This is a genomic window from Brasilonema sp. UFV-L1 (genome assembly GCF_012912105.1).
Taxonomy (GTDB): domain Bacteria; phylum Cyanobacteriota; class Cyanobacteriia; order Cyanobacteriales; family Nostocaceae; genus Brasilonema.
Window position 1 is genome coordinate 1 of record NZ_QMEA01000309.1, and the last position, 43,971, is coordinate 43,971.

A 43,971-nucleotide genomic window follows, 5' to 3' on the forward strand; every position below is an offset into this window, starting at 1 on the left:
GTACCTCATTTACCTGCAATCTGCTGTAAGTACATGAGTAGCCAAGGTGATATGAGAGCTTATAAGGCTTATCACGATAATCAGTGGAGCGAAACAAAGAAAGAAATTAACCCCAAAGAATCGAAAAAAGTAGAGAACGCAGGACTCTTAGCAGCTACCGGAGGAGATTTGTCAGATCCTAATGTTAAGTCCAAGGGTAAACCCATCAGTCAAAATCAGATAGGCAGGATGATGGCGATCGCCAAGAAAGCAGGTTTTACAGACGACGGTTTAAATCGATTGGTCGCAGAGTATGGTTACACATCCAAAAAAGACATTACCTTTACCTACGACGGCGGCGATTATGCAGCGATTTGTGAACGTCTAACTGAGGAACTTGCACCTAAATACAACGCGACGCCAATTGCAGAACTTCCCCCAGGACTCAGACCACAAAACAGTACTGTTTTTGCTACCCTTATCAAAATCTTAGGATTTGAGCAAGCACGATTTGATTTTTACTTTAGCCGCGCATTTCCAGGGCTAAGCGCAGATATGTTAACTGCTGAGCAGACCAACCAAGCTATCAAAGCCGTCTGCAAAGCTTTTGCTCAGGATAATACTGAGGCGAGCGCAGCAATCGACAATGCCATTATTGGCAAAGCTTCTCTTGGTGTTCCTCTCAAGGATTGCCTGACACAGTGGCAACAAAACTATGGACTTCCAGTATTGCAAGTCAGAAATTAATAGAGGATGAACTCAATGCCACTGTACCCATTACGCAACATTCATCCAGCTTGCAAACATCGGTTTGTGACGCTTGCAATACTACGACAATATTTAGTTATCGTCGAAAATCTTGAGAACGGAAACATAGAAGAAAGAATCATTAATGATGCACAACTAGAAAAATGCTTGTATAGACATTGGTTGCATCATTTACAGCCTAGTGAAGTCATATCTCAATGTCGTCCTAAGCCAGGTATTCGACTATCAGTGTGGAAATTAAGGCAAGTTCGATTAACATCTGAAAGATTAAGCCGAATCCGAATTCATAATTGATTGATGTTCCATGCAACATCAAGAACCGCCACAGATAGGCGGTTCTTTTTTAAGACTGCATGTGTTCAAACACTCTTCATCTATATATTTAATCATCGAATTCTACCTTATTTTTCCTCTATGTACATCAAAAAAACTGATGCTTCTACCCTTGTCACTTATTTTTTAGATAATGCATACTATAGAAAAAGCGACAAAATCAGATGGACATGGACAGCAAAATTTACGTTAATTACAAAAAGCTTGAGTACGTTGTTACTGAAGCGACAGAGGAGATTTACACTTTAGCTCCTGTAAGTAGAGAGACAGACCAGAGTTTTACTATTCCAACCGCGAAAGCTAAGCACATTGACTACAAAAGTAAGAGTGTTAAGCATGTTCGCAAGTTTGCAAGGAAGCTTTATACAAATGATGCGATCGCATCAGATTATGTAGAGCGTCTTGCACTTACCACGGGCGGGTATAGAGAGGCATACTGTTATCTCTTTACACAAATAGCGTAAATCACCGCTCCTACGTACTGCCGTAGGAGCGTATGACTGAATCTCGAAAAAACAATCACAATCACTATCCTAAGATGAATAAGCCCAAATTGTCAGACAATGCTCCTACATTGGTTGATTTGTGTAGTTGTGGTGGTGGTATAAAAACAGGAGCGATTTTGGCAGGAGTAAGACCCCTGGTAGGTATTGAATACGACCCGAAAGAGCCAGGACTTTCTCAACATTACAAATTTGTGCAAAACGTCAACTTTGCAGAGTATGGTAGTACTTTGCAGCTGCAAACAGTTCAAGCAGCGGCAGCAAGCGATTTTGCAGGAGTACCGAGAAATCCTACTATTCTTCATGCATCGCCACCATGTACGAACTACACAAAACTCAGAACACTCAACAAAACTACTGAAACTTTAGCAGATATAGAGATAGGTCAAGCTGTGAGTAGTGCGATCGCCACTCTTACCCCTGAGTACTTCACCTTAGAATGTTCTCCTTCCTACGTCAAAGGCATGGCATATCTAGCAATTAAGAATGCATTGCAGGCTTGCTCCTATCATTTTAAAGCGTATGAATTAGACATGATGGATTACAACACACCACAAAGCCGTAGAAGGACATTTATTATGGGCTGGAGAAGTACCAACCGCCCTCTTAAACTTCCACCCAAGACCAGGCGTATAGGTTGGTTAGAAGCGATTGGCTGGGAGGATAGGAAGATTGTACAACCAAGTAAAAAGCAGATGGATGCAATCATCGCATACTTTGAGAAAAATCACCCATCTCCAATTATGGTTGATAAAATAGGTGTCTCTAACAAATCTCTTGCTATCCGTCAGCAATATGAGCCAATGTGGACAATTACCACGAGCTATTTTACTGACCAAAACTCATCACAACGTACTTCTAGCTTAACTTACTACCATGAGGAGAAAATGTATGCTTTGCGTATTCGCGATGTAGCACGCCTTTGTGGTTTCCCTGACTGGTACGCGCCTAGCAATGTTTATTCTCTTGCTGGAAAAGTTTTAGGCAATGCCGTTTGTCCTAGTTTCTACTCTTATTTTCTGAAAAGTAATAATCTAGGTCTTTGAGTGTTTGAGTTGTAACAGTCTTGTCTATATTTTAGGATGAAGGCTGAAAAGAGCGAGCGCAATCTTAATATCAAGAAAGCGCTCGCTCTTTTCATTTCAATTCACGTAATCCAGGAATATCACCAGTTTCATCTATAAGTCCTTGCTCCCGATAAGCCGCTATCTCTTCAGGTGTTATCCTTTTAGCTTTCCCGGTTTGAATATCAAGCCACAATTGAGCGGTTGTAATTCCTCTTTTCCAGGCTAGGTATTTTATTTTACTGACTATGAGGGATTCTCTTTCTTGCAGTTTAGCTCCCAGCAAACTATCAGCTTGTTGAGCATCCGTGTTTCCTCTACAAAAGGCATCAGCTTTTAACAAGTCTCTATAAAACTCTCCTGGTTCTACTCTCATCCTTGGATCACTCGATCCCGCTTGCGTCATAAGCTTTTGCTCCTTTTTTGTATCAGGTTGAGCATTATCATAACACCTGCATATGTAAAGTTTTGATAATAATGGGCAGCATTGGGACAAAGGAGTTGACTAATTGCCCAATCCTGCCCTAGTATGATTTCAGGTGAGTGAAGCAAAGTTAAACCGAACTAAAGCGAAGCAAACTAAGAACCTCTGAAAACTTTATAAATCATGGTTGCAACAAGCGAAGTCATTTATGACGTGACTCATCGAACTTTTGTTGATCAGCTTGAGGAAACTGTAAGTTTGGATAGAGTTGTAGAACTGACAGGGAAAAATCCACGAACTTTAATTGTATATCGCAAGATGGCTTATGAGCTTGTGGTTGATTACCGAGATAGTTGTACAGAAAGGTATCCTCGTTATCCTCTGGATTTAAAGGCAGTACAGATCAGAATAAACTTTGGGGAACGCCCAAAACCCATATATCCAGATCCACCGCCATTTACAAGGGTAGAGGCAAGAATTTTGGTTGGGATTTCAAAGATTTTTGACGACCTCAACGACAAAGGACTTGTTATCACTCGAATACAGCGCAATCCCTACTTTTGGGCAAAAATCAGAATCTGAACATTAGCGACAAAATCAAAGCGACAAAATCAAATGGAAAGCACAATCACAGTTGAAGCTTTAGCGAAAAAAATGAAGCAGAAGCCGTCGCAGGTAGCGATCGCGCTTCTAACCTACGGAATCGAAGTCAAAGGTCCATCTGAACAAATTCCCTTAGACATTGCAAATAAGCTTCAAGGGATAGATGCAGACATTAAATCATTGAAATCTGCTGACACAACAGCGTCAAATACAGCCGTACAAACAGGTAATCAAACTGAAGTTGAGGAACCAAAAGCGCTCACACTTGCAGATTGTCAGTTGATTGCAGAGGTACATGAAGTCAGCTTGCAGACTGTTCAGAATCTTGACACTATCTTGAGCAGTGAAGAGGACGCTTTAGCCCTAGCAAAGGGTGTGTATGATGCTGAGAGACGTGTTGCTCTCTACAATGCTGGTGAAATGCTTGTCTTGACTGAAGACTTTAACCGTAGACGCGATCGCAATTCTGCATTAAGAGAAAAAATCCTTAATCGTCGTCTAGACATCAACTCAACCCTTGCAGAGCAAGGAATCGATCTACAAGCAGTCGTAGAAGCACAAAAACTTTTGGAAATACAGCGACTAGAGAAAGAGCAAGCAATACTAGCAACCTCTTTTGACGAAGAGCAAACAAAGCAGGCGGTTGCAATTTTAGCGCCAATTGGAATAGATCTAGAATTAATTTTCAATGGAGAGATCCAAGAATCAGAGCTTGCATACACTAAAGCTGAGCTTGAGCTTAAGAAGCATGGTATTAGTCTGAAAACTTTGATTACAAGAACAAAGGTACATCGCTCCAAACCATCAAACATGGAGGGGAAGCACCCTTTAGGGCTGGAACGGCTAGTGAGTTTTTCCAAGGTTTCAACGAAGTACATCAAGAAGTAGAACAAATTAACGCTAAGCTCCATTGGGGCTTAGCCCTCACCAGCCTGGAGTACATAGTTTTGCAGATTGTAATCAGGGATAGAAATATGCTAAGTATGCACGATTTCATTTACTGTTCTGGCGTTGCAACAATCGCCGCAGTTGGAGCCGCCGTAGTCGTTACCACCTTTTTAGTTTCTCCTCTCGCTGCTGGGATGTTTGCATTATCAGGTTTGACTTATGCCTTACAAAGAAAAGCATGAATTTGACAATTTGGTCAAAAGCTTAGAATCACTCTCGCGTCACTCTTACTCACCGCAACAACACTTATTAATAATCGCCCTTACCATTGGAATCTCATTCGGTTCCTTAGCTCCTCTCTTGGTTTTAAGAGTGCTGCAACACCAACACTCTCAGGTAGGGACGCAGAAAATAGAATTTTACGCTCCAAAGTAAGATACACCTGAAGACACCAAATACGTAGACTTAAGCAGAATAAGACTCATTCTTATTTTGTTCTATTTGGCAGTTCTAAAAGTCTTGCTTAGTTCGGTTCTACGAAAATGGCTGAAACGACCAAAAAAGTTTGAACTTCGCGTCAAAAACCTAGTATTTGCAAGCCTTTAGAACTAGAAAAAGTCGTTTTGATCAGAATTTGGTTCTAAATTGCATAGATGAAGCGAAATTGAGTAGAGGGGAATTTCGGGATGCGCTCGCTACAAAGGGGGTTTCGCATACTTAGGGAAGTGTAGCGGTCAACAAATCACAGGAGCAAATAAATGGCGACTAAAAGACAACAAAGAGCAGCGCTCGTAGACGGAAATATTGACGTTAATCATGTTGGATTTCCTACTGCTGAACCTATGGCTGAAAGTTCGGCTAATTCCTCTATTACGAGGCAAGGTGATAAACCAAGCTTTAATCTCGACAACATTTTAAGTACTGTCAATTTAGACGAGAAGCCAAGTGCTTCAAATCTTGAGATGTACTCAGGTGTTATGGACGTTGCGAGCGTCAATCCTGATAGCATCACGGTTGAAAGCCTGCTTGCTGACCAATCTTTGCGGATGTCAGGTGCAGAGGCAGGAAAGCGGATTGCTGAACTGCAACAGGTGCAAAATGGACTCAACGTCAAGATTGAGGAAGTTAAGACACGCCGACTAGGGGTGAAACTGCAAACTCAACAAGTTAAGCTCGCGGGTGATGCTTATGAGCTATCTAGTGCAATGTCAGACACTCGTCAAAAAGGTAATACCGCGAAGCACAAGAAATTTATGGCTGATGTTAAAGGAGTGAAGGAGAAATTTGAACGGATTGAGGCAGTTTCAGACGTGGTTATTACAGCCGGACGGGCGCAAAAACGTTTTGCAAAGGCACGTAACACTCTTTTAGAAGAAATGCCGGGGTTTGAAGAGGTGAGTGGTGTTAATGCTTTGGAGGGAGGAAAAACAGATGAATGAGGATTATCGTTCATTCTGGGCAAGTGTAACGCTAACGGCAATTCTAGGGGTGTACCTGGGTGTTAAGGGTGCGATCGCCTTGTGGGCATTTTCCCCAGTTTTAGCTATAGGATTAATTGCAATCAGCTTTATTAGCGCTCAATACATTGTGACTTCAATTCGATAAGACTGCTGTAGTTGAAACACTCTATCCCCTCTTGTGAGGGGATTTTTTTAAAAGCGACAAAATCAAGAAGCAGTGTACAGGAAGATGAAAGAATTATTTGTAGGTGCGCTCGCACTAGGTTTATTGTTTACCCCGTTGGATGATCGAATTAAGCTGATGGTAGCTGCTGTCGGTTTTGTACCGGGGGCGGTTGGAACTGCGCAAGGATTAAAGCGGTATAGTGATGCAAGGTCTAGGTATGAAGATTTGCTAGACAGTACTGAGCGGTTAACAAGGGCAAGTGTAAATGATATTTCTTCTGCTAAAGCGGAAGCCCAAAAAATTCTAGACGCAGCGAACAAGCAGAGTAGGGAGACAGCGAGAAAGGCGGAGGAAGAGCGATCGCAGTTACTTATCGATATTGCCGAACAAAAAGCGGAAATATCTAGGATTAAAACTGAATTGGAACAGGAAAAGGATAAGTTTAAAGCAGAGCGAGCAAAGCTATATCAGGATTTGGTGTCCCTCTCGGAGTTGCAAGCAGAGGTGCAATTTGAGCGAGAGAAGATTTTAGCCCAGGCGCGTGCTGAGGCGTCGGTAGTTCTTGCTCAGGAGAAAGCAAAGTTAACTGAGCAAACAAGTGCGATCGCCACAATGGAAGCCGAGATAAAAGCGCAGATTGAACGGCTGAAGCTGGAATGGGAAGGACAAAAGCAAGCAGATCAGTTAAAGCTAGCTCAGGATAAGCAAAGATGGGAATTAGAATTGCAGCAAGCGCGAGATGAATTTGAGCAAGAGTGTAGCGATCGCATCCAAGCAATTGATACTGAAGGCAGGAAAAAGCTAAAAGCTTTACAAGAAAAGGCTTGGCAGGATTTTGAGAAAGAATCAGAGTCAGCAATAGAAGCTGAAGTTCAAGAGCGTTTAAAACCGTATATTCAGAAGATTAACCAGCTACAGAAATCTTTGGAAGTTGTACAGCAGCGTTTAGTTATGGCAAACGAACGTTATGAACGTACACAGCGCCCAAATGTCCCTAGAGGACATCACCCACGTGAAAGCATGGCGCGGGATTTGTGTATGTTTTATTTTGAAAAAGCTGGGATTATTTTGGATGTGGTCACTTCCTACATTTTTCCTGACAATTCAGTGCGCGTTGTTTTGGCAGATAAAGACCCATCTCACCCAACAACCATAGAAGAGCTAAAAAAACATAAGAACAGCTTACAAATGCATTTGCAACTTGTAGAAGCGCCAGTCCCTACCGTCGCAGCTGAGGGGTATGAGTTCTTGCTAAGACCACAGGAGCGAATCTACTTAGGGATGCCAACAACTGTGCAAGATCCGGTTGCTATATTCGCCTACAATCCTCCTGAAATTCGCCTAGAAAACTCTGAGACGATAGCAGAGTTTAACGCAGTTTCTGAGCTTCAGCAAGCAGAGAAAAAGCAAAGGATGCTTACTTATATTCCTCCTGAACATCCTCTTCCTACCCAAGGTGAAATTACCCAAGCAGAAATTGAGTATGTGGAATGGTTGTACAACTGGCGTTATGAGGCAGAAGGAAAACCTAATGTCCGGAATCAAAACGACTTAATTGAAATGGTTTGGCACGTTAAACCAGGATATGGAAGCGATCGCAAGAGTGTTGCAGGTATGACTATCAGGAAGCGACTACACGCGATTTTTGATTTGTTAAGAATTGAATACACCAGCAAATCATAAGACATTGACATAGTGAATAATGTAAAAGTAGAATACAAACAGCGACAAAATCACACGGTAGAGCATGAATGCACACGACTTTTTGAAAGATGCAGGATTTCCCCCGGAGTGGAAAGAGTATCACTTGCAAGACTACTTAGCTGATTGGTATAGAAATCAAGGGTATGATGTCAGAACTGAGGTTAGTTGTATTGGAGGTCGAGTAGACATAATCGCAGATAAAAATGGGCAAGGGTTAATTATTGAAGTTAAGAAGTGGTTAGGTAGAAATGAGATTTTACAAGCTTACGGGCAAGCAAAACTGTACCAAGAACATTTAACTTTGGACGGCAGACCTTTATATGAAGGAGGCAAGGCAAGAAAAATTGTTGTTGCTGGACTTTTGACGAAGCGATCGCCTGATGAGATTGATTCAGCATGGAGTCAAGCAGATAGAGTCACGCATTCTGGTGGGTGCGTTGTTTTCGTAGATCAGTGTCCAGATTATTATCCATCTAGACCGTTTAAGCATTACTGCGAGGAAGAGCCAACATACACTACATCTAGACCTGGTTTTAGATTGAGTGACTATGTGAACTGGGGGCAAGAAAGCCGTAAGGTAGCTCAAGGAGTTTGGTCAGGATTTAAGGTTTTATGGTGGTTGTGTCGGTTTATTGGGCGTTGGTTCACCTCTAAAAAATACTCCAGAAACTATTACAATCACCCTTCGGGTTCGCCACACTCCCAAACTCCTGCGGAGACGCTACGCGAACGTGACGGAAACCGCCAAGACGGGAGGTGGACTCACAAAGCAAGGAAACGCCCTAACTTTTTATTCATTTATCTTGTGATCGCCGTCTTAGCCGTCTGCTTTGATATGGGACAAAGATTAGTAACACACTTTACCCAAAATCAACCTCAACCACAAACAGTTATCTATAAGTAATGCTACCTACCTTAAGAGACTATCAAAACAAAGTTGTTTCTGAGACTTACGCACATATACGTCAAGGGAAAAGACGTGTTTTAATAGTTGCTCCTACAGGTGCAGGTAAAACCCACACAGCTGCAAAAATTGTCAGAGATGCGGTCAACGTAGACCATCAAGTAATGTTTGTCGTCCACAGAGACGCGCTCATCAATCAAACTGTTAAATCCTTTGCTAGGTGGGGTTTAAGTTGTGGTGTTGTGTCGGGCAACCACAAGGAAAATAGGTTTCCTCCTGTACAAATATGCTCCTTTCAGTCTTTGGGACGCGAGCGCGATTTGTCTTGGTTAAAACCTGGCTTGGTAGTCAGTGATGAATGTCATGTAACTAGTTATACTTCAATCATGTTACAGAGACTTCCTAAGCTCTCCGAGGGAAGAAATAGCAATGAACCTGTGTACATTGGCTTAACTGCTACTCCTTGGAGATTGAAGCGTGATGAGTGCTTAGGTGATATTTTCCCGGTAATGGTGAAAGCCCCATCTTACGGGCAACTTATCAGGATGGGTAATCTTGTGCAGCCTGTGTATTACGAGGTTCCGAACTCGTATGGCAAGGATATGGCTGCTGATATCCATTACATCATTGCTCAATGGAAGAAGTGGGCGCAGAATAGTCCAACTTTTGCCTTTACTGAGTCAATCCCGTTTGCTAAAGCACTAGCCAAGGCATTTAATGATGAGGGTATAAATTCTGTTGCGATACATGAGGGGATTTCATCTAAAAAACGCGATCGCTACTTTCATGACTTTGAAGCAGAAAATATTAAAGTCCTGACAACTTGTGTAGCGCTTGTGGAGGGCGTTGATATTCCCAAAGCACGAGTAGCAATTCTTGCTCGCAACAGTGACTCACCCTCATTTTATTTTCAAGCAGTAGGGCGAGTCATGCGCCCTTACACATATCCAGATGGTGACATCAAAACTGATTGTCTTATCCTTGATCAAATGGGTATTGTTTCCAAATTCGGATTGATTGAAGACTTAGAAATCACTGAAGCAGACTTATTTAATTCTTCCAATACAAATAAAGAAGAAACTGGGGAGGAGAGAAAGCCAGTCAAAAAATGCCCTTGTTGTGAGCAGATGGTTTCTGCTCAGCAGCGAAAATGTAGATGTGGCTACGAGTTTGAGCGGCTTGAGTTGAGCGATCGCTTCCTCCCTTCCGGAGATATGCAAATTCTCTGGAAAGATGAGGCTCAAAAAGTCCACTATGCTCAGTACCAGAAGATGTTAAGAGTAGCTTGTGCTAAAAACTTGCCTTTTAGATGGGCTGATGAAAGTTTCTTGCATACCTACGGCTACTTTGCTCCTTCCGACTGGAGAAGAAACGCTGTTATTCCTCCTGGCAACCCCAAGATGAGGAAAGCATTTGAAGAATACTTACAGGCGATCGCTGCTGCTGAATCTAGAGATCCTGCATGGATTTCAAGACAACTCTCTCTTGAATTAGGTATGTAAGAGTGTTTCAAATCAAGCAGTCTTGACATCATTATCGAGAAAGTGTACTATTAAAGCAATTAATAAGGAGCAAGCGATCAAATGGCTACAGCGACTGAGGCGAAAACAGAAAAGTTAACGCCTGTTTGGAACAAAGTACAAGGCGGCTATATTTTATCAATAGACAAGGTGGATGGGAAATTTTTTCCATCTCTTAAGAAAGGAGAGGAGTTCGAGTCTTTTGGGCTGTTTAACAATGAGAGTGATGCAAAAGCGGCAATCTTAGAGGCATATCATAGCAAAGTTCAAGACTTAGAGCCAGGACAGTATATTGAGGTGGATGTTGATTTACTGTATGTGCATCCTAAGAACAAAGCGATTTATGTGAATGACACTTTTGAGGATTTGATCCGCTCATTAGACGTTGCAGATCCTTACATTGCGCCATTAGAAATTACATCGACAGGAAGAATTGTTGCTGGCAACCGTCGTAAAAAGACGATTGACATTATTAACCAGAGGTATCAAGCTGCTAACCTGTATAGAAAAATTCCTAGAGTTCCTGTGGTGGTTAAGGAATACTTAACAGAGGAAGAAGAGCTAAGTCAGCTTATTTTGAATAATCAGTCTAGAAAGAAAACGCATTTTGTGAGGGCGCAGGAAGCTCTGTTGTTGCGGGATATTCAAGAAAGCAAAGCGCGTAAATTAAAAGCGATCGCACGTCGTGGAATTCAGACTGAAGAAGACGCGAAACTTGTTGCTGAGCGCGAAGAAATGAGAAAGCGCATCGGTAAGGATGGAGCCGTTAGATCCAGTGATGTTATTGCTCAATTGACTGGTTTTGGTTCAGGTACAGCGGTAGATAACAGTATTAGTGGTTCTGAATATGTCAACTTCTTGCAGAAAGAAGGGCATGAGGAACTAGCTCAAGTTGCCAAAGAACTCATGGATAAATATGAGTCTTCTAGCTTTGATGCGGAATTGACAAAAGTTCCACTTCATCTACTTGGGGAGATAGGGCAAGAATTACTACAAAGCAGCAAAAAGCGGGTAAACCTTGGCAAGATTGTTGAACAAAAGCAAGCAGAAAAGATTAGACAAGAGGCAGAGAAGAAGGCAGATGCAAGTGATACGGTAGAGGCGAGAATAGAGCTTTCAATTTCTTTGAAGGACAAACCAGAAGACAACCGTTTTACACCTAAGATTTTGGTTGAAAGTGGCATCAAGGTATTAGGTGAGATTGAGCTTGATCCTTGCGCTCCTTATGTAGATGAGGTGAAACCTATTCCTGCCAAGAACTTTTACACTATCAAAGATGATGCTTTAACTAAGGATTGGCACGGCAAAATATTTACCAATTTCCCTTTTAGCAAGCAGCCTAGATTCTTTCAAAAGCTGGATGAACAAATCAGCGCTGCTCATACACTAGAAGGTATTGTTGTCTGTGAAGGTGGCGCTATTTTCGCCCAGAAAAGCCAAGAAGTTATGGCAAAGCACAAAATGGTTATGTGTCTCTACAGAGGGCGTGTAGAATTTGAAAAAGGTGCGTTCTATAAAGCGATTAAAGAAGCGAATAAGACGCAAGATGATCTGGATGCAAACAACAATCGCTCAACAACTGCGATTATTTACTATGGCGCTCGCACTTCTGCTTTCATTGATGAGTTTTCTCAGTATGGAGATATTCGTCTAAGTTTTGAATCTGTTCTAGAAATTCAGTCTCAACAGCTAGGTTTGCCCACTTGGGAAAAAGGAAAGGGGGGTAGCTGGTATACCACTTTTAGAAACAATAAGCTTGAAGTCAAAAAAGAAGGTGACTTCTGGCATGTTCTTATAGACGGTGAGGTTGCAGAAAACACTGCTCATAGCGATAGGTTTGGCAAGGCATTGGCGCTCGCTTATTGTATTGACCCTAGCGCTAGAACGCCGTTCTAGTTTTTGGATGACTTTAAGACTGCTGCAACTGTGGCAGTCTTGATATTTGCATATTTCTGATTGCTCTTTTTCGAGATCATGTATATTGTAAAATAAATTAAGGAGCAAGGCAATGGTAACACGTAAAAAAGCTGCACCAGCTTCAACTGTGCCAGCAGAGAAAAAGACAACTAAGAGGACAAGGACTACGGCAGCATCTAAGACCAAAGCTACTGAGTCTAAATTAGAACAAGCGATTAAGAGGTTTGCTGAAGTTGGAATAGATTTAAAGAAAGGAGAGGATGGTAAATTCGTTGCTACAGTAGATAATGCTGAAGATAATACTTCTTGGAATGAAGTTTTTAAGACTCCTACTGAGGCGTTAAGGTGGTTAGAAGGATACAAGGGATTTGTCGAGGCAGAGAAACTTTTTGCTGAACATGGGTTTGAGCTTTATAGGAAAGAGAAGTATCTAGCAATTAGCTTTGTTGACAAAGAGCAAATTTTTAAAACTCACTTAGAGGCAATTGATTGGCTTAACACAGAATGGCTACAACAAGTTGAAGAGAGTAATGATGTGTTGAGTGATGAGGATTATGATGAGGTGCTGAGGGCAGAGGGTATTGCCCTTACACAAAATGACTCCACACAAAATGACTCTACGGTAGCGCAGAAGGAACCACAAGAGATTCAGGAAGAAGTAGAAGAAGAGATTGTTGTTACTCCTATGATTCCTTTGGAAGAAGAAGACATGCAAGCGGTGTCTTCTGAAGAGATAAGTAAAGCGCGATCGCTCTTTTTGGAAGTAACCATAGAGGAAGCCATGAAAGCGGATGTCAAACCTGTAGACACTAGTTTAGGTGAGGGATCTTATACATGGGAGGAAATAAGAGAACTGCTAGACAACCAAGCAACTAGTGTACATCAGTTGGCGATCGCTGCGGCACGTAAAGGATATGGTTTACATTTCGAGAATGGGAAATACACTTTAAAAGTTTAGCCTTTGTTTACATTATTATGAGACTGCTGCAACAACAGCAGTCTTTTTATGTATGATGAATCTGGAGTCTGAAAAAGGTGAAGACGTGCCAAAAGGAGATAGACTCACACCGAAGCAAGAAAAGTTTTGTCAAGAGTATTTCTTGTTAGGAAATGCCCAGAAAGCTTACATGAGAGCGGGTTATAGGACTCAAGGGAATGCAGCGTATACTGAGGGTTATCGACTCCTCAAAAACCCCCTAATAAAAGCCAGAATCAAGGAACTGCAAGAGTCTGAGGCACTTCGCTATGCTGGAAGTCGTCTAAGATTGATGAGGGAGTTAGAGAGGATTGCTTATGCACAAATAACAGATGTTTGTGAGTTTAAGGGGACGAGTGTTGTTACTAAAAACTCTGAGGATTTGGATGAGGATGTGAGAGCGGCGATCGCGGAAGTGGTAGCAACAAAAACAGGTGTAGCTGTGAAGATGCATTCTAAGACGGATGCATTAGGTAAGCTAATGAAGATTTTGGGTTTGAGTGGGGATTTGAATCTGGCGATCGCTATTCTCAGGCGTTATGGTTTGAACTTGGTAATAGAAGATGGTAGATGGCGACTTCTTGACGAGCAGGCTCAACCAGAGCAACTGGAAGAATCAGCAGAAGATACTGAAGACGACGAACGAGCCGATGAGGAAGACTCTGACGAAGAAGCAGAGGAAGCAGAAGAATAAGTTTTACGATTTCTTTCTTGGTGCTTGGGAAGTATTACATCCATCAGAAGAATTGTTACGCAATTGGCACATTGAGTTTTTGTGTGAGGTTTTAGAAGGGCTAGCTGTTGGGAAGGTAGAGAAGAGAAACTTATTAATTAATATTCAGCCGCGATCGCTCAAAAGTGAGATAGTTTCAGTTTGTTTCCCGTGTTGGAGGTGGTTGCATAATCCAGAGGGGAAATGGTTATGCCTGAGTTATGCCTCAAGTTTGGCAAACTCTCACAACCAAATGAGACGAGATTTGATGCGATCGCCTTTCTACCGTGGCTTGTTTCCAGAACTGGAATTGAAAGATGACAAAAATAGAATATCTGAATTTGCCAATAACTACCGTGGTGAGATTATATCTCGTGGTTTCGATGGCTCAGTGACTGGCGTCGGTGCAAACGCCACGGGAGGTATAATTTGCCTTCCTTACCACCAAGTTATTAATACTGACTCTGGTCTATTGCCGATAGGAGAAATTGTAGAGAAAAAGTTACCTATAAAAGTTGCAACTTTCAATCATGAAACTGAGTCTATAGAGTATGGGGATATAGAGCGATACGAAGAGAATCCCGGCAGAGAATTGATTGAAATCGACTTAGGCGATCGCATCATTGAATGTACAGAGGATCACCCAGTATGGGTAAAAGACAAAGGCTATATCCCTGCTAGAGACATAGCCATCAATGATGTAGTACTAATTTATGACGAAACAGAGAACCTGTAAGTTCTGCAAATCAGAATTTTTTGTAAGCAAGCCATCAGAAAAGCAAACATTTTGTAGTAGAGAATGCTTTAACAATAATAAACGAGGTGGTCTTAGACCTAATCCGGTTCCGTGCTTAAATTGCGGTGATTTGATTACTAATCAAAAGAACTTAAATAGAGGGGTGAAATACTGTGGTCACGCTTGCTATTGGGAGCATGACAAAAAAAGTAGTTACTTCACTTGTGAGCAGTGTGGCAAGCAATATTACAGAGCACCCGCACATCAAGCAAGGGGAGGCTTCAAGCATCATTTTTGCTCTAAATCATGTTTTGGACTTTTTGAGAGAGGCGATCGCAATGCACAATACATCAATGGCAAGTACCGTAGATACAACAGAAGATGCAATAAGTGTCAAGGGAGTATACCGGGGGATGGGAAGCATGAAAGAAGGATATGCGATCGCTGTCGTCAGCAAAAGAAAGACCAGGAAGAATCAAGACGAGAGCAAAGACGACAAGAAAGGGAACTCCGTAAGCTGCAACAAGAGCAAGGATTACCAAATAGATGTAAAACCCGATTTACAATTAATTGTTTTGAGTGTACAAAGCCTTTTGTAGTGACGATGGAGCGATTGAATAGACGCTATTGCTCCATAAAATGTAAAGATGTTGCACACAGCAGAAGAATGAGAGGTAAAAATAACGGTAGGTATGTACACGGTGATTGCAGAGGCAAATACTCTTATGATTTCAATCGAAGAGTTAAGTCTGTAATCCGTCACCGCGATCGCTATACCTGCCTCTTGTGTGGAATGACCGAACGAGAACACGGGTTAAAGTTACACGTTCATCATGTGGACTACGACAAAACCAACTCTTCTGTTTATAATCTCATTACCCTTTGTAAGTACTGCCACGGTAAGATGCATGGTAGCATTGAACAAAGGGAAACATGGAAGAAAGAACTGTTAAGGCTATTAGGCGCAAGCATACGCCGCTCAAGACTTACAACATAGCAACAGCTAATCATAATTATTTTGCAGATGGGGTTCTCGTTCATAATTGCGATGACCCCAACAACGTAGTAAAGGCTGAAAGCGATCGCATTCGAGAAGAAGAGCTAAGGAAATTCAAAGATTACTCGATTGGACGAAAGTCTGATCCTAAGAAAACTTCTGTTGTGGTCATACAGCAGCGTACTCATATATCAGACATTAGTGGTTACATCTTGAGCGACCAGGCGGACAAGTACAAATACATCAAGATACCGACAAGGGCAAAAGAACCAGAAGAGTGGCGATCGCCTATCACAGATAAAATTATCGCCACTCGTCAACCTGGGGAATTACTGCATCCTGAGAGATTTGGTGAAGAAGAGGACGCAGACGCCCTTAGAACGCTTGGAGCGTATATGTACGCTTCAAGACACGCTCAAGAGCCTTACCCTGCTTCTGGAGGCATTTTCAGCCCGGATTGGTGGCGATATTACGACGAGCTACCTAAGCGTTTTATAGCTGCGATAACGGTAGATTGTTCCTTTGGTTCTGAATCCGAGACAGCTAGTTATGTTGTCATCCAGTTGTGGTTGATTTCTCGTCCTTACTTTTACGTACATGATCAACTGCGTCAAAGGCTAACATTCCCCAAGACTAAGGCAGCTTTGTCCAAATTGCACAAACAATGGCAGGAAGACTTAGGGGTTGCGATCGGTCCTACTCTGGTTGAAGGTAAAGCCAACGGCAAAGCAATAATTCAGTCTTTGCAAACTAGTATTCCCATGATTATAGAAATCAATCCCAAGGAATCCAAGAAAGCCAGAGCGCAGGCAGTAGCGCCTATGTATGAATCAGGAAACGTTTTGCTCCTCAGGAGTGCTTCCTGGCTCCAAGAGTACAAGATTGAGTTTGAAGCTTTCCCTAATTATTCTTCTGACGATTGTGTAGACGCGGGATCGCAAATCATCCAGTATTACCTTAATCGTTGGCGCTTGCAAGACTTGGATTCTGAGGAAGGGATGACAGGGCGAATCAAGGTTTACTAAGACTGCTGCTACTTAAACAAACTTTTTTAGAAAAACTTTCGGTGAACCTTGACCGAAACAGTGACCAGTTACCAGGTAACAGAGAGACTTTTCACTGTTCACTGTTAGGGTACAAGCCCCCAAATTCATTTGTGGAAAGAAAAGAAAAGTTATTCCTTGCCAAAATCCACAGCGAGTTTATTCATGGGGATTAACTGGTAACTGATAACTGTTAAGCTTTTTTAAGTATCGTAATATTTTAGCTCATACCGTCTGTTTTTTGGCTTAATCGCCACAATTGTGACCCTCTTCAGTTCGACGAACTTGTTAGGGAACATTAAGTCGCACATTGCGTCAACTATAGATAAAATTATAGCCATTAGGCTACACAAACGGCTTTCATCCCTTGTCTAAAGCACGAAAAATGCAACTACGTTGCTGTCTTTCAAGGGTTTTCAGCCAGCCATTCTTATAAATCAGTGTTCAGGACTAATCTCTATATGCAACATAAATTACGCGGATTAATAGCTACCTTTGTCTTAATCACAACAGTATCTATTCCTCGGATTGCCTTTGCTGGCGATCGTCAACCGCAAACAAGCCCACAATTATCTGATAAACCTTTTATTATAAAAAAGAATCGTCTAAATGACGAAGAACGGCAGAAGATAATAGAGAACATACAAGAATTAGAGCTTCAGTACTGTCCTGATGTGCAAATCCAAAGGCTTTCAGGCAAGGATGACTTCTGTTCTGATGCGCCCCAACCGTCTTTAAAAGTTGCGGCGCCTCCTTTTGAGTCAAAAGGTAGCTCCATAAGCATGACAGAATTGGCTGTCCGCATCATAAAACCGAATATCGACAACTTCATAGGATTCTTCTTCAAAACAATACCCAGCAATATAAATATCAAGTCTGCAGAGAAAGAACTTTCAATAATGATCAAGTCTGCAGAGAAAGAACTTCCAATAATGCTCAAGTCTGCAGAGAAAGAACTTCCAATAATGATCAAGTCTGCAGAGAAAGGACTTTCAAAGGTCAGGGTTAGGGTCAGATAATTTTTAATTTTGTCAATTAAAAATTATGCTGAAATTTTGGAAAAACCAGAGGTATTAATTTAACTTTTGTACTGATTTTTATTTTCTTTTTTGTTTAAGTCCCACTAGGCGTTTTTCTGACTCTGGCTACAGGCAGAGAATCTACGACAGCAATGGACTAAAACAAGATGTTACCTGCAATCAAGCCCGTCCATCTTTTGTTTTTGTTTTATCTTGTGCATCTGTTAACCATTCCTTAGTTGCTGAGGTACTGTATTTTCCTTTTTTCCCAATAGCTGTGCTAAAAACACCGAAACTGTTGTCAGCCCACGCTTGTTAGCTCATGACTATCCCAAAACTCCACATTGCTAGTACCACTGCTTGTGTCTTGGTCAGATGCAGCATCTTTTCTATGATTATCCTTGTCTATTGTCTTAATTCTTCACTTTTTTCTATTGGCATTCTCCCTCTCACACCTAAAGTTGCATCTGCCTTGCGTATTTTTGCAGTCTGACTTCAGTTGTCTATTTTACTGGCTAAATCGCCCTTTTCTTAAATCCCTACCCTTGAAAGGGATGTTCTTCTCCCAGCACCTTTGCTGTTATAGCCAGGGCTTTTTGATACAATGGTTCAGCTTCTGGATAGCGCCCTTGGGAGGTGTAGAGATCTGCTAAGTTCTTCAGGCTAGTGGCATAGTCGGGATGTTCTTCTCCCAGCACCTTTGCTGTTATAGCCAGGGCTTTTTGATACAATGGTTCAGCTTCTGGATAGCACTTTTGGAAGTAGTAAACCTTGCCTAAGTTGTTCAAGTAAGTGGCATAGTCGGGATGTTTTTCTCCTCGTATGTCTCGTATGTCTTCTGTTAGTTCCACGGCGTACTTATACAATGGTTCAGCTTCTTGATAGCGCCCTTGGGAGGTGTAGATATTTCCTAAGTTGTTCAGGCTAGTGGCATAGTCGAGGCTAGTAGCATAGTCGGGATGTTTTTCTCTCAGCACCCTTGCTCTTATCGCCAGGGCTTCCTTATACAAGGGTTCAGCTTTTTTATAGCACTTTTGGAAGTAGTAGATATTTCCTAAGTTGTTCAGGCTAGTGGCATAGTAGGGATGTTTTTTTTCAAAACTGCGTCTTACTACTGATACACATTGCTCACCCCAAGGTTGAGCAAGCTCATACAATCCCTGTCCAGAATAAAATCTACCCAAGCCAGTAAAAACCCAAATTAAATTTTCATCACTGACTGCATCAGTCAGATTTTGTGCCACCTCTGCTAAATGTGGAATAGCATCTTTGACGGATTCAATATCACGACGGGTTGGCGAATAGGGAATTTCTTGAGCAATTGCGATAAAAGTTTCTGCAAAAGCGCGTTTCAATTCATCGGCTTGTTCTGATGCTGCTTGCTTGAGTTTCAAAAACTCCCGAATTAAGGGATGAATTTTGTAGTAATCATCTCTTCTATCTCCAGTTTTATTTTCCACCCATTGAATCAAATGGCGTTCGTAAAGTTGCTCAACAGCTGTTTCAACTTCACTTGCATCCCAATTCAGCCTCCCAGTTGCAGACTCTACCCGTTCCCAAGCAAAGATATCCGGTGCGAATAAACTTAATAGCTCACCCACACCCTGTGTCGTAGAAGCGAGTTCCCGCCAACTTAGTTCAAATGCATCCAAAACTCCAAGCTGTGCTGTACTCAAGGTTTGTTGCAATTGTTGCTGATGGCGGTTTATCGCTTCATCTTGAAGTCGCTGCTGTTTCAGCCGCTCCAACATCTTTGCTAAAGTCCAATGGGGAGGTTTTTTAGCTAAATACCGCCCCACCAATTCCAAACCCAAAGGTAGATACCCCAGCCATTCACACAACAGTTTCGCTGTTTCCTCTTCCTTTTGCACTCGTCTTTCACCCACTAGCCCCCTCAACAATTGCAAAGCTTCTTCTGGTGACAACACATTCAGAAATATCAGAGATTTCTCATCGGAGTTGAGTGTTAGCAACCGCGTTGTCATCAACACATGGAAGCGGTTACCTTTTGGTCTAAGTTGTTGATAATTAGCCAAATCGGTGATACCATCGAACACTACCAACGCCAGTCCTTCTGATGGTTGCCACTGCTGCCAACACCAGTTTACCTGTTTGGTAAGACTCCACGGCTCTCCGAGGGAATTCTTTTGTGGGACTGCCAGATTCATGTGAAGTTGGGCAAACTGCACTATTTCTGCTGCAAAATTCGACGTTCTGGCATCTAACCAGCAAATCCCACCAGGATAATCCGCTTCATATTGACGTGCATATTGCGTTGCGAGTTCAGTTTTGCCAACACCACCCATACCAGAAACAAAAATTGCGACTGCGTTTGGTTGCTGCAACTTTTCTCGCAGTAGGGAAAGTTCATTCTGTCTGCCAACAAAGTTAGCAGAACCTTGAAACACAACATTATTTGGGGGATTTAACTTTGCCCGTTCCCGTTCGGGCGACTTTTCTCAAGTAATATTGAAAGTACTACCTCTTTGGTCAATAGTTTGCGTTTGAGCCGCATTAATAGCTTTTTCGATGTTTTGGATAAAAGTTGAAGGATATGATTTTTGAGATTGCTCCACAGCTTCTTTTATCTCCCTCAGAATTTCAGCCAAGTTTGACGGTGGATTAGTTTCGGCTGCTGTTGCCAATTCCTGTGCAGCTTGAGCCACTTCAGGATTAGCCTTAGCCGCAGATTCTACTTCCAGTACAGCTTTGCCATAATCGAGTGGTTGTTCTGGTGCTTTCTCAATAGCAACTACAGTATTGGGAGAGTGTTTTTTAAGGGTAACTAAGAACTTACCAGCTTTATTCAATAAAATTTCTGTTCCCTTTTCGGTTGTTTTTTCTAAGACTTTAGTGGCAACTATAGTACCAACAGCGATCGCACCAGCAGTCAATGGCTCCATATACTACCTCGTAAGCACGGTATCTTATTTATTAATATATGTTTCTGTCCTAAATTCCGCAACCTCCGCAATCAAAGTAAAAAACTTATAGTTTACCGTCGCTGGTTAGATAAAATTGATGTAAGCAAAATTGAGATTGTATCCCAAACCTTTAAAATTAAGCATTATTACTGTTAGATTCAAGTCTAATTTTTTCTAATTCTGCTATTGGGGAATCGGTGTAAGCAAGAAGAGCGATCGCTGTTTCTTTACTCAACAATCCTGCTTGATAAGTTGATATGATCTGTTGTCTTTCTTCTGGTAAGAGTTGACCAGGGTTAGCATTGACAATAAAATTTAGAACAAGTTTGCTATGCTCTGTATTGTCTTGTCCTTGGTAGTAGCGGTCTAACAGATAAGCACCAAAGAAAGCATTACTGTAAAAGTCCTGAAGTCGTTTAGAGTCTTTCAGGAGTGCGATAACAAAATCATTGCGTAATTCTTGACGCGATCGCCCAGATAAAGTAAGGTCACTTGCTAATAAATGAGATTGATTAGCCTGTGAGTAGATAGTTCCTAGACTAAAGGTAGCAGCATCAACAAATGTCTTAATCTCTATTGGTTGTTCTGTGTGAACGGTTGGTGAGGTATACCCTCTAGTCAAGCCTTGCTCATCTTTAATAGCAACTCCAGAGATAAAATTAAGCATTCCTGGAGCGATGACAATTGCTTCTGGATCTTTAATAAATACCCGTTTACCTGTTCTTTCATCAGTCTGGAATTCTCCGGGTAATTTTGCATTTAGGAAGATACGAGAGACAAAACCGGAGATTTGGTTATTTCTGGGGATCAAGGTGGCAGCATGATTAATGGCATTCTGTGCTGTTTTCATGGAGGTCGTTATAAAAGGTCGTCGCTTGCCTTCGGTAATTGTTAAGCGTCCTCCTAAATTAATAGAAAAAGTATAGTATGGGTTCTGTTCCCCTAATTCGTAATATTCAAAAACTGTTTGTCTTGTTTCGTTAAGGTATTGAGTTTCTATTAACTTTTTATCTTCTTCTACGTAATAGTATTCTATTTTTCGTGGGCGTCCAATCGCATCTCTTGTAACTACTTTGACGCTTTCTACAGGTGGACAATGCAAATAAACAGTACCATCTACTGTAGTTGCCCTCAGATAAGAAACACCACCGACAAGCAGATTTAAAAGTGATTCATAGATTGGATCTGGGAAATCAAAATTTCCCACGGGTGTGCCTAAAGTTCTTGCTAAGTAATCAGCGATCGCGATATTAGCTGACTGTAACTCTGATTCATTTAAATTACTATTGCCCACATTAAAAGATGCAGTAGGATCTCGTCCTAAAAGTGCATCAGCGTGACGTGTAACCACCTCAGAGATGACATTTATCTCTTGAAACATTCGATAAATGTCATCAGCAAGAGCTTGCCCTTCTTCTGTCTGGGTGTCTGGTTTTATCCCAATCCAGAAATCAAAAAGATTGCCATTGTAATAATGCCAATTTTCCTCAATTAGGTGCAAATCTACAGTACTCATAAGAGTGCAGAGGGTACAACTGTCTTGAGGGTATCATGACTCAGCCGACCATTCTTGCCCCAGAGGTTTTTCTGTTAACGAACATTTACACAAGCGCTCGGCTTTTCGCTGTTCACGGATTTTCACTCACTATTTAATGAAGTTATTGCGTTGAGGTATTGCACCGTAAGCTTGATAATTGAAACACCAGTACTATAAACTCAAGCTAATTCATGACCTCTGAACGCGAAAGAGCCGATAATGATTCACCGTGGAAAGAAATCTTAGAAGCCTACTTTCCCCAAGCAATGGAATTCTTCTTTCCTCAAACTGCTGCATTAATTAATTGGGAACGTCCCCACCAATTTCTTGATAAGGAATTTCAACAAATAGCCCGTAATGCCGAACAAGGAAGAAGATACGCAGACAAATTGGTCAAAGTTTGGCAAATTCAAGGAGAAGAAATTTGGTTATTAATCCATGTCGAAATCCAGGCTAAACCGGAAGATGACTTTGCAGAAAGAATGTTTTCTTACAACCTACGAATTTTTGACAGATTTGCGAAACCTGCCATTAGTTTAGCGATTTTGTGTGATACAGACCCGACATGGCGACCAAATCAATACAGTTATAATTATCCTGATAGTAGTCTGCATTTTAAATTTGGCATCGTCAAGCTTCTCGATTATCAAAACCGTTGGACGGAATTAGAGAAGAGCGATAATCCTTTTGCAACGGTTGTAATGGCACATCTGAAAACACAGCAGACTAGTAAAAAGCCAGCTGAACGCAAAACTTGGAAATTTAGCTTAATTCGCCGATTGTACGAACTAGGTTTAGCAGAAAAAGATATTCGTAACCTTTACCGCTTTGTGGATTGGGTTATGATTTTACCAAAAGCATTAGAAGCAGAGTTTTGGCAAGATTTTAAGGAGTTTGAGCAGGAGCGTGCAATGAGCTATATTACTACAGGCGAGCGTATTGGCTACGAGCGTGGAAAACTTGAAGTTGGACAGACTATAATTGTGCGGCTACTACAAAAACGGGTAGGAGAGTTACCTCAAGAGGTTAAAAAGCAAGTACAGGCTCTTTCACTGGAAGAGTTAGAAGCACTTGGCGAAGCTTTATTAGATTTTACAGCAATGGGTGACTTGCTAAATTGGTTACAAGCACATCTCAATGAAACTAAAAATTAGCGTTTATTTTCGTTCCAGAAGCAAGTGGATTTCGTTCGATTTTTGATATTAAGATTTCCGCTTTTTCCCAACACGAGCTGCTAATTTATTAGTTAACTCCAATTGGTATTGATTCTTGTTGTCTTCATAAACTAGAATCGTCCTGGGGTCAGCATGACGGCTCAAATGCTGCACCTTCCGGTAATCACCTTCTGCCAAATCAAGAGCATCGGTAATCCCCGAATGCCTAATCTTATGGGGAGTCATCCGCTTGGTTATCCCAGCCCGTTCGCAAGTCTTACGCACAATTGCATAGATACCATCCCCGGTGAGTTGGTGTCCATAATTGTGGAAGTCCAAAGCAATAAATAGGGGATGACTGGGTTTAAGATTTGTCCTCATACCCAACCAATCAGATATCGCCTCCGCCACAAGAGGATTTAAATCAATCCTAGTTTCATCATTCCCCTTCCCCTTACCATAAACAGTTAACGTATTTTCGTGGTAATCAAAGTCCCCCACCGTTAACTTTGCCACCTCTCCTCGACGCAGGACATTAGACCAAAGCAGCAGAAATAAGGCATAATCCCGCTTCCCCTTAACGCAGGTAGTATCAATCACATCAAACACCTTATTGTACTCATCCACTCCCACGCCTCTGGTGTCGCGATACTTAGTCACTTTCAAAGACTCGATGCGATCGCTATCAAAGTGATATCGACAGCGCTTGAGATTCCGCCCCACCTTAATTAAATACTTAATCGCAGCCAAATAACGGTTAATCGTTGCCGCCTTCCTACCTTCTGCCACCAAATGATTTTTAAACTTGAGAATTAACCCATTAGCCACCTGGTCGTCCAACGCCCAAAACTCCGAAATATCCCGCCCTGTGGGTTCCCTTTGTAAAAAATACTCAAAAAATACCCGTATATTGCCAGTATACCCCCGCTGGGTAGTCGTCGCCTTCTGCTGCAACTCCGCCAAAAAATCGTTGCTGGTTTGTAATTGACTGGCGATTTGAGTAATAGAAGTTTCAGTAGTTGTACTTACAATATCCATTTACAGACGTTAACGACAATGCAGCTTTTCGTTAACGATTATCGCACTACACTACCGCATTGTAAATTTTAAGATCTACAACTACCGTGATTGCCCTAACACCATCCCTATCTAGAGTATGTGTTTTGTAGAAAATTATAAGGAGTCGGAAAAATTTTTCTAAAAAAGTGTGTCGTAGTTGCAGCAGTCTTAATCTCACCATGATATCTTAGTGTTGCAAGTACCGAATGATAGATATGGAATATGCAGTTGCATTAGACAGGATCAAAGAGGGCTTGGGTGAGAAAGCTGCTGATGTGTTAGCGGCGATCGCTGATAAGGTAAGCACTCTTGAGAGTGATGTGAATCTCTGGAAGCGGAGGCATACGACCTTAGAAGGTCAGTTAAATGGACTGAAGGAACAAACAGACGGCAAAGAACCTTCATATGCGCTCACAACTTTAAAGAGTGAGAATGAGACGTTGAAAGAGAAAGTGACGACTTTGGAGAAAGAGTTGGGGGAGGCGATCGCCAAAGTTGAAGAGTATGAAAAAAATAATTTGTATGCAGATATTGCAAGTAAAGCAAAACTTAACAAAGATGCGCTAATCAATTTCATAAAGACTGGGATCTTACCTAACGACATCAAATTAGAAGGTGATACGGTAACAGTAGGAGGTAAGAAGATAGATGAGTACTTAGCGGAAGGAGGAAGAGAGTGGATCAAGAATGCTTTAATGACTGGATCTGAGTCTTACAACAACAAGTCAGAGACAGGACAAGGAAATAATAAACCACCAGTACCACAGGGAGGGACAAGTGGGAGCGGTTCACCAGAGGGAGATCCTATTGGTAGTGTGATTAAAAGTATGGGTTTTAAATTACCTGCAATAATCCAAGGGAATAAATAACTATGGCTCCAAAAGTAGAATTTACACCATTACAAGGTTTAGCGCCTGAGTGGTTGGGAACTCCACTTATTCATGGAAAAGTCACGATTCCTGGGGGCGGAACACTTGACACAACAGGATTGACCCCGCAATCAGATGGGAGATTGTTTATCCCCAGTGGTACAGTTTGGGGAAGAACAGATGCAGACCAGATATCTGCTGCGCCTTGGAAGTTAGCAGCTGATACTCACACGTTTTTTACCCTAAACTTGCATGATATTTGGGATGCCAGAAATAATGACAACACTTTGATAGATTTGTTGCAACCTCATGCAGGTAACGTTGTCTACTGGAATTACTTACCAGGATGGGTTGCTGCTTCCCCGATAGGAATTACTCTTACAGCCGTCGTAAAGGCTGGGCTTGCAAAAAACTTTTATTTAACGAAGGCAAGACCGTAATATGCCACCTACCGCAGATATAGGATCAATTGCTGCTTTTATTATATCGGTCTTTACTGATCCTTTCTTAAAGCAGATTGCAAGAAACCCCATATTACAATTCGGAACCGAAACTCAACCTTTTATTCTTGCTCAGTATCTTCCAGTTGTTCAAAGAGATACAAATGAGATATATGAGGAAATTACCAAGATAGGAACGTTCATTGCGGACGATGGCGCTCCTTTGTCTCCTCCGCAGATGAAGCAGACGGGTCAAGGAATGGCATTTAGAGGAAGACTTGGGCACATTGATATTTCTGCTCAGATGGATGCTCAGGACTTGAGAACACTGGGTAGATTATTGAATCAAGGGCGCGAGCGCTCGCTAGCAATAGAATTTGTCACTCAATGGCTGATTCGTACTATTCGATTAGCCATTGAACTTAAGGCAGAAAAGCAAAGAGCAGAAGCCTTGTGCAATGCCATTGTGACTGTAACTCCAATGGATGCGCCGTCTTACACAATTACATTCCCGAACCCAGCAGGACATCGTATAACTGTTCCTTCAGGGACGACAGCAGCACCAACAGGATTTTACAGCCTAACCTTTGACCCAATCCAAAATACTCTTGTTCCTTTGCGAATATTGCTGCAAAACAAGGGTTATGAACCGATTGCAATTATTACATCTTCCAGAATTGCAGGTGCTTTACAAGTCAATCCGAATGTTGCTAGGTACGGTGCTGGACTGATTGCGCTACCGACTGCGACAGGTGATCTGACGTTTGAGAATAGACCACTATCAGCTAACGACGCGGTACTCAATGGCATCCTTCAGGCAAATGGATTGCCACCCATCATCAGATATGACCGATTCTATCCACTGCAAGGTGGTGGACAAGCGCGGTTATTCCCAGATGATAAGCTTTTAATTATCGGGGCTTCTGGACGAGCACAACCTTTAGAAATTCCGGATGACCAAGGACGCATCGTACGCCGTGAGCTTATCAATAACACTTTAGGTTACTACGGTGAAGGAATCAGCTTAGGTGAAGTTGAACCAGGCTTAGTCATTACCGTCAAAGCAAGCGACCTCAAGCCACGCAGTGTGTATGCTGAAGGTTATAGAGAAGGGTTCCCAGTCTTCCTAGATCATGAGGCAGTGGCAGTTGTAACAGTTCCAGAATTGGTAGCAGCATAACAAGAGTGTACTAATAATGACAGTCTTAGTACCATACGGAAACGGGTATAAGCGATAACGGAGAATTTGTAATGATTACGACAATAGAGGAGGCGATCGCTCAATTTATAAAAATTCCAGCAATAGCATCGTTCTGGAAGCAGTCTTTTACTGAAGATACGATAAATCTTTTGGAACTTACAAAAGGGAAAGTGATTTCTTCTGGGCAGGAGGTTTACCGGATTTATGCAGCCGCAGCAATGATGCTAGAGCAGACACCTGACCTCTGGCTGATTAAAAGGCACGATAGGACAGAACTGAATCCACCACAAAACATCATAGATGCTTTGTATCGTAGGCAAAATTTAGAAGATGAGCGTAATGGGGTATTTATTCCAGGTGATGGAGGAGAAGAAGGAGAGCATAGCTCTAGTAGTACTGGAGTCGTAAGTTACTTACCTCGTGTCATAGGATAACTAGATGAGTATTTACAACTTGTCAATCTTTGAGAAGTCAACTTTAAGATTTACTCGACCAGACGGTGGGGAATGGGAGATAGTAGCAGTTCTTGATCCAGTGCAGTTTAGGCAGAATGAGACAATCAATTATGACCGTTCAGAATTCATCAGAATATATGAAGGTCATATTGTCTCAATAACTCCCCAGGATGTGCAGGGATTAGAAGAAGGGGTATTTGGTACAGGAGAAATACACGAAACAGGAGGGAAGGTAACATCTGGACAGGTCAAACTACTTGACATCGTATCTTCCAGTCTACCGTTAGCAAATGGAGTGTTTGGGCAACGTATAGAAGTAGGTTATGTTCAAAGGATGGGTTACATAGATGCAAATTCAAATATTAGTCAACAGTTCTGATCTTGAAGCAGCGAGCGCTCGTGGGCTATTAAGTGATTTGAGCGTACCATTGAGTAGATCAGGAGACTATCAGCTTTCTGCAACTTTAAGAAACTTTGACAATGAAAGTGATCCTGACGGTAGACCGTGGGCAGATTTAGCACTTAGTACCTGGTTATACAAGAGAACGAAATCCATATTGCAAGAAACAAGACGGATGATAAACGCAACTCAGATGAGTGTTGCGGGTAACGTTCTTAGAGTGTTCAATCTGACACCTTACGCAGGAATACATAACGATGGGACATCAAGAATTGCTCAAAGGAGATTTTTAGGCTTCTCCGACGAAGATTTAAGGGCAATTGTAGGTTTTTTTGAAGATTACCTACAAAGCTTATTTATGAGGTTGAGGTGATGCTAGGAACAAGAGAGATAAGTATTAACGTTGTTAATAAACTAAAGCCTGTTTCTGATGCCTTGACAGCATATGGTGTCAAGGTAAGATCATTACCTAAAAAACCTAGACAAAGAGGAACACAAGAGGCGGAGTACATAAGAGTATTAGCCCCTCAAGCAAAAGGAGTACAGCGCAATCAAGAAGGAGTGCAAGAAGCAAATATTTTGGTAGTTATTAGAGTTTCGCTAGGAAAACTTTTTGCAGAGGAAAGTGATGAAAAAGATGTTTTGGATTGGACGATAGACGCAATTATTAGTAATTTGCTTGGGTTTATCCCGTTCAGTGACAAAACTGTTTCTAGGCGATCGCTATGGTTTGAAGGATACGACCTTCTGCAACCAACTAACGGTACTTGGGAAGCTGAATTAAGATTCCAATGTACCAAACTGCTTGAGTATGAGGTAGAGACATTTGATGAAGATGACAGAGTAGAAAGCGTAGAACTTTACGCTTCAGAAACATTGTCAGAACTAGACGCCATTCTATTTGCTAAAGTACCATGATACAAACTATACCCGGACTTTCTATTGTTGAAAGAGGCGAGCCAAGAGTTACAAGTACGCCCACAAGTATTAGTCGATTATGCTTGTTAACAAGTGCAATGCCAGCAGATGTTGCTAATTATAACAAGCTCATAGCGATCTCAGACCTAGCAGATTTTCAGCTTAAATACACTTCCAACGTTACAGATACAACGCTTGCTTCAGTTCGTCTGATTTTTCGCAATTACCCTCAAGCAAGAGTATCTATCTTTGCTGGTCATGATACTGCGATTACAGCCCCAAATGACAAAGGACACTTGATATTTGGTGCAAAAGAGTTAGCGAAAAAAACCAACTTGGATTTGCATATTTTGGTTTGTCCAGAAGCACCAGATATAACCGTTCAAGCAGACAGGACAGCTTTATTTACAGAGTTAGAAAATGTTGCCTTGCGCTTAGGATGGATTCACTACTTCAATACAGCAAAAGGTGTAGACACAAAAGCTGAAGCTGAGACAGAAGCAGCTTTGTGCTCATCACCTTTTGGTAAGTCTTCTTTGTACTATGACTTTGGGATTGACTTGGAGGGCAAACAGGTTCCAAGTAGTGCGATCGCTTCAGTCATATCATTGTTGCGATTCCGTGACAATGCTTACAATCCTCCTGCGGGTGTACGTTACCCTATCAAAGGTATTACTGACATGGTGGGATACATAGAACCCATTCAAGACTACGAGGACTTACTTAATAAGGGAGTAAATACAATTCGAGATATTCCAAGTTACGGGTGGTGTGTTTGGGGGACAAGAACTCTTGCAAGTGACCCTAACTTCCAAAATATTAACACCGTTGTAGCGATGAATATTATCTCTAGACAATTGTTATTATCTTTACTACCTGAGTTGTTTGAGCCTTCAGACCCTAGAGGATATACAAGAGGGCAAGTTATAAGATTGATTGTAGAAGTTTTAGACAGAGCTTATACAGATGGTGCGCTTTCAGGTGAGACACCTCAAGAATCCTATAGAATTGTTGAGCGAGAAGTACCAGTGACAGATAAAACAAATTCTGTGACAACCGGGGGAGATAATACCGATAAACCGCCAACATCAGGAGAAGATACAACTCAAACAACAACGCCAACCCCAACTGTAAGGCGCAACCTCAGAAGAATCAAGATTAGCGCTTACTGCAAATTTGTTCAAGCTTTAGAAATGATAGAAATAGACCTGATTAATGTAGATGTTGTCCCAACAGGCGCAGTATAGCAGGAGACGCTTGAGTTATGGCTGACAAGTATGTAGCTGTTGCTAAATCTAAAGGCAAAGTTGAAATTCAAGGCTTGGTTTACGTTTTTTCAACAGGAAGCGCCATTATAGAAGCACCTGTTGTGGGTGACAAGTACTATGACCCCAATACTGACCGTATAACCTCGTTAATAGGTCAAACTGAGTATGAAAACATTACTCTGACAGGGTTGATGAGTAAGCCTCAGTTTGTCAAACTCAGGGCTTTGTACGTTTCAGACAAAGCAAAAGATGGTACACTAACCGCAACTCATCAAATAGGTGATTTGGTCACACCCTTAACAGGTGTACGTTTGCTGCGCCTTGAATATGGTGATTTTGACAAGCTAAGTAATTCAGCAGCTGAGATTAAGCTTGAAATCTCATTCTCAGGTATTCCAGCATTGCAAAGTGTACAAGATGCTCAAACCGCAGACAATATAGTCACTGCATAAGGAGTAATATTTATGCCATCAAATCAAACCGAAATTACTTATACTTACATCGAAGAAGAAGAAAAGCTCATCATTTATAACGTTCCTGATGGGGATGGCAACTATATAGAAATACATATGAGGGCTTTGACTAGACGCGATCGCTCATTCTTGCGAGAAATCGAAAATGACCCCAACCAGTTAGAAAAGATACTTTCTAAAATCATCACCAAATGGGGAGAACAAGAAAGTATTACATCTCTTGACTTGTTACAACCGAAACGCGATCGCGCAATTAAGATACTCAACAAGGCTTACGAAAAGTTCTTCAGTGACAACTTTCTCTTTACTGAACGTTGACTCACATCACTGGTTGAGAATTGTCTACGGATTAAACAACAGAAGTTTTGCAGAGTACGACAAATGGTTAGACATGCCAATTCCAGTCATTCAAAGGATGATTGATTGTATTAACGCTATTCATGAAGAGATTTCGGAGCAACAAAACGAGAATAGTCGAGGAAAGCTATGATAGAGCGCTGAAATCAAATATAACTTCTTGTTCCTGTTGTTCTCCCAATGTAACAGTAACAACTATTCCTTTGCCGTTGGGAGATTTTGTAGTCACACTAAAAGGGATTGGAATATAAGGCAATAGTGCTAATCTAACTCTCTCACTGACAAGCTCAGGTAAGGGCAATTGAAAAAGTAAATCAACTGGAAAACCAAGTGTTGGAAAAAGTCTTCTTTCTCTGACAATAGTGGACAAAATGTGCTTTACCTGAGAGGTGTATTTTTCTGGTTCATCCACAAGAGCAATACTACCAAATGAGGTGTAGGTAAGAGGAAACTTAACATCCATGATGTCCAATAAGATACTTTATCTACTCCCTAATTGTTACCGCGACGGTGGCGAAATGCAAGAGATTGCCGACGCTTTAACACGCGGTATTGCTGAAGTCTGTACGGAACTAGAGGGGTATTTAGAGAATTATGAGCGCGATCGCTTAATCGCTGAAACTTGTTTTCCCCAGTGGCTTGATACTCTCGCTCGTTGGGCTGGTTGGGGGGAATTATGGGATCAGAGATGGTCTATTGATGTTAAACGTCAATTGCTGCTCAACACAAATTATATTTGGGAGAACAGAGGCAACCGTGAAATTCTACCTTACCTATTCGCTATTTTTAACCTTAATGTCACTCTAGCCCCAGCAACAGGGCTTATTCTTGGTCAAACGCCTTTTCCTGCTCCTTTAGGTTCTGATCCTTTCTCCTACATCATCTACGTTCCCAGTAACTTTACACCAAACACAGACGAGCGATCGCTTGTTGAGAAACTAGCCCAAAACTTCTTGCCTTGCTGGTGTTTGCTCTCCATTCAATACAAACCTTAAGACTGCTCTAACTGCTACACTCATTATGTCTTCTACAGCAGAAATCATCCTAATTGCCAGGGACTTAACCGGAGCCGTTTTCCGGGGAGTGCAAAGTAACATTTTGGGGTTAAATCAAGCTGCTAGTACTGTTAATGGGAACTTTAACCGTATGGGTACTGCGGTGGGTACTATGGCGGGATATGCAGGGAATGCGATGGCAGGATTGAATGTAGAAATGCTTGCCTTAAATGCAGCAATAGGAGTGGTCACAAGAGGTGTTGATAGTCTAAATAATGCATTTCGAGATGGAGTAGAAAGACAAGGAGAAATCTTAAACAGTGAAATTACAGCAACCAAAACTTTAGGGTTAAGTTATGACCAGGCGGCGAAATATGTCCAGAAATTTAATGAGCAAGTAGGGATATTAGGACGAGATTTACCGACCTCAGCCGAGGCGATCGCCTCAGTCTCGCGTACCATTCAAGATGACTTTGCTCTTGCTTTAAGATCTGTTGGAAGAACACCTGATGAAGTATCCAAGTCTTTACTAGAAGCAAGTTCTAAGATTGCCCTATTGGGTGAGTTATCTAACACAACTGTCAAAGATACTCGTGCTGCTATCAGTGGTTATATTTCAGGTAGCGTTGGTCCCGGCGGTTTGGATAGATATAAGTTCTTCGCTGATAACACTTTACTCAGAAATGCTTTAATTGAAAATCTCAGAGCTATCAACCCAAATGCTAGAAGCTTTGGTACGATTTCCTTGGGCGAGCGCGTTGATATTCTTGTCAAAGCGTTAAACTCCTCAATTAGTGACCAAGACATTGATAAGTTAAAAGGATTATCAAAATCAAAGTTATCTCAATTCTTTGATACTCTCTTTGATCCCACAACAGGATTATTGTCATTTCAAAGAGACTTAGAACCAAATATAGATGGTTATCAGTCAGTATTTACTAGTTTTACTGAAACGATAGACCTAGTATTAGGAGAAGGAGGTTTATTCTGGGAAGTTGCCAGGGTATTGGGTTTCAGTGGCGATATTATGAAGTCTGTCAAAGGGTTTGTAGACGATTTCAACAATATTCTTAGAGGATTAATTAGTAATGTTGAAGGTATAAATACAGGTGATACAGCAGCGCTAGGAACAGCTTTTGGGAAGTTTGTAGCTGATGTGATTACCTTCGTTTTAGGTAAACTTATAGGAATCATCTTTGCCAACGCAGGAAATTATTTTGGTTTTATTGGTGGTTTTGCTAGAAGTCTTGTGATTAATCTTGTCAAGAACATCCTTGGTTTAGCCTTTAAGGTAGTAGGTATGGTTCCAGGGATGATTGTCAGTGCTATCTTCTCACCACTTGGTAAAATTATTGCTGCGCTCGCTCGTCCTATCATAGACGCTGCAAAATCAGTATTTTCCTTCTTTGGTAGCTTTTTTGAAATCATCAAAAACGCCATATCTAACGCTATAGGGACAGTCATTAATACAATCCGCTCTCTTATCGATGCTGTTGTTAAACCTATCAAAAGCTTTATTGGTTCAGTTGGTTCTGTAGGGGCAAATGTTCTTGGAGGAGCAGGATCTATTGTTAGTGGTGCAGCAAGTGGTGTTGGTGGGTTCTTTTCCAGCGTAGCAAGTGGGATAGGTGGCTTTTTCTCTTCTCTGTTGCCAAAGTATCAAGGCAATATACCTACAGCTGCAAATGGATACTTTGGGGCATTGGAGACAGAAAGGAGAAATGCTCCAAGAGGAGCTAATTTAGTTGTGGCAAACGATTCAGAGTATATATTAACACCCAGACAAATGGGTAACTTGGTAAACGGTCTTACCAACGGGGGGAAGACTGTCAATATTACTTTTGGCGCGGGTTCTATAGTTCTCAATTTACCTAGTGGAACGGCTGAGGAAGTCGCTTTAAAAGCGATCGCCATCATTGAACAAACCTTAAGAAACGAGTTGGAGGCACGATTAGCATGAATCCTGAAGTCCTAAAAGAACTCCCTCAAGTAGATCGTCCAAGAGCGACTTATGCAAATATCTCAAGACTGGATGGCAAGGGAACCTGGAAATTCTTACTGATGCCAACTGAGATTACCTACGATTCTTCTGCTAACTACACCCCTTCTAATTCAGTTGGTATTAGTTCCCCCACACTGCAATGGACGACAACAGACAATATTTCTCTATCAATCGGAAATTTACCTATATCAGGGCGATCGCAAAGGCGAGTCATAACCAAGTACGTTAATGATTTGATGGCGCTTATCCAACCGATTGAAAAAGGAAAACCCCCAGCGGTGTTGTCATTCGTTTGGGGTCAAACCTCGCATTCACCGTGTGTTATGACTAGGTTTTCCAAGGTCGAGCGATCTTGGTATCCAAATGGTGATCTTGCTGAATGTTCAGTTAGTTTTACTTTGGTCAAAATTCCAACTGAGTTATTAGTTGATACATTATGAGATACCAAGATTGTGATAGTTATGACAGTCTTGTACAGTACTTTCAGAACTATGTAAATGGTTTGTCCACAAGTGGGCGAACTGTAAATGTCAATTCTTCAGCAGAGGCGATCGCTTAAAGCTACGCTAGTGGTATTGGCTAGAATACCTACTAAAAGGTCGTCGTTCTGTCGTATGTGTATATAATCGTGAAATATTTACTTAGCAAGGCTTCTAAAAAACTTCTTGGTTTACTGAGACTTATTTTCTATTGGCGATCTATTTGACTATCACTTGATGTGATAATGACATTGAAAAACTTCCTTAATCTGTTTATCAAGGGTAAGCATGACTACTAGAAATGAGGGTTTATTGTGGTTATTTAGAGAAAAATATACCTTTGGCAAACTTCCAAGTCCTGAAGCTTATAATGGTTACTCGAAATCGATTCTCGTTTGTGCTAATGGAGACGGTACATTAACCCCTGAAGAAAGAGATTGGGTCGTTGGGCTTGCTTCTGCTTTTGGCGCATCAGACTCATTAGTGGAGGAACTCAAATCTTATAAAGCTGACGAAGATATCGAGAAGGTGATTGGTGATGCTCCAGAGGCAACTGGTTCACGGCGTTATCTTGTTTACGATGCGATTAAAGCTTGCAGTGCTGATGGAGAATATAGTGACAAGGAAAGGGCAACTGTAACTAAAATGGCAGCTAAACTGGGCATTTCTCAAGATTTGGTCAAACAAATTGAAGAAATCTGTATCGAAGAAGCCAAACTACGGGAGAAAAGAGTGAAACTGATGTATCCGGAGGGAGCACCTATTTAGTCACTTTTTATACTAGAAACGACACAGGGGGGCGGTCTAAAGACTAGATAACCTAAGTTGCTAGTTACCTCCCTGCGCTACGCGCAGGGGTATCGCGCATGGTCACTTAAGCAATAAAATCCCCTTTTGGAGGGGACAAGTGCGTCAGCATACGTGAAAAGCAATGAGGGTCTAACACGTAAAAAATTTGGGCAGGTATTTTGCTTTAAAGCTCTATTCCACCGTCAAATTCTTCTGGGTCATCCGTTTCTATCGCTACTCGCTTAATGGATGGCAGTTCTTGATAACCATTCAAACTTTCAGTCGTAGCAACTGGTAGAGTGGGTGTAACTGGATGCTTTCCTTCTAAATACCGCAGATAAAACCCTATCGCGTCCTCAACAAACCGACTCTCACTAATTAAGAGCGCTTCACACCATTGCTGTACTTTGGGCTTCTGGTACTTCTTAATCCTAATTTTATCAGCTGTCATTACCCAATCTCCGCTATGAGTCCCATGAGGTTATCGAAAGCACCATTGGCAGAAATCAAGAATCCTTTCTTTTTTAGTGCAGCATTCAGCAGCGGTAGCTTAGAACCACCTCCGATTATCAGGATTTGGTCACCACTAAGTTTGTACTGCTCAAGTTGTTTGATAACTTCCCTGAGTCTGCAATTGATGAAGTCCTGTAGCTCAAATTCATAGACTTTGTAGAAGTTCAGGTCTGATTCACCATAAGCTAGAAACGGGATTTTTTCACCTGACTCTGATTTTTTGAACTTCACTCCTACCTCAATGCTGCGGTTGATGACATCCTTACTAGGTGGTTGTTTAATCAATGCTTTTAGGTCAGAATTACAGCTAATTCGCTCAATCAAGTATTCAGCGCCAAAGTCCTTAACTGCAACCTCACCTACTGGTTCCGAGTTGAAGAATCGACTGATGGAAGTGTTACCGCCACCGATATCGCAGATAGTTACTGCTCCATCTAAATTTTGACTCTTGAGCGCTGCAAAACCCTCTGGTAGTATCGCCTTAACAGATAAATGAATAGCACACGGGACGCCACACAATTCTACCGAGTGCGTCCCTTCATTCTTCTTGATAATTCCTGAGTGACGTTTAACATCATTGGTAGTTACCGTAACTTCTAGATTCATTTCTGGGTTAATCTGTGGTAAATGAGCTAAAGTTCCAAGGAAGTACTCAAGCCACAGAGATGACTTACCCATATAATCTTCCACCAATCTCATCAGGTCACTGCTACCACTGCGGACAGCTTGATTGCCAATTAGCCAGCAACTGTTAATTAGGTCAGTCCTCACACCATTGACATAACGGACGTGACCAGGTAGCTTACTAGAGGTATTGGATAAGCAGCGAGCATACCAGCTTGGTTCTCTTAGAAGTTCGTAGCCTTCCACGTAAGCTTTAATCCAATGATTACCCAAGTCAGTCACCGACTTAAACTGCTTCTTATTTTTCGCTGGTATTTTAGGTGTTTTTACTCCCTCTATTTTCTGGGTACTTTTGGGTACATTTGCGGTTGTATCAGTGGTCTTAGAATTCGTCATAAGTCATACTATATCTAGGTGACAGGTGATTTTTAGGTCGGATAACAGTAGGTTAGCAGAGATTTGTACCCAAATGTACCCAAAACCAAGTGTTATTTTACTTTGAGTCAAAGAGTACTGTCTAAACTATTGTTAGGATAAATGAAGTGTTTCAACTACTATGATTGAAATAAGACACGGCTATTTTTTCTTAGTTACTATTAGTTGATTAAATTTTATTTATTGATACTGTCTATGATCCCAGTCTTTTTGGGTTGTGTACGACCATTGTCCTTAACATTTTTAGAACCGCAGTAGTCTTGGTTATTTTAGACTTCAAAACTTCATTAGATGCTTAATCTCAGTCCGTTCTAAATTGTTAGGAAATAAGAAAAAATGAGTATTTGTGCTTAATCGGAATTGTGAGCTAGGGGAGTGCAACCTTTCCCTTCGCCTCAACAAAATAAAGAGTGTGATACTGTAAGGGAATCACAACTCTCTTATTTATTGGCGCAGTGCGTACAGAGAAGTTTCTATATGTACTTGAGAAGCGCGTTTTGTAAAGTGCAAATAGGGCAGAGATTTCTGTTCGAGACGGGGGATGGCTTCCTGATTAGCGCTGACACAATCATATCGGAGCAAGAACGCGCATCAAGTTGCAACTTCTCAATATTTGATCCGCAATTACGCATTCTTAATATCTTCCTCACTGAATTCCAAGCCCGTGGCGGAATCTTGATTCCAGCGAACTTATTAGAAGATCCAGCAGCAGCCCAGACGACAGCGACAGCAGGAAGTGGTTTTACAGGAGATGGTGCAGCAGCGTTGGGGAGCAATTATCTCAAGACCCTTGAGGCGAAGTATGGAGCTTCTGACCTTTCTGGGCTAACCGCGCTAGGACAAAAAGCGTTGGCGGCGCTGGCAAGTGCAAATGTGCAAGCGTTCTTAAAAGCGATCGCAATTGCTGAGTTAGGAGAAGAAGCAGAGGCTAAAGGTGGATACGGGTACTTGTATGGTGATATTAATGGCAAAGAAAGTTTTGACCCAAGAACGCTAACCACGCATCCTAAAAAGCGCGTCACCTCTGGCGGATATACTTCCTCAGCTACCGGAAAATTCCAAACAATGGACTTTGTGTGGGATGAGGAAGCACCCCGTCTCGGGCTAAAAGATTTCAAGCCCATCTCACAAGAAATACTTGCAGTAGGTCGTCTTATCTATCGAAAAATTCTTGATTACGTGCTCAATGGGCAATTTGAGCAAGCAATTGTAGGAAATGGGGTATACAGCGCTCGTTATGAATGGGCATCTCTTGAAGGTAATCCCTACGGGCAAGGCACTTCAGGAGGTAAGCGTTCTACCTTCCTTGCAAATATCAGCAAGTTCCGTCAAGCAGCTTTAACCTCAGCTGCGCCAGTTGCTTCAACCGCGACACCCTTCGGGGAAGACCTCCGGTCTCGCTACGCTAACGGCAGTTCGGACTCGACGGGAACCGCCAAGACTCCGACTGCCTCACCTGTGAGTACTTCTACAACATCTCAATCATCCACATCAACAACCACACCACAACCAAGTGGAGGAACAACCACAACGACCACGACAACCCCAAAACCAACAGAAAACGCGCAAGCACCCGCAGCGACACCAACATCAATAGACATCAAAGACGGAATTATTATCTCGATAGAAATGGGGTTCAGCGGTGGTGCAGAGTCTATCACTTCACAATTTCTGTTAACCGAGGTCAGAGGTTCCAATGATTATCCACATACTACCAGGATCGCAGGAAGACAATTAAGATATGTCATTGCTAAAGGTTCTAAACTTTCTAGTAGTAGCAAGACGTATAAAGTTAGACAAAACACGACAGTACGTCAAGTTGCAACTGAACTTGTAGAGAAGGTGGGCGGGACGCTTGGAGATGTGGCGGAAGGAGCAAATACAATCATTGAGAGTTCGTATCAAACAGAATCTGATTATGAGTATTTACTTAAGATTGCTAAGTCTCAAGGATTGTTTTTACGTTCTGATGCGGCAAAACTGGAGATTAAGGCACTAGAGCCATCGGATAAGACGATTACCATTAAGGCGATCGCACTTGCAACGGGTTCATCATGGGGGGATAGAGCATCAAGCGATCGCGTTCTTGATCCTCAAGACTCAGGAATCATCGCTCAGTTAACTCAACCTGTGCAGTTAGAAAAAGCAATCCCAGTCAATCAACCAACAAGTACAACAACAACCCCAACACCAGCAACAAATCTTAATACTAGTAGCACAACCGCAAATATAGCCACAGGTGGAGGAATTCAAGACCTCAAACAAAAGGCAGACGATTCCAAAGAGATTGGTAAGGGGTTTGAATCTACACTTAACATTAACTCTGTACTGATGCCTGAGATATTGCAGGCGCAGCCAGGACAAATTGTAAAGTTAGATAAAGACACAGGTTTAGGAGAGTCATTGACTCGTACTTATAGAGTGGGTGAAGTGCGACACTCTTATGTAGCAGGTGCAATCACATCTGTCCTCAATACATATTTACCCGTGAAAATAAAAGCGCGTCCCGTGGCTTCTGCACCATCTACAGGCACGGGTGGGGCTGTTAACACGTCAAACGTTTCTTTTAGTGGAAATTTCAGTGATAGCCCTAAAAAGGGTGATAGTATTGGCAATTTTCAAGTGACATCGCCTTATGGCTACAGGAGTGCTCCCACAGCAGGCGCATCTAGTTTCCATCAAGGTGTAGATGTGAGCATGGCAGAGGGAACACCTCTTTACGCTATCTGTAAGCCAGGTGAGACAATAAATGTACAGTACAAGCCTAATACTGGCGCGGGTGGCAATATAGTTGAATTTTCTTATGGAGGATGGATATTTCAATACATGCACTTAAGTAGTGGTTCAACAGGAACCTTTAAAGCAGGTGATATCATTGCTCACTCTGGAAACACAGGTGTTTCTACAGGCGCTCACTTGCATTTTGCTCAAAGAAAACCAGACCGTGAAACCATCCCACCACAAAGGGGCTTCATCTATTGGGCTATTACCGGGAAGCAACCGACATGACGGACATTCCACCCATCGACACTAAAACCACTTCAGATCTTGTCACCCTTGGACAAGAAAGGGCGCTTGCTGTAAGTGCAGGTAGATTAAATGATTTCAGCCCAGGCTCGCCCGTTCTCGCCATCCTAGAGGCAGTAGCAGTAGAGGGGACACAAATCATTACAACTGTCAACTCTCTAGGGAACACTTTAGAAAGAAACCGTCTTTCTTTGTTCGGACTGGAAAGAAAACAAGGTAGCAATGCAGTTGGGACGATTGGAGTTAGGTTGGATGCCGTCTACGCCGATCCTTTTGTTCTTCCCCGTGGTTTTAGAGTTGTCATTAATGGCATCCAGTTTGAGACAACTGCTGATTTGGGAATTCCTGCTTATACTGACTATGGAACTGTAGCGATAATATCTCTTACTTCAGGCTCACGTGGGAATATTTCACAACTGACTCCGGTGTCTTTTCCTAGTGTGAAGAGATTGGGGGCGATCGCTCTCACCGAAGCAACTAAAAACGGGCAAGACGCAGAAACAGAAGCCGAGTTTCAGCAACGTATTTATGGATTGCTTCGTCGCCGTGAAACCCTTATTAGCGAGGATGATTTTGAAGCAGCAGTAGTTGATTTTTTAGGAGTTGGTTCTACAGCGCTGGCAATTGGAAGATTGAAACCAGATAAGATTACTTATCAAAATGGGTATGTAGGAGTGTTTGGACTTAATGCAGACGGTAGCGCTTTAAGTACTGGACAACTTTCTGCACTGAGTGATGAGCTTAACCGTAAAGCTGCAATGGCAACTATCACCGTCTGGACAATTGAAACTTTTACGGTTAATGTTGATGTGGTTGTTGGTATTCAATCAGGTGTGTTACCTGATGCGATCGCTTTATCTATTCAACAAAATGTTAGAGACTTTCTTTTTCCTGGCAAGTTACCAGCAGGTGAGAGTGTTTATCCTAAAGCTCTAGAAGCGCGAATACAAGCAATTCCTGGGGTTGTTTTAGGGGTGATTGATGTTAAGCTCAATGGTTTTGCTATGCCTCAACCTATGCCGCATCTTTGGACGGTAGGTGTTTTAGGAATGTTGAAAGTTACAGTTGCTCTTAATGGTGGAAAGGGGCTATCTGTCAGTTTTAACTATTAAGTATCAATAAATTTTTGCAACATAACTATCGCAATACTTATTAAACTTAGTCAATATGGAAATCATCATTATCTAATTCATCTATTACCTCATCTCGTTGCTTTCTAGCTTGATTTGCTATTTCATGAATATGGAGAGCACGAGCAACGCTTTCACAACAACGTTGAGTATCTTCATAACCTTGTTCAATCCAAGATTGAATATTATTAGCATCAAAGCCTATTAAGTCTTTTGCTAGACCTTGACGTTTTATAAATCTTCCTGGACGAATTTCTAAAAGAGTGGTGTTTGGAAAAGCTTTTGAAAAAGCATTACGATCCCATAGACTGCCATCACTTAGATGATTGACAATAACATGAGTACAATTTGCTAATTCAAGCAATGGAGTGATGGGAGTATTGCCTTGAACATTTTTTATACCTCCTTGACCACCATCCGAATAGAAATAGTTAGTTTCATTAACCTCAATCTGTTTAGCCTTAAATAGCAGGGGAATAGCAGCTGAAGCAAGGATGGCTACGCGTTGTTGAGTTCGCTCTAGGGATTGAATATGTAAAAATTCAGAATGTTGAGTATTAATTAAATTTACTGAAGCAAGAATTGCAGAAAATAAGTCATTCAAGCTACCTTGACTTCGATATACGGAAACGTATAAAGGTAAACCTTTCTGAAGTTTTTCTAAGTCTAAATACCTGTCTAACAACTTATGGATAGGACTTTCGTCTCCCAAACCTACGTTTTCTGAAAATAGAGTCTGAAGATTGGCTACAGTTGATAATGCATCACTTGTTCCAGTTATTAGTGGAGCAATTTGACCAAGCAATATCCGACCAATGTAGTTAATTGTTTCTGTACTATTAATCTTGATAGGACTATTAGCAGCAAGTGAGTTCCAAATTTCTTGTAAACGTGTTGACGCTATCTTGAGATTTGGTTCTGCTGCTACAACTGCACCATTTAAAGCACCAATACTAGAACCAGCGACAGCATCAATTGAAATGTTCATATCAGCTAGGTATTTAATCACACCTACATGATATGCACCTCTAGCACCACCGCCAGATAAAACCAAGCCTACTCGATAAGGTTTAGTAGTCATTAGACCTCTTGGAAAAAAAATTATGGTATGCTCACTTGTCTGTGAAATTTTTAGATAAGTTGGAAAGCTTGTTTATGCGGCTTTGTGGACTTCATAGTTATAAAGCCCAACAATCGTCTACTTTACAGCTAAGTAAGTTGGCACGATAAAACCAATCTATGTTTAGTTTTGTAAAAACTATGGAATGACGTATTTTTAAGGTATTCCGGGGCTTTACATTTCGTTATATAGGTTGATTTTTTAACGCCGACTTACTTAGCAGCATCTTGCAATACCTTGACCATTTCATCAAAAGTACGTCGTTGCACTCCAAACAAATGCTTTAACTCTCGATTCGACAGCCGTTTTGTTTGTTCATATTGTATAAGTATATTGAATCAAGGTAGAAAGCCTTATTTTATACCATAAACTAATTTTGCAAGAGGTTTATTGTTGAACTGAATTCGTCTTTTGTTTTCAAACATTAAATGATTAATTGCGTGTTCTCCTGAAAAAACGCGAGGAAAATCATCAGGAAGTCCAGATTCAAGTAAGGCAGCATTTCTAATCGCCCAAGTAATAGGAGCAGTTTGTGGATCTGCCCAATTACTCAAATAGCTCAGTACTTCACGCGATTCTTCAGGTAAATTCTGAATGGGAGATAACCAATCTTGTGGAAGCATTAACTGAGAAACATCACCTCCTAAATCCTGTTTCATCTGAATCAAGGCTTTATTAACTAACTGCTCCATCAGTTGATGCACTTCGCTTGTTCCAAATTGGCTACGGCAGTAAGTTCCAAAGTAACCCCAGTAAAGTTCATCTATCACTATATAGAGTCGTACTAGAGGTGGATAGTTATTTAAGCGTTCTGCCTGCCATTTGTCAAACACTTGTGTTAAATGAGCGCTAGCTAATCTTCCAGCATTGACCTGTCGAATTTGAGATTCTAATTCAATCCGATGCTCACGAACCTGACTCTGCAATTGATAAACGTCTTGAGCAATCGCTTGCACATTTTTTGCTAGCTCGTTGTGTCGCTCTTGTAAGCGCATCACACCTGTACGGGTTTCTACTAATTTACCTGCCAAGCGAGCAACAGCAATGTCACTTTCACCTTGATGGAGTTGAATATCCTGTAGCCAAACAGAAACTGTGTTGAGGCTAGTAGTTATATTACGGTCAATGATTTGTTGACGTTGTGCTGTCCTACCAGTGATGGAATCCCAGATTCTTGTGAAGAACTTATTGTTAGTTTGGTCACGGAATCGCAAATGATCATCAAGAACCTCAAGACCGTTGACATAATCGACTATTGCTTTTTCTGTTAACTGAGGATGTAGCGTTCGCAGTTTATCCAGTGTAGTTGGGTTGTCTCCGTCATTCTGGTTAAATTCTCTCATATCATTTCAAATTCTGCTTGATGGATTGAACATCCTGTCTGTGCAACTCTGCCCGTTCTTTCAATTCAATAATTTGTTGCTTTAGCTCTTCCTTTTTTCCGGCACTCAGTTTATGATTGTCAATACTATCTTTCAAGTCTCCTCGGAATTTTTCAAGATAATCTTTTAAATCATTGAAATAGTCGTCTAATAGAGGCTTGAGTTTTTTATTAAGTAAAACTTGGTTGTTTGTGCTTAGCTCTTGAATATTACTATCCAAACTTGTCAGCACCTTTTTACCGATACCTACCATATCAACAACGTAGTAACGTACCTCTTTTCGTTCTTTATAAGACTCGTATCCCCAATCATACTGACTGAAAAGACCACCAAAAAATCGCGATACACGACCCTGCCAAAAACCTTGGACTTTTCTAGATTTAGTTCTTGATATTGTTTCACTAGAGTTTTCTACGCTCGATAGCAAAAGTTCAGCAAAATCAATATCATTACCCTCAATATCTAACTCTGGGACATTAAATTGCAGTGAAAAACCTTTATCTTTTAACCGAATTTTCGCATTTTCTAGTATTTCTCCCACTCCATCTGTAATTGTTTGAGGAATTGTTTTTTCAAGGCTCTGTGATAAAGATTTTATTACTGATTCTAACTTTTTCATAGAATCATTGATAATAGAACTAATCGTTTCATTATTGGACTTTGGACAAAAAAGGTTAGTTCGCGTATTATATTCGCGAACTAAA

The 43,971-nt window shown here is 41.5% G+C and carries 47 protein-coding genes; 36 read left to right on the plus strand and 11 right to left on the minus strand.

Features of this window, described 5'->3' with window-relative positions; genetic code table 11:
* The 4 genes from DP117_RS34595 to DP117_RS34610 form a co-directional block, all read left to right on the plus strand.
* The coding region (locus DP117_RS34595) for a hypothetical protein (RefSeq protein ID WP_211176544.1) at positions 1-726 on the plus strand (726 nt) is incomplete at its 5' end.
* 15 nt (positions 727-741) lie between these two features.
* Positions 742-1,041 carry a hypothetical protein gene (locus tag DP117_RS34600; RefSeq protein WP_169222653.1) on the plus strand — a complete coding sequence of 100 codons (300 nt, stop codon included), beginning with the start codon at positions 742-744 and terminating at the stop codon, positions 1,039-1,041.
* 209 nt (positions 1,042-1,250) lie between these two features.
* Positions 1,251-1,544, plus strand: a complete 294-nt coding sequence (locus DP117_RS34605) for a hypothetical protein (protein ID WP_169222654.1) — start codon at positions 1,251-1,253, stop codon at positions 1,542-1,544.
* 32 nt (positions 1,545-1,576) lie between these two features.
* Complete coding sequence (locus DP117_RS34610) at positions 1,577-2,629, plus strand: DNA cytosine methyltransferase (protein ID WP_169222655.1); 1,053 nt, start codon at positions 1,577-1,579, stop codon at positions 2,627-2,629.
* 91 nt (positions 2,630-2,720) lie between these two features.
* Here the strand turns inward: DP117_RS34610 and DP117_RS34615 are convergent, their stop codons facing one another.
* Positions 2,721-3,053, minus strand: coding sequence for a hypothetical protein (locus DP117_RS34615; protein WP_169222656.1), 333 nt, complete (start codon positions 3,051-3,053; stop codon positions 2,721-2,723).
* Between the two features lie 201 nt (positions 3,054-3,254).
* On the opposite strand from DP117_RS34615, the gene DP117_RS34620 reads away from it, so the two are divergent.
* The 15 genes from DP117_RS34620 to DP117_RS34695 all read left to right on the plus strand — a co-directional run bounded on the left by DP117_RS34620 (position 3,255) and on the right by DP117_RS34695 (position 17,716).
* Positions 3,255-3,653, plus strand: a complete 399-nt coding sequence (locus tag DP117_RS34620) for a hypothetical protein (RefSeq protein ID WP_169222657.1) — start codon at positions 3,255-3,257, stop codon at positions 3,651-3,653.
* Positions 3,654-3,686: 33 nt separating this feature from the next.
* Positions 3,687-4,562: a hypothetical protein gene (locus DP117_RS34625; RefSeq protein WP_169222658.1), complete on the plus strand. Its 876-nt coding sequence runs from the start codon at positions 3,687-3,689 to the stop codon at positions 4,560-4,562.
* Between the two features lie 95 nt (positions 4,563-4,657).
* Positions 4,658-4,804, plus strand: a complete 147-nt coding sequence (locus tag DP117_RS34630) for a hypothetical protein (RefSeq protein WP_169222659.1) — start codon at positions 4,658-4,660, stop codon at positions 4,802-4,804.
* Positions 4,805-5,320: 516 nt separating this feature from the next.
* The gene (locus DP117_RS34635; RefSeq protein ID WP_169222660.1) at positions 5,321-6,001 is read left to right on the plus strand and encodes a hypothetical protein; all 681 of its coding nucleotides are present in this window, start codon (positions 5,321-5,323) and stop codon (positions 5,999-6,001) included.
* A complete protein-coding gene (locus DP117_RS34640; RefSeq protein ID WP_169222661.1) occupies positions 5,994-6,167 on the plus strand; it encodes a hypothetical protein in 174 nt (57 codons plus the stop codon). Before DP117_RS34635 ends, DP117_RS34640 begins: the two co-directional genes overlap by 8 nt.
* A gap of 84 nt (positions 6,168-6,251) precedes the next feature.
* On the plus strand, positions 6,252-7,871 hold the full coding sequence (locus DP117_RS34645) for a hypothetical protein (RefSeq protein WP_169222662.1): 1,620 nt from the start codon (positions 6,252-6,254) through the stop codon (positions 7,869-7,871).
* A gap of 64 nt (positions 7,872-7,935) precedes the next feature.
* Positions 7,936-8,796 carry a hypothetical protein gene (locus tag DP117_RS34650; protein ID WP_169222663.1) on the plus strand — a complete coding sequence of 287 codons (861 nt, stop codon included), beginning with the start codon at positions 7,936-7,938 and terminating at the stop codon, positions 8,794-8,796.
* Positions 8,796-10,298: a DEAD/DEAH box helicase gene (locus DP117_RS34655; RefSeq protein ID WP_169222664.1), complete on the plus strand. Its 1,503-nt coding sequence runs from the start codon at positions 8,796-8,798 to the stop codon at positions 10,296-10,298. The genes DP117_RS34650 and DP117_RS34655 overlap by 1 nt, the downstream gene beginning before the upstream one ends.
* 81 nt (positions 10,299-10,379) lie before the next feature.
* Positions 10,380-12,212 carry a DNA N-6-adenine-methyltransferase gene (locus DP117_RS34660; RefSeq protein ID WP_169222665.1) on the plus strand — a complete coding sequence of 611 codons (1,833 nt, stop codon included), beginning with the start codon at positions 10,380-10,382 and terminating at the stop codon, positions 12,210-12,212.
* A 112-nt stretch (positions 12,213-12,324) separates the two neighbouring features.
* Positions 12,325-13,191 (plus strand): hypothetical protein, encoded by an 867-nt coding sequence (locus DP117_RS34665; RefSeq protein WP_169222666.1) that lies wholly within the window; start codon positions 12,325-12,327, stop codon positions 13,189-13,191.
* A gap of 52 nt (positions 13,192-13,243) precedes the next feature.
* Positions 13,244-13,903 carry a terminase small subunit gene (locus DP117_RS34670; protein ID WP_169222667.1) on the plus strand — a complete coding sequence of 220 codons (660 nt, stop codon included), beginning with the start codon at positions 13,244-13,246 and terminating at the stop codon, positions 13,901-13,903.
* Positions 13,860-14,657, plus strand: coding sequence for a hypothetical protein (locus DP117_RS34675; protein ID WP_169222668.1), 798 nt, complete (start codon positions 13,860-13,862; stop codon positions 14,655-14,657). Before DP117_RS34670 ends, DP117_RS34675 begins: the two co-directional genes overlap by 44 nt.
* Positions 14,658-14,854: 197 nt before the next feature.
* A complete protein-coding gene (locus DP117_RS34680; protein WP_169222669.1) occupies positions 14,855-15,256 on the plus strand; it encodes a hypothetical protein in 402 nt (133 codons plus the stop codon).
* A gap of 334 nt (positions 15,257-15,590) precedes the next feature.
* Positions 15,591-16,679 carry a phage terminase large subunit gene (terL, locus tag DP117_RS34690; protein WP_169222671.1) on the plus strand — a complete coding sequence of 363 codons (1,089 nt, stop codon included), beginning with the start codon at positions 15,591-15,593 and terminating at the stop codon, positions 16,677-16,679.
* A 479-nt stretch (positions 16,680-17,158) separates the two neighbouring features.
* Complete coding sequence (locus DP117_RS34695; protein WP_169222672.1) at positions 17,159-17,716, plus strand: hypothetical protein; 558 nt, start codon at positions 17,159-17,161, stop codon at positions 17,714-17,716.
* Between the two features lie 539 nt (positions 17,717-18,255).
* Here the strand turns inward: DP117_RS34695 and DP117_RS37440 are convergent.
* The 3 genes from DP117_RS37440 to DP117_RS34710 all read right to left on the minus strand — a co-directional run bounded on the left by DP117_RS37440 (position 18,256) and on the right by DP117_RS34710 (position 22,156).
* On the minus strand, positions 18,256-20,124 hold the full coding sequence (locus DP117_RS37440) for a tetratricopeptide repeat protein (RefSeq protein ID WP_169222673.1): 1,869 nt from the start codon (positions 20,122-20,124) through the stop codon (positions 18,256-18,258).
* A gap of 51 nt (positions 20,125-20,175) precedes the next feature.
* The gene (locus DP117_RS34705) at positions 20,176-20,619 is read right to left on the minus strand and encodes a hypothetical protein (RefSeq protein ID WP_169222674.1); all 444 of its coding nucleotides are present in this window, start codon (positions 20,617-20,619) and stop codon (positions 20,176-20,178) included.
* 157 nt (positions 20,620-20,776) lie between these two features.
* Entirely contained in the window at positions 20,777-22,156 is a 1,380-nt protein-coding gene (locus tag DP117_RS34710; RefSeq protein ID WP_169222675.1) for a hypothetical protein, read from the minus strand.
* A gap of 212 nt (positions 22,157-22,368) precedes the next feature.
* Here DP117_RS34710 and DP117_RS34715 point away from each other — a divergent pair, with 212 nt between their 5' ends.
* The gene (locus DP117_RS34715) at positions 22,369-23,331 is read left to right on the plus strand and encodes a DUF4351 domain-containing protein (protein ID WP_169222676.1); all 963 of its coding nucleotides are present in this window, start codon (positions 22,369-22,371) and stop codon (positions 23,329-23,331) included.
* Between the two features lie 48 nt (positions 23,332-23,379).
* On the opposite strand, the gene DP117_RS34720 is transcribed toward DP117_RS34715, so the two are convergent.
* On the minus strand, positions 23,380-24,369 hold the full coding sequence (locus DP117_RS34720; protein ID WP_169222677.1) for a tyrosine-type recombinase/integrase: 990 nt from the start codon (positions 24,367-24,369) through the stop codon (positions 23,380-23,382).
* 227 nt (positions 24,370-24,596) lie between these two features.
* Between DP117_RS34720 and DP117_RS34725 the strand changes: the two genes are divergently transcribed.
* From DP117_RS34725 to DP117_RS34770, 10 genes are all read left to right on the plus strand, one after another.
* Complete coding sequence (locus DP117_RS34725; protein WP_169222678.1) at positions 24,597-25,259, plus strand: hypothetical protein; 663 nt, start codon at positions 24,597-24,599, stop codon at positions 25,257-25,259.
* A gap of 2 nt (positions 25,260-25,261) precedes the next feature.
* Positions 25,262-25,699: a hypothetical protein gene (locus tag DP117_RS34730; protein ID WP_169222679.1), complete on the plus strand. Its 438-nt coding sequence runs from the start codon at positions 25,262-25,264 to the stop codon at positions 25,697-25,699.
* 1 nt (position 25,700) lies between these two features.
* Complete coding sequence (locus DP117_RS34735; protein WP_169222680.1) at positions 25,701-26,879, plus strand: major capsid protein; 1,179 nt, start codon at positions 25,701-25,703, stop codon at positions 26,877-26,879.
* Between the two features lie 71 nt (positions 26,880-26,950).
* A complete protein-coding gene (locus DP117_RS34740; protein ID WP_169222681.1) occupies positions 26,951-27,334 on the plus strand; it encodes a hypothetical protein in 384 nt (127 codons plus the stop codon).
* A gap of 4 nt (positions 27,335-27,338) precedes the next feature.
* Positions 27,339-27,734: a hypothetical protein gene (locus DP117_RS34745; RefSeq protein ID WP_169222682.1), complete on the plus strand. Its 396-nt coding sequence runs from the start codon at positions 27,339-27,341 to the stop codon at positions 27,732-27,734.
* The gene (locus tag DP117_RS34750; protein ID WP_169222683.1) at positions 27,703-28,128 is read left to right on the plus strand and encodes a phage virion morphogenesis protein; all 426 of its coding nucleotides are present in this window, start codon (positions 27,703-27,705) and stop codon (positions 28,126-28,128) included. Before DP117_RS34745 ends, DP117_RS34750 begins: the two co-directional genes overlap by 32 nt.
* The gene (locus DP117_RS34755; RefSeq protein ID WP_169222684.1) at positions 28,128-28,673 is read left to right on the plus strand and encodes a hypothetical protein; all 546 of its coding nucleotides are present in this window, start codon (positions 28,128-28,130) and stop codon (positions 28,671-28,673) included. The genes DP117_RS34750 and DP117_RS34755 overlap by 1 nt, the downstream gene beginning before the upstream one ends.
* On the plus strand, positions 28,670-29,920 hold the full coding sequence (locus tag DP117_RS34760; RefSeq protein WP_169222685.1) for a hypothetical protein: 1,251 nt from the start codon (positions 28,670-28,672) through the stop codon (positions 29,918-29,920). The genes DP117_RS34755 and DP117_RS34760 overlap by 4 nt, the downstream gene beginning before the upstream one ends.
* Positions 29,921-29,937: 17 nt before the next feature.
* The gene (locus DP117_RS34765; protein WP_169222686.1) at positions 29,938-30,393 is read left to right on the plus strand and encodes a hypothetical protein; all 456 of its coding nucleotides are present in this window, start codon (positions 29,938-29,940) and stop codon (positions 30,391-30,393) included.
* A gap of 12 nt (positions 30,394-30,405) precedes the next feature.
* On the plus strand, positions 30,406-30,732 hold the full coding sequence (locus DP117_RS34770; protein ID WP_169222687.1) for a hypothetical protein: 327 nt from the start codon (positions 30,406-30,408) through the stop codon (positions 30,730-30,732).
* A 166-nt stretch (positions 30,733-30,898) separates the two neighbouring features.
* On the opposite strand, the gene DP117_RS34775 is transcribed toward DP117_RS34770, so the two are convergent.
* The gene (locus DP117_RS34775) at positions 30,899-31,234 is read right to left on the minus strand and encodes a hypothetical protein (protein WP_169222688.1); all 336 of its coding nucleotides are present in this window, start codon (positions 31,232-31,234) and stop codon (positions 30,899-30,901) included.
* On the opposite strand from DP117_RS34775, the gene DP117_RS34780 reads away from it, so the two are divergent.
* The 4 genes from DP117_RS34780 (at position 31,233) to DP117_RS34795 (ending at position 35,015) form a co-directional block, all read left to right on the plus strand.
* Positions 31,233-31,766 carry a hypothetical protein gene (locus DP117_RS34780; protein WP_169222689.1) on the plus strand — a complete coding sequence of 178 codons (534 nt, stop codon included), beginning with the start codon at positions 31,233-31,235 and terminating at the stop codon, positions 31,764-31,766. The two genes, DP117_RS34775 and DP117_RS34780, sit on opposite strands and share 2 nt — an antisense overlap.
* 25 nt (positions 31,767-31,791) lie before the next feature.
* Positions 31,792-33,726, plus strand: coding sequence for a hypothetical protein (locus tag DP117_RS34785; protein WP_169222690.1), 1,935 nt, complete (start codon positions 31,792-31,794; stop codon positions 33,724-33,726).
* Entirely contained in the window at positions 33,723-34,208 is a 486-nt protein-coding gene (locus DP117_RS34790) for a hypothetical protein (RefSeq protein ID WP_169222691.1), read from the plus strand. Before DP117_RS34785 ends, DP117_RS34790 begins: the two co-directional genes overlap by 4 nt.
* A 327-nt stretch (positions 34,209-34,535) precedes the next feature.
* A complete protein-coding gene (locus DP117_RS34795; RefSeq protein ID WP_169222692.1) occupies positions 34,536-35,015 on the plus strand; it encodes a hypothetical protein in 480 nt (159 codons plus the stop codon).
* Between the two features lie 205 nt (positions 35,016-35,220).
* On the opposite strand, the gene DP117_RS34800 is transcribed toward DP117_RS34795, so the two are convergent.
* Together DP117_RS34800 and DP117_RS34805 are read right to left on the minus strand one after the other, a co-directional pair.
* Positions 35,221-35,487, minus strand: coding sequence for a hypothetical protein (locus DP117_RS34800; protein ID WP_169222693.1), 267 nt, complete (start codon positions 35,485-35,487; stop codon positions 35,221-35,223).
* Complete coding sequence (locus DP117_RS34805) at positions 35,487-36,569, minus strand: hypothetical protein (protein ID WP_169222694.1); 1,083 nt, start codon at positions 36,567-36,569, stop codon at positions 35,487-35,489. Before DP117_RS34805 ends, DP117_RS34800 begins: the two co-directional genes overlap by 1 nt.
* Positions 36,570-37,085: 516 nt before the next feature.
* Between DP117_RS34805 and DP117_RS34810 the strand changes: the two genes are divergently transcribed.
* Positions 37,086-39,617, plus strand: a complete 2,532-nt coding sequence (locus tag DP117_RS34810; RefSeq protein WP_169222695.1) for a M23 family metallopeptidase — start codon at positions 37,086-37,088, stop codon at positions 39,615-39,617.
* Positions 39,614-40,747: a baseplate J/gp47 family protein gene (locus tag DP117_RS34815; RefSeq protein WP_169222696.1), complete on the plus strand. Its 1,134-nt coding sequence runs from the start codon at positions 39,614-39,616 to the stop codon at positions 40,745-40,747. The genes DP117_RS34810 and DP117_RS34815 overlap by 4 nt, the downstream gene beginning before the upstream one ends.
* Before the next feature lie 46 nt (positions 40,748-40,793).
* Here the strand turns inward: DP117_RS34815 and DP117_RS34820 are convergent, their stop codons facing one another.
* From DP117_RS34820 to DP117_RS34830, 3 genes are all read right to left on the minus strand, one after another.
* On the minus strand, positions 40,794-41,846 hold the full coding sequence (locus DP117_RS34820; protein ID WP_169222697.1) for a patatin-like phospholipase family protein: 1,053 nt from the start codon (positions 41,844-41,846) through the stop codon (positions 40,794-40,796).
* Positions 41,847-42,238: 392 nt separating this feature from the next.
* On the minus strand, positions 42,239-43,228 hold the full coding sequence (locus DP117_RS34825) for a diguanylate cyclase regulator RdcB family protein (protein ID WP_169222698.1): 990 nt from the start codon (positions 43,226-43,228) through the stop codon (positions 42,239-42,241).
* A gap of 1 nt (position 43,229) precedes the next feature.
* Positions 43,230-43,971 (minus strand): hypothetical protein (locus DP117_RS34830; RefSeq protein ID WP_211176545.1); only part of this gene is annotated, 742 nt, incomplete at its 5' end.

What these genes read in the sequence shown, in the direction of transcription:
- DP117_RS34600 (WP_169222653.1), top strand. Translation starts at nt 742, where the DNA reads ATGCCACTGTACCCATTACGCAACATTCATCCAGCTTGCAAACATCGG.
- DP117_RS34605 (WP_169222654.1), top strand. Translation starts at nt 1,251, where the DNA reads ATGGACAGCAAAATTTACGTTAATTACAAAAAGCTTGAGTACGTTGTT.
- DP117_RS34610 (WP_169222655.1), top strand. Translation starts at nt 1,577, where the DNA reads ATGACTGAATCTCGAAAAAACAATCACAATCACTATCCTAAGATGAAT.
- DP117_RS34615 (WP_169222656.1), bottom strand. Translation starts at nt 3,053, where the DNA reads ATGACGCAAGCGGGATCGAGTGATCCAAGGATGAGAGTAGAACCAGGA.
- DP117_RS34620 (WP_169222657.1), top strand. Translation starts at nt 3,255, where the DNA reads ATGGTTGCAACAAGCGAAGTCATTTATGACGTGACTCATCGAACTTTT.
- DP117_RS34625 (WP_169222658.1), top strand. Translation starts at nt 3,687, where the DNA reads ATGGAAAGCACAATCACAGTTGAAGCTTTAGCGAAAAAAATGAAGCAG.
- DP117_RS34630 (WP_169222659.1), top strand. Translation starts at nt 4,658, where the DNA reads ATGCACGATTTCATTTACTGTTCTGGCGTTGCAACAATCGCCGCAGTT.
- DP117_RS34635 (WP_169222660.1), top strand. Translation starts at nt 5,321, where the DNA reads ATGGCGACTAAAAGACAACAAAGAGCAGCGCTCGTAGACGGAAATATT.
- DP117_RS34640 (WP_169222661.1), top strand. Translation starts at nt 5,994, where the DNA reads ATGAATGAGGATTATCGTTCATTCTGGGCAAGTGTAACGCTAACGGCA.
- DP117_RS34645 (WP_169222662.1), top strand. Translation starts at nt 6,252, where the DNA reads ATGAAAGAATTATTTGTAGGTGCGCTCGCACTAGGTTTATTGTTTACC.
- DP117_RS34650 (WP_169222663.1), top strand. Translation starts at nt 7,936, where the DNA reads ATGAATGCACACGACTTTTTGAAAGATGCAGGATTTCCCCCGGAGTGG.
- DP117_RS34655 (WP_169222664.1), top strand. Translation starts at nt 8,796, where the DNA reads ATGCTACCTACCTTAAGAGACTATCAAAACAAAGTTGTTTCTGAGACT.
- DP117_RS34660 (WP_169222665.1), top strand. Translation starts at nt 10,380, where the DNA reads ATGGCTACAGCGACTGAGGCGAAAACAGAAAAGTTAACGCCTGTTTGG.
- DP117_RS34665 (WP_169222666.1), top strand. Translation starts at nt 12,325, where the DNA reads ATGGTAACACGTAAAAAAGCTGCACCAGCTTCAACTGTGCCAGCAGAG.
- DP117_RS34670 (WP_169222667.1), top strand. Translation starts at nt 13,244, where the DNA reads ATGATGAATCTGGAGTCTGAAAAAGGTGAAGACGTGCCAAAAGGAGAT.
- DP117_RS34675 (WP_169222668.1), top strand. Translation starts at nt 13,860, where the DNA reads ATGAGGAAGACTCTGACGAAGAAGCAGAGGAAGCAGAAGAATAAGTTT.
- DP117_RS34680 (WP_169222669.1), top strand. Translation starts at nt 14,855, where the DNA reads ATGACAAAAAAAGTAGTTACTTCACTTGTGAGCAGTGTGGCAAGCAAT.
- terL (WP_169222671.1), top strand. Translation starts at nt 15,591, where the DNA reads ATGGAAGAAAGAACTGTTAAGGCTATTAGGCGCAAGCATACGCCGCTC.
- DP117_RS34695 (WP_169222672.1), top strand. Translation starts at nt 17,159, where the DNA reads ATGCAACATAAATTACGCGGATTAATAGCTACCTTTGTCTTAATCACA.
- DP117_RS34705 (WP_169222674.1), bottom strand. Translation starts at nt 20,619, where the DNA reads ATGGAGCCATTGACTGCTGGTGCGATCGCTGTTGGTACTATAGTTGCC.
- DP117_RS34710 (WP_169222675.1), bottom strand. Translation starts at nt 22,156, where the DNA reads ATGAGTACTGTAGATTTGCACCTAATTGAGGAAAATTGGCATTATTAC.
- DP117_RS34715 (WP_169222676.1), top strand. Translation starts at nt 22,369, where the DNA reads ATGACCTCTGAACGCGAAAGAGCCGATAATGATTCACCGTGGAAAGAA.
- DP117_RS34720 (WP_169222677.1), bottom strand. Translation starts at nt 24,369, where the DNA reads ATGGATATTGTAAGTACAACTACTGAAACTTCTATTACTCAAATCGCC.
- DP117_RS34725 (WP_169222678.1), top strand. Translation starts at nt 24,597, where the DNA reads ATGATAGATATGGAATATGCAGTTGCATTAGACAGGATCAAAGAGGGC.
- DP117_RS34730 (WP_169222679.1), top strand. Translation starts at nt 25,262, where the DNA reads ATGGCTCCAAAAGTAGAATTTACACCATTACAAGGTTTAGCGCCTGAG.
- DP117_RS34735 (WP_169222680.1), top strand. Translation starts at nt 25,701, where the DNA reads ATGCCACCTACCGCAGATATAGGATCAATTGCTGCTTTTATTATATCG.
- DP117_RS34740 (WP_169222681.1), top strand. Translation starts at nt 26,951, where the DNA reads ATGATTACGACAATAGAGGAGGCGATCGCTCAATTTATAAAAATTCCA.
- DP117_RS34745 (WP_169222682.1), top strand. Translation starts at nt 27,339, where the DNA reads ATGAGTATTTACAACTTGTCAATCTTTGAGAAGTCAACTTTAAGATTT.
- DP117_RS34750 (WP_169222683.1), top strand. Translation starts at nt 27,703, where the DNA reads ATGCAAATTCAAATATTAGTCAACAGTTCTGATCTTGAAGCAGCGAGC.
- DP117_RS34755 (WP_169222684.1), top strand. Translation starts at nt 28,128, where the DNA reads ATGCTAGGAACAAGAGAGATAAGTATTAACGTTGTTAATAAACTAAAG.
- DP117_RS34760 (WP_169222685.1), top strand. Translation starts at nt 28,670, where the DNA reads ATGATACAAACTATACCCGGACTTTCTATTGTTGAAAGAGGCGAGCCA.
- DP117_RS34765 (WP_169222686.1), top strand. Translation starts at nt 29,938, where the DNA reads ATGGCTGACAAGTATGTAGCTGTTGCTAAATCTAAAGGCAAAGTTGAA.
- DP117_RS34770 (WP_169222687.1), top strand. Translation starts at nt 30,406, where the DNA reads ATGCCATCAAATCAAACCGAAATTACTTATACTTACATCGAAGAAGAA.
- DP117_RS34780 (WP_169222689.1), top strand. Translation starts at nt 31,233, where the DNA reads ATGATGTCCAATAAGATACTTTATCTACTCCCTAATTGTTACCGCGAC.
- DP117_RS34775 (WP_169222688.1), bottom strand. Translation starts at nt 31,234, where the DNA reads ATGGATGTTAAGTTTCCTCTTACCTACACCTCATTTGGTAGTATTGCT.
- DP117_RS34785 (WP_169222690.1), top strand. Translation starts at nt 31,792, where the DNA reads ATGTCTTCTACAGCAGAAATCATCCTAATTGCCAGGGACTTAACCGGA.
- DP117_RS34790 (WP_169222691.1), top strand. Translation starts at nt 33,723, where the DNA reads ATGAATCCTGAAGTCCTAAAAGAACTCCCTCAAGTAGATCGTCCAAGA.
- DP117_RS34795 (WP_169222692.1), top strand. Translation starts at nt 34,536, where the DNA reads ATGACTACTAGAAATGAGGGTTTATTGTGGTTATTTAGAGAAAAATAT.
- DP117_RS34800 (WP_169222693.1), bottom strand. Translation starts at nt 35,487, where the DNA reads ATGACAGCTGATAAAATTAGGATTAAGAAGTACCAGAAGCCCAAAGTA.
- DP117_RS34805 (WP_169222694.1), bottom strand. Translation starts at nt 36,569, where the DNA reads ATGACGAATTCTAAGACCACTGATACAACCGCAAATGTACCCAAAAGT.
- DP117_RS34810 (WP_169222695.1), top strand. Translation starts at nt 37,086, where the DNA reads ATGTACTTGAGAAGCGCGTTTTGTAAAGTGCAAATAGGGCAGAGATTT.
- DP117_RS34815 (WP_169222696.1), top strand. Translation starts at nt 39,614, where the DNA reads ATGACGGACATTCCACCCATCGACACTAAAACCACTTCAGATCTTGTC.
- DP117_RS34820 (WP_169222697.1), bottom strand. Translation starts at nt 41,846, where the DNA reads ATGACTACTAAACCTTATCGAGTAGGCTTGGTTTTATCTGGCGGTGGT.
- DP117_RS34825 (WP_169222698.1), bottom strand. Translation starts at nt 43,228, where the DNA reads ATGAGAGAATTTAACCAGAATGACGGAGACAACCCAACTACACTGGAT.